Annotated in this window: 47 protein-coding genes and 1 pseudogene (2 of these 48 cut by a window edge); 24 read left to right on the plus strand and 24 right to left on the minus strand. The window is 69.8% G+C overall.

Going from position 1 to position 57,671, the window contains the following annotated elements; genetic code table 11:
• The 6 genes from ptsP to glpR all read right to left on the minus strand — a co-directional run.
• Positions 1-1,175 carry the 5' portion of a phosphoenolpyruvate--protein phosphotransferase gene (gene ptsP, locus ACQUS8_RS13365; protein WP_435101911.1) on the minus strand. 514 nt of this gene lie to the left of the window's left edge, so only the first 1,175 of its 1,689 coding nucleotides appear in the window; the start codon lies at positions 1,173-1,175; its stop codon lies beyond the left edge, outside the window.
• Positions 1,176-1,179: 4 nt separating this feature from the next.
• Entirely contained in the window at positions 1,180-1,458 is a 279-nt protein-coding gene (locus ACQUS8_RS13370; RefSeq protein ID WP_435101913.1) for an HPr family phosphocarrier protein, read from the minus strand.
• 1 nt (position 1,459) lies between these two features.
• On the minus strand, positions 1,460-1,924 hold the full coding sequence (locus tag ACQUS8_RS13375; protein ID WP_435101915.1) for a PTS sugar transporter subunit IIA: 465 nt from the start codon (positions 1,922-1,924) through the stop codon (positions 1,460-1,462).
• 53 nt (positions 1,925-1,977) lie between these two features.
• Positions 1,978-3,090 carry a PTS fructose transporter subunit IIC gene (locus ACQUS8_RS13380; protein ID WP_435101917.1) on the minus strand — a complete coding sequence of 371 codons (1,113 nt, stop codon included), beginning with the start codon at positions 3,088-3,090 and terminating at the stop codon, positions 1,978-1,980.
• Positions 3,091-3,177: 87 nt separating this feature from the next.
• Positions 3,178-4,086 (minus strand): 1-phosphofructokinase, encoded by a 909-nt coding sequence (gene pfkB / locus ACQUS8_RS13385; protein WP_435101919.1) that lies wholly within the window; start codon positions 4,084-4,086, stop codon positions 3,178-3,180.
• The gene (gene glpR, locus ACQUS8_RS13390) at positions 4,083-4,853 is read right to left on the minus strand and encodes an HTH-type transcriptional regulator GlpR (protein WP_435101921.1); all 771 of its coding nucleotides are present in this window, start codon (positions 4,851-4,853) and stop codon (positions 4,083-4,085) included. Before glpR ends, pfkB begins: the two co-directional genes overlap by 4 nt.
• A gap of 165 nt (positions 4,854-5,018) precedes the next feature.
• Between glpR and eif1A the strand changes: the two genes are divergently transcribed.
• Together eif1A and ACQUS8_RS13400 are read left to right on the plus strand one after the other, a co-directional pair.
• The gene (eif1A, locus tag ACQUS8_RS13395) at positions 5,019-5,303 is read left to right on the plus strand and encodes a translation initiation factor eIF-1A (RefSeq protein WP_435101923.1); all 285 of its coding nucleotides are present in this window, start codon (positions 5,019-5,021) and stop codon (positions 5,301-5,303) included.
• A 617-nt stretch (positions 5,304-5,920) separates the two neighbouring features.
• Complete coding sequence (locus tag ACQUS8_RS13400) at positions 5,921-6,706, plus strand: HpcH/HpaI aldolase family protein (protein ID WP_435101925.1); 786 nt, start codon at positions 5,921-5,923, stop codon at positions 6,704-6,706.
• Between the two features lie 54 nt (positions 6,707-6,760).
• On the opposite strand, the gene ACQUS8_RS13405 is transcribed toward ACQUS8_RS13400, so the two are convergent.
• The 6 genes from ACQUS8_RS13405 to ACQUS8_RS13430 form a co-directional block, all read right to left on the minus strand.
• Positions 6,761-7,252 carry a DUF7519 family protein gene (locus ACQUS8_RS13405; protein ID WP_435101927.1) on the minus strand — a complete coding sequence of 164 codons (492 nt, stop codon included), beginning with the start codon at positions 7,250-7,252 and terminating at the stop codon, positions 6,761-6,763.
• Positions 7,242-9,200, minus strand: coding sequence for a DUF7269 family protein (locus tag ACQUS8_RS13410; protein ID WP_435101929.1), 1,959 nt, complete (start codon positions 9,198-9,200; stop codon positions 7,242-7,244). Before ACQUS8_RS13410 ends, ACQUS8_RS13405 begins: the two co-directional genes overlap by 11 nt.
• Positions 9,197-9,910, minus strand: coding sequence for a DUF4129 domain-containing protein (locus ACQUS8_RS13415; protein WP_435101931.1), 714 nt, complete (start codon positions 9,908-9,910; stop codon positions 9,197-9,199). Before ACQUS8_RS13415 ends, ACQUS8_RS13410 begins: the two co-directional genes overlap by 4 nt.
• 72 nt (positions 9,911-9,982) lie before the next feature.
• The gene (locus ACQUS8_RS13420; protein WP_435101933.1) at positions 9,983-10,903 is read right to left on the minus strand and encodes a carbamate kinase; all 921 of its coding nucleotides are present in this window, start codon (positions 10,901-10,903) and stop codon (positions 9,983-9,985) included.
• Positions 10,904-10,944: 41 nt separating this feature from the next.
• Entirely contained in the window at positions 10,945-11,340 is a 396-nt protein-coding gene (locus ACQUS8_RS13425; protein ID WP_435101935.1) for a hypothetical protein, read from the minus strand.
• 51 nt (positions 11,341-11,391) lie between these two features.
• Positions 11,392-12,231, minus strand: a complete 840-nt coding sequence (locus ACQUS8_RS13430; RefSeq protein ID WP_435101937.1) for a ParA family protein — start codon at positions 12,229-12,231, stop codon at positions 11,392-11,394.
• A gap of 219 nt (positions 12,232-12,450) precedes the next feature.
• Here ACQUS8_RS13430 and ACQUS8_RS13435 point away from each other — a divergent pair, with 219 nt between their 5' ends.
• Positions 12,451-12,627, plus strand: coding sequence for a hypothetical protein (locus tag ACQUS8_RS13435; RefSeq protein WP_435101939.1), 177 nt, complete (start codon positions 12,451-12,453; stop codon positions 12,625-12,627).
• A gap of 53 nt (positions 12,628-12,680) precedes the next feature.
• Here ACQUS8_RS13435 and ACQUS8_RS13440 read toward each other — a convergent pair whose 3' ends face one another.
• The 3 genes from ACQUS8_RS13440 to ACQUS8_RS13450 form a co-directional block, all read right to left on the minus strand.
• Positions 12,681-13,085, minus strand: a complete 405-nt coding sequence (locus ACQUS8_RS13440) for a disulfide bond formation protein B (RefSeq protein ID WP_435101941.1) — start codon at positions 13,083-13,085, stop codon at positions 12,681-12,683.
• A gap of 39 nt (positions 13,086-13,124) precedes the next feature.
• Positions 13,125-14,420 carry an MFS transporter gene (locus ACQUS8_RS13445; protein ID WP_435101943.1) on the minus strand — a complete coding sequence of 432 codons (1,296 nt, stop codon included), beginning with the start codon at positions 14,418-14,420 and terminating at the stop codon, positions 13,125-13,127.
• 237 nt (positions 14,421-14,657) lie between these two features.
• Positions 14,658-14,891, minus strand: coding sequence for a hypothetical protein (locus ACQUS8_RS13450; protein ID WP_435101945.1), 234 nt, complete (start codon positions 14,889-14,891; stop codon positions 14,658-14,660).
• A gap of 131 nt (positions 14,892-15,022) precedes the next feature.
• Between ACQUS8_RS13450 and ACQUS8_RS13455 the strand changes: the two genes are divergently transcribed.
• Positions 15,023-16,054 (plus strand): FAD-binding oxidoreductase, encoded by a 1,032-nt coding sequence (locus ACQUS8_RS13455; RefSeq protein WP_435101947.1) that lies wholly within the window; start codon positions 15,023-15,025, stop codon positions 16,052-16,054.
• Positions 16,055-16,132: 78 nt separating this feature from the next.
• Here the strand turns inward: ACQUS8_RS13455 and ACQUS8_RS13460 are convergent, their stop codons facing one another.
• Together ACQUS8_RS13460 and malA are read right to left on the minus strand one after the other, a co-directional pair.
• On the minus strand, positions 16,133-17,254 hold the full coding sequence (locus ACQUS8_RS13460; RefSeq protein ID WP_435101949.1) for a sensor histidine kinase: 1,122 nt from the start codon (positions 17,252-17,254) through the stop codon (positions 16,133-16,135).
• 278 nt (positions 17,255-17,532) lie between these two features.
• Positions 17,533-19,542 carry an alpha-amylase MalA gene (gene malA, locus ACQUS8_RS13465; protein ID WP_435101951.1) on the minus strand — a complete coding sequence of 670 codons (2,010 nt, stop codon included), beginning with the start codon at positions 19,540-19,542 and terminating at the stop codon, positions 17,533-17,535.
• Positions 19,543-19,630: 88 nt separating this feature from the next.
• Here malA and ACQUS8_RS13470 point away from each other — a divergent pair, with 88 nt between their 5' ends.
• The gene (locus ACQUS8_RS13470) at positions 19,631-20,080 is read left to right on the plus strand and encodes a DUF7510 family protein (protein ID WP_435101953.1); all 450 of its coding nucleotides are present in this window, start codon (positions 19,631-19,633) and stop codon (positions 20,078-20,080) included.
• On the opposite strand, the gene ACQUS8_RS13475 is transcribed toward ACQUS8_RS13470, so the two are convergent.
• Positions 20,077-21,108, minus strand: a complete 1,032-nt coding sequence (locus ACQUS8_RS13475; RefSeq protein WP_435102318.1) for a glycosyltransferase family 4 protein — start codon at positions 21,106-21,108, stop codon at positions 20,077-20,079. The two genes, ACQUS8_RS13470 and ACQUS8_RS13475, sit on opposite strands and share 4 nt — an antisense overlap.
• A 179-nt stretch (positions 21,109-21,287) precedes the next feature.
• On the opposite strand from ACQUS8_RS13475, the gene malQ reads away from it, so the two are divergent.
• The 12 genes from malQ to ACQUS8_RS13535 all read left to right on the plus strand — a co-directional run bounded on the left by malQ (position 21,288) and on the right by ACQUS8_RS13535 (position 35,729).
• Positions 21,288-22,781, plus strand: a complete 1,494-nt coding sequence (gene malQ / locus ACQUS8_RS13480; protein ID WP_435101955.1) for a 4-alpha-glucanotransferase — start codon at positions 21,288-21,290, stop codon at positions 22,779-22,781.
• A 63-nt stretch (positions 22,782-22,844) separates the two neighbouring features.
• Positions 22,845-23,759, plus strand: coding sequence for a DMT family transporter (locus ACQUS8_RS13485; RefSeq protein ID WP_435101957.1), 915 nt, complete (start codon positions 22,845-22,847; stop codon positions 23,757-23,759).
• A gap of 43 nt (positions 23,760-23,802) precedes the next feature.
• Positions 23,803-24,372: a hypothetical protein gene (locus ACQUS8_RS13490; protein ID WP_435101959.1), complete on the plus strand. Its 570-nt coding sequence runs from the start codon at positions 23,803-23,805 to the stop codon at positions 24,370-24,372.
• Between the two features lie 35 nt (positions 24,373-24,407).
• Entirely contained in the window at positions 24,408-25,799 is a 1,392-nt protein-coding gene (locus ACQUS8_RS13495; protein ID WP_435101961.1) for a PQQ-binding-like beta-propeller repeat protein, read from the plus strand.
• Positions 25,796-27,037, plus strand: a complete 1,242-nt coding sequence (locus tag ACQUS8_RS13500; protein WP_435101963.1) for a PQQ-binding-like beta-propeller repeat protein — start codon at positions 25,796-25,798, stop codon at positions 27,035-27,037. The genes ACQUS8_RS13495 and ACQUS8_RS13500 overlap by 4 nt, the downstream gene beginning before the upstream one ends.
• A gap of 221 nt (positions 27,038-27,258) precedes the next feature.
• A complete protein-coding gene (locus ACQUS8_RS13505; protein ID WP_435101965.1) occupies positions 27,259-28,707 on the plus strand; it encodes an NADH-ubiquinone oxidoreductase-F iron-sulfur binding region domain-containing protein in 1,449 nt (482 codons plus the stop codon).
• Complete coding sequence (locus ACQUS8_RS13510; RefSeq protein ID WP_435101967.1) at positions 28,708-29,643, plus strand: 2Fe-2S iron-sulfur cluster-binding protein; 936 nt, start codon at positions 28,708-28,710, stop codon at positions 29,641-29,643. It begins immediately after the preceding gene.
• Positions 29,640-31,916: a formate dehydrogenase subunit alpha gene (gene fdhF / locus ACQUS8_RS13515; protein WP_435101969.1), complete on the plus strand. Its 2,277-nt coding sequence runs from the start codon at positions 29,640-29,642 to the stop codon at positions 31,914-31,916. The genes ACQUS8_RS13510 and fdhF overlap by 4 nt, the downstream gene beginning before the upstream one ends.
• Entirely contained in the window at positions 31,916-32,641 is a 726-nt protein-coding gene (locus ACQUS8_RS13520; RefSeq protein WP_435101971.1) for a DUF1641 domain-containing protein, read from the plus strand. The genes fdhF and ACQUS8_RS13520 overlap by 1 nt, the downstream gene beginning before the upstream one ends.
• A gap of 3 nt (positions 32,642-32,644) precedes the next feature.
• On the plus strand, positions 32,645-34,546 hold the full coding sequence (locus tag ACQUS8_RS13525) for a molybdopterin oxidoreductase family protein (RefSeq protein ID WP_435101973.1): 1,902 nt from the start codon (positions 32,645-32,647) through the stop codon (positions 34,544-34,546).
• A 42-nt stretch (positions 34,547-34,588) separates the two neighbouring features.
• Positions 34,589-34,819: a CDGSH iron-sulfur domain-containing protein gene (locus tag ACQUS8_RS13530; protein WP_435101975.1), complete on the plus strand. Its 231-nt coding sequence runs from the start codon at positions 34,589-34,591 to the stop codon at positions 34,817-34,819.
• 49 nt (positions 34,820-34,868) lie between these two features.
• Positions 34,869-35,729, plus strand: coding sequence for a hypothetical protein (locus ACQUS8_RS13535; RefSeq protein ID WP_435101977.1), 861 nt, complete (start codon positions 34,869-34,871; stop codon positions 35,727-35,729).
• Between the two features lie 43 nt (positions 35,730-35,772).
• Here ACQUS8_RS13535 and ACQUS8_RS13540 read toward each other — a convergent pair whose 3' ends face one another.
• Both ACQUS8_RS13540 and ACQUS8_RS13545 read right to left on the minus strand, forming a co-directional pair.
• The gene (locus ACQUS8_RS13540) at positions 35,773-38,463 is read right to left on the minus strand and encodes a beta strand repeat-containing protein (protein ID WP_435102320.1); all 2,691 of its coding nucleotides are present in this window, start codon (positions 38,461-38,463) and stop codon (positions 35,773-35,775) included.
• Positions 38,464-40,749: 2,286 nt separating this feature from the next.
• Positions 40,750-42,423 (minus strand): annotated as a pseudogene (locus ACQUS8_RS13545) (CARDB domain-containing protein); the annotation flags it as partial.
• A gap of 510 nt (positions 42,424-42,933) precedes the next feature.
• Between ACQUS8_RS13545 and ACQUS8_RS13550 the strand changes: the two are divergent.
• Both ACQUS8_RS13550 and ACQUS8_RS13555 read left to right on the plus strand, forming a co-directional pair.
• Entirely contained in the window at positions 42,934-44,019 is a 1,086-nt protein-coding gene (locus ACQUS8_RS13550; protein WP_435101979.1) for a hypothetical protein, read from the plus strand.
• 80 nt (positions 44,020-44,099) lie between these two features.
• Entirely contained in the window at positions 44,100-44,495 is a 396-nt protein-coding gene (locus ACQUS8_RS13555; protein ID WP_435101981.1) for a hypothetical protein, read from the plus strand.
• A 1-nt stretch (position 44,496) separates the two neighbouring features.
• Here ACQUS8_RS13555 and ACQUS8_RS13560 read toward each other — a convergent pair whose 3' ends face one another.
• The 4 genes from ACQUS8_RS13560 to ACQUS8_RS13575 all read right to left on the minus strand — a co-directional run bounded on the left by ACQUS8_RS13560 (position 44,497) and on the right by ACQUS8_RS13575 (position 50,497).
• A complete protein-coding gene (locus tag ACQUS8_RS13560; RefSeq protein WP_435101982.1) occupies positions 44,497-44,934 on the minus strand; it encodes a DUF6653 family protein in 438 nt (145 codons plus the stop codon).
• 77 nt (positions 44,935-45,011) lie between these two features.
• Positions 45,012-46,736: an ATP-binding protein gene (locus ACQUS8_RS13565; RefSeq protein ID WP_435101984.1), complete on the minus strand. Its 1,725-nt coding sequence runs from the start codon at positions 46,734-46,736 to the stop codon at positions 45,012-45,014.
• 72 nt (positions 46,737-46,808) lie between these two features.
• Complete coding sequence (locus ACQUS8_RS13570) at positions 46,809-48,431, minus strand: hydantoinase B/oxoprolinase family protein (RefSeq protein WP_435101995.1); 1,623 nt, start codon at positions 48,429-48,431, stop codon at positions 46,809-46,811.
• Positions 48,428-50,497 carry a hydantoinase/oxoprolinase family protein gene (locus tag ACQUS8_RS13575; RefSeq protein WP_435101997.1) on the minus strand — a complete coding sequence of 690 codons (2,070 nt, stop codon included), beginning with the start codon at positions 50,495-50,497 and terminating at the stop codon, positions 48,428-48,430. Before ACQUS8_RS13575 ends, ACQUS8_RS13570 begins: the two co-directional genes overlap by 4 nt.
• A 166-nt stretch (positions 50,498-50,663) precedes the next feature.
• On the opposite strand from ACQUS8_RS13575, the gene ACQUS8_RS13580 reads away from it, so the two are divergent.
• The 5 genes from ACQUS8_RS13580 to ACQUS8_RS13600 all read left to right on the plus strand — a co-directional run.
• Positions 50,664-51,182, plus strand: a complete 519-nt coding sequence (locus ACQUS8_RS13580; protein ID WP_435101999.1) for a TrmB family transcriptional regulator — start codon at positions 50,664-50,666, stop codon at positions 51,180-51,182.
• 51 nt (positions 51,183-51,233) lie between these two features.
• Positions 51,234-52,703, plus strand: coding sequence for a ribonuclease H-like domain-containing protein (locus tag ACQUS8_RS13585; protein WP_435102001.1), 1,470 nt, complete (start codon positions 51,234-51,236; stop codon positions 52,701-52,703).
• 2 nt (positions 52,704-52,705) lie between these two features.
• Positions 52,706-55,120: a DEAD/DEAH box helicase gene (locus ACQUS8_RS13590; RefSeq protein ID WP_435102003.1), complete on the plus strand. Its 2,415-nt coding sequence runs from the start codon at positions 52,706-52,708 to the stop codon at positions 55,118-55,120.
• 62 nt (positions 55,121-55,182) lie between these two features.
• Positions 55,183-56,697 carry a cryptochrome/photolyase family protein gene (locus tag ACQUS8_RS13595; RefSeq protein WP_435102005.1) on the plus strand — a complete coding sequence of 505 codons (1,515 nt, stop codon included), beginning with the start codon at positions 55,183-55,185 and terminating at the stop codon, positions 56,695-56,697.
• 30 nt (positions 56,698-56,727) lie between these two features.
• Positions 56,728-57,671 carry the 5' portion of an NAD(P)/FAD-dependent oxidoreductase gene (locus ACQUS8_RS13600; RefSeq protein ID WP_435102007.1) on the plus strand. 109 nt of this gene lie beyond the right edge of the window, so only the first 944 of its 1,053 coding nucleotides appear in the window; the start codon lies at positions 56,728-56,730; its stop codon lies off the right edge, out of view.

Consider the following 57,671-nt stretch of genomic DNA (forward strand, 5'->3'; position numbering starts at 1 on the left):
GTGGTGACGAGCGGGAGCATCACCGCGAGACTCCCGACGTCCGTGTCCGCGTCCGCGCGCAGGAGTGCGCGGAGTTGCGTCTCGAAGAGGTCCGCGTCGGGGCCGAGCGAGCGCCGAATCCCGCGCTCGCCGAGGAAGGGGTTCTCCTCGTCGGGCAGGTCGAGATACGGCACTGGTTTGTCGCCGCCGATGTCGAGTGTCCGGACGACGACGCGGCCCTCGGGGAACGTCTCGATGGCCTCCTTGTAGGCCTCGTACTGCTCGTCCTCGTCGGGGGCGTCCTCGCGGTCGAGGAAGAGGAACTCGGTGCGGAAGAGGCCGACGCCGTCAGCGCCGCGCTCCGTCGCGGGCAGGAGTTCCTGTGGCGTCCCGATGTTCGCCGCGACTTCGACGTGCGTGCCGTCCGCCGTCGTCACCGACTCCTCGACGATTTCGGCGGCCTGCTCGGCGCGCGCGGCCTCGGCGGTGTCCTCGTCGGGGTCGACGACGAGTTCACCCGCCTTCCCGTCGATGACGACGGTCTCGCCGTCCTCGACCGACTCAAGGTCCTCGCCGATGCCGACGACGGCGGGGATGGCGAGCGAACGCGCGAAGATGGCCGCGTGACTCGTCCGGCCGCCCGTCACCGTCGCGAACCCGGCGACGCGCTCGGGGTCGAGCTGGGCCGTATCGGACGGCGTGAGGCGTTCTGCGAGCACGACGCTCCCCTCGGGGAGCGCGGAGAGGTCGACACGCTCCCCGTCCGTCAGGAGACGCAGGAGGCGGTCCCGGACGTCGCGCAGGTCGTCCGCGCGCTCCGCCATCTTCCCCTCCATGCTCGCGAACTGCTCGACGAACTCGTCGAACGTCTCCTGCACCGCGTGCGCGGCCGGGAGACCGTCCTCAACGCGCTCCTCGACGCCCGAGGAAATCTGCGGGTCGTTGAGGAACTGGACGTGCGCGTCGAACACCGCCGCCTCCTCCTCGCCGACGCGCTCGGCCGTCCGCTCGCGCTCGGCCTCGAGTTCGGCTTCAGCTTCCGCGACCGCGAGTTCGAACGCCTCGAGTTCGGCCTCCGCGTCCACGTCCTCGGGCGCGGGCGGCTCGGAGAGCTCGGCGTCCGGGTGGTACCAGACGACAGTGCCGACGCCGGAGAGCGGCGTGACGTCGATGCCGGGGAGTCGTCGTTCACTCATGGCCTCAGAGCTCGTCCTCCGGGGTTGTCAGGACGTCCTCGAGCGCGTCGAGCGCGTCCTCGGCGTCGTCCCCCTCCGCAACGAGTCGGAGCGTATCGCCGCTCGCGGCGCCGAGGCCGGTAATGGCGAGCATCGAGGACGCCGGGACGAGGTCGTCGTCGTCGGCGTCTTCGGGCCCAACGAGGACCTCGGCGTCGTACTCGTTCGCCGTCTCGACGAAGACGGACGCGGGCCGCGCGTGCAGGCCCTCCTCGGGGACGACGGTGACGAGGCGTTCGGGCATCTCAGGCCACCTCCTCGATGATGAGGCGCTGGACGGCCTCGGCACTCTCGGCCTCGTGGAGTTTCTCGCGGGTCTCCTCGTGGACGAGCGAGCGCGAGATGCTGCTCAGAATCTCGAGGTGGTCGTCGCTGGACTCCTCCGGGACGAGAATCATGAAGAAGAGCGTCGCGGGCTCGCCGTCCATCGCGTCGAAGTCGACGCCCTCCGAGGAGCGCGTGAACGCGAGCGTCGGCTCCTCGACGCCCGTCGTCTTCGCGTGCGGGATGCCGATGCCCATGCCGACGCCGGTCGTGGACTCCTCCTCGCGCGCGAGCAGGTCTTCGAGCGCCTGTTCGCGGTCGCTGACGCGGCCGGCCTCGACGGCGAGGTCGAGGAGGTGCTCGATGACGGCTTCCTTCTCGGCGGGCGGTTCGTCGAGCGAGATCAGGTCGACGTCGATCAGCTCTTCGAGGTCAGTTTCGGTCATCGTTTGTGATTGGGTCTGCGCGGACGGTAAGGGTTCCGCACTCAGATGTTTGCTCAGACGTTACCGACGCGTTCGTCGTAGTTCGGCTTGATCACGTGCTCGATCGCCGCCGTGACGACGGTGCCGAGCAGGAGACAGCCGAGGAACAGGAACGGCTTGTTGGAGAGGGGGACGACGAAGATACCGCCGTGCGGGGCGGGCATCGTCACGCCGAGACCCATCGCGGCGGCGCCCGCGACGGCGGACCCGGCGACGATACCGGGGACGACGCGCGCTGGGTCGGCCGCACCGTAGGGAATCGCGCCCTCAGTGATGAAGGAGAGGCCGAGCGGGATGCCGTTCTTCGCGTTCTCGTACATCTCCGCGGCGTACTTTTCGGGCGCGATCAGGTTCGCGAGCGCCATGCCGAGCGGCGGCGTCATGCCGGCAATCATCACGGCGGCCATCGGGCCGTAGATCTGCTCGCTGATGAGGCCGGTCGCGAAGACGTACGCGACCTTGTTGACGGGACCACCCATGTCGAAGGCCATCATCGCACCGAGGATGGCACCGACGAGGAGCGCCTGCCCGCCCTGCATCCCGCGGAGCCACTCCGTGAGCGCGGCGTTCGCGATGGAAACGGGGACACCGACGACGAACAGCATCACCGGCAGCAGGACGAGCGTCGTCGCGACCGGGATGATGAGCACGGGCATCATCGGCTCGATGAAGCTCGGGACGTCGCGCTGCTTGAACCAGAGCGCGACGTACCCCGTGATGAGGCCGGCGACGAGCGCGCCGAGGTAGCCGGCGCCCGCGGCGCCACCCTGAATGCCGATGATCTTCCCGGCTTCCTGCAGGACGTTACCCTGCTGGATGAGGTACGAAAGGACGAAACCGGGGGCGAGACCGGGTCTGTCGGCAATCGCGTACGAGATGTACGCGCCGAGGATGGGCACCATGATGGTGAGTCCGATCGACCCGACCTGGGCGAAGAACCACCCGAGCGTCCCCGTCGCTTCGAAGACGTTCTGCACGTCCCCGAAGAGGGTCGCGGACGCGTAGCCGAGCGCGAGGAAGATACCGCCGATGGTGACGAACGGTATCATGTGCGATACGCCGGTCATCAGGTCCTCCTTGATGGAAACCAAGTAGGCCCGATACGCTGCTTCCGGGTCAGACGACATAGTCTATCACGATAGTTGCCCGACCGTGATTAAAATTGTTCGGATATGCTCTCTCCTGACCGTTTCTGTTCGAGGCGTGAAAGGACGTCAGTGCCGGGTGACCGTCACGGCGTCCCGAATCGTCGGCACGTCCCCGAAATCCGGCACGCTCGTCCCGGCCACCTGCACCACCCGTGACGCCACCGCGACACCGGTCGCGAGCGCCGTCGCGTCGTCCGCGCCGTCGTCGAACGCCGAGAGCACGCCCGCGAGCAGCGAGTCGCCCGCGCCCACGGTGTCGACGACGTCCACGTCGACCGCCTCAGCGTGGACCGCGCCGTCCTCGGAGACGAGAATCGCGCCGTCGGCACCGAGCGACGCGACGACGCGCTCGTAGCCCATCGAGCGCAGTTCGTCCGCGGCCGCGATGCACTCGTCAACGCTCTCCGTCGGCGAGCCCGTCGCCGCCGCGAGCTCCTCGCGGTTCGGCTTGCAGAGCGCGTACTCCGCCTCGAGTTCAGCGAGCATCTCGCCACCGACGTCGACGGTCGTCGCCCAGTCGCCCGCCGACGCGAGCGCGTCCACGTCGTCCGCGGTCATACCCGGCGGGAGGCTCCCGCCGACGACGAGCGTCGGCGGCGCCACCGTCGCAACGTGCTCGCGCAGGGCGTCGACGGCGTCGTCGGACACCGCGGGGCCGTTCTGGTTCACCTTGTACTCGCCCTCCGGGGCGAGAATCGTCTGGTTGAGCCGCGTCGACTCGTCCACGGAGACGAACTCGGCCTCGAGCCCCTCCGCGGCGAGTTGCTCGGCGAGCACGCGCCCGAAGGGATCCCCGAGGAAGCCCGAGGCAGCCGTCTCGGTGCCGAGCGCCCGCAGGTACTGCGAGACGTTGATACCCTTCCCGCCCGCGTCGATGGTCGCGTCGTCCGTGCGGACGACGGTGTCCACGTCGAGCGGGCTCTCGAGCTCGACGGTGTAGTCGAGCGCCGGGTTCGGCGTGACGGTCAGAATCACGCCGTCTCCACCTCGTCGGTGACCCGCGTCCCCGAAGACTCGAACGCCTCGCGGAGATCCTCCGGGAGCGTCCCGTCGGTGACGACGTGGTCCACGTCCTCGAGGTCCGCGAACTGGACGAAGCTCCGCTTGCCGATTTTCGAGTGGTCCGCGACGAGGACGACCCGGTTGGCCTTCTTCACCATCAGCTCCTTCATCCGGGCTTCGTCCTCGTTCGGCGTCGTGAGCCCCGCCTCGGCGTCGAGGCCGTTCGTCCCGAGGAAGAGGAGGTCGAAGTTCGTCCGCTCCATGAACGACTCCGCCGTCGGGCCGACGAGCGCGCGCGTGCGCCGTCGGAGCGTCCCGCCGGTGAGCTTCACCTCGTTCGCGTCGCCCTCGAGCTCGACGGCGAGGCGCGGCGAGTTCGTCACCGCGAGCAGCGACCCGTCGGTGGGTGCGCGTCGCGCGACCTCCATCGTCGTCGTCCCCGCGTCGAAGAAGACGACTTCCGCGTCGCTCAGTTCCTCGACGGCGCGCGCGGCGATGGCCTGCTTCGCGTCGAGGTTCTGCACCTCGCGCTCGCCGTACGTCCGTTCGTGACCGACCGACGACGCCGGGAGCGCGCCACCGTGGCTCCGCTCGATGAGCCCTTCCTCCTCCAGCGCCCGGAGGTCGCGCCGGATGGTCGCCTTCGAGTAATCGAGTTCTTCGGCGAGCTCCGCGACGGACCGGCCGTCGTGTGCCGACACTAACTCCACGATCTTCCGCTTTCTCGCTTCCGGTAACATTGCTGGTCCGTGGTCTCTAACGGGAGGTGTTCCCGTCCGGGCATAACTGTTTATGTCCGGTACTGTTCGTTTCTGGTTGCACGCCGAGGAAAACGCGCTTTTATTTGTTCATTGGTACCATGACTGAAGGGAACCGTTTAACCGTGAGCCGAGTGTAGCTATTGTATGAGCGAGAATCAGGGCCGACGGAACCTCCGTATGCCCGACGACAATCAGGTGTTCGCGGTCGTCACCGACATGCTCGGTGGGAGCCGCGTCCGACTCCGCTGTGCCGACGGCAAAGAACGCATGGGCCGCATCCCCGGTCGCATGAAGTTCCGCACGTGGATTTCGGAGGGCGACGTCGTCATCGCCGAACCGTGGGACTGGCAGGACGAGAAGGCGAACGTCGAATGGCGCTACGACGACGACGCCGCCGAGCAGCTTCGCCGCGAAGGCCACATCGATTGACATCCTCCTCCGCGTGAACACGGAGGAATCCCGAGCGGTGGGAGTTTCAGGTTCGCGGTCCAATCAGTTGACTACCACACCTTTCGGGCGCGGGTAGTCCCACAGCATTGGTGTAGTGAACTGCTGGCGGTGCCAAACCGCCGGTACCCCTATCCTCGACCGTGTAGAGCGTCCCGGTGTTGTTTTGGCCACGGGGACGCCAGCAGGCGTCAGCGGACTCGGGGGTATCTTTTGATTCGCTTTGAGCAGTCGGCACGCGCCCACACTCTTCGAGAATGTGGCGTTCACCGACTGCTCTTTCGGATACTACCTCGTTAGGTGGGCGGACAGGCCGCCTCCGGAGGCCGGTTCGGAATCCGCTCCGTTCCGACCGATTCCTACTCTTTAGTATGGCGGCCCGTCACTTAAACGTCAGCGTCGGAAACTCAGGACAGGCGTTTGAACGGTGGCTTCTCTCACCGAGTGACGGCGCGTATCCACGGCCTTCAGACCGTGGTATTGCGCCTGTCCCGCGTATAACCACCTCTCCCTTTCTTCTTCTTCACGCCGATAGCGGCGGCGCTCCCCCACGCTATCCGGCCCCGCGATTTTTCACGACGCCGGGCGACGTACCCGACGTGAACCCGCGAGAGAACTCCCTGCGCGAGACGCTCGAGAGCGACGAACCCGCCTTCGGCGTCCTCGACAACACGTACAGCCCAGAAGTCGTCGAACTCCTCGGCGAGTTCGGCTTCGACTTCGTCTGGATGGACTTAGAGCACGGCGGACCGAGCCCGTGGGACGGCGACGCACTCGAGGAGCTCCTGCGCGCCGCCGAACTCACCGACACCGAGTTGCTCGTCCGTATCCCCGAGCCGAACCCCGCGATGGTCCGGAAATGCCTCGACGTCGGCGTGCGCAACCTCTTCATCTCCCGCGTGAAGACCGCCGAAGAGGTTCGGGAGGCACTCAAGGCCGCACACTTCGAGTACGACGACGGCGCGGGCGAGCGCGGCCTCGCCGGCCCGCGCGCCGCACGCTACGGGCAGGCGAAGGACTACGTCGGCACCGAGGACGAGGAAGTCCTCGTCGGCGTCACCATCGAAACTGAGGAAGCCGTCGAGAACATCGAGGACATCCTCGCCGTCCCGGAACTCGGCTTCGCGTTCCTCGGGCCGAACGACCTCTCCATCGCACTCGGCCATCCCGGCAACCGCGACCACCCCGACGTCGAGGACGCCGTCGCGACCGCCGAAGAAGCCGCGCTCGAACACGACGTCACGCTCGGTGGCCTGACGTTCGGCATGGACGACGCCGTCGAGAAAGTCGACGCCGGCTACCAACTCCTCCACGTCGGGAGCACCCTCGGCGCACTCACCGGACAGTTCGGTAGCTGGCACGAAGCCTACGAGAACGCTCGGTAGAGCAGTCTCCAGGCAACGGCGAACGCGCATCATCCACTCTTTTTCAGCGCGTCCTCAGCGGCGAGCGGCGACGAGGAGCGCCACCGCGCCGACGAGGAGGGCGGCGAGCGCGACGAGCGGGCGGTCGCCGGTGCTGGAGCGGAAGACTGCGTAGCCGACGCTCGCACCGAGGACGAGTACGACGAGCGTGCTGAGCGTGTGCACCGCCTCGACGCGGCGCGTCGACGTCTCGGGGCCGGCTTCGCGGGCGAGCCTGAACCCGTATCGGCCAGCATCCCACGCGAGTACGAGCGCGACCGCGGCAAGGAGCGTGCCGCCCTCCCCGATTCCGAAGACGCCGGCGAGGAGGAGCGCGCCGCCGATGAGCCCCGCACCCGCGTTGAAGACGTCCACGCGGCCACGACGGAGACCAACGCCGAGGACGAGGACGCCAACGACGCCCGCGACGAGCGCGTACGTGACGTCGGCGAGCAGGACGAGTGCACCGAGCGCACCCGCCAGCGCGACCGTACAACTCGTCAGCGGTGGCCGCGAGCTAGAGGTCACGACGCACCTCCTCGCCGCGACGCTCGTCCGACCGCCAGTCGAGCACCGACAGCCCCTGACTGCGGAGCGTCCCGACGCGACGGCGGCGGGCGAGCGCGGCGTAGCCCCGCGCGCAGTCGGCATTCGTGCCGGCCGCGAGCGTCGGGTCGGGGCTGACGACGGTGACGTCGCGGCCTGCGGCGGCGAGGCGGCGCGCGATTTGCTCGGCGTCGTCGTCACAGAGTGGAGTGACGAGGACGACGCGAGTGCCGGGTCGGAGTCGCCGTTCGAGTGTCTCGAGCCCCCGATCAACATCGTACACGTCCGTCGGTGGCTCCCACGAGAACGCCGCGTCCCCGAGGAGCGCCGCGCGAAGCCGACGGTGGTGGGCATCGCCGGTCGCGGGTGCGAGCCAGCACGCACGCGGCGAGAGCGCGGTGAGACCGACCGGAATCGAGGCCGCGGCACACTCATCAACGACGCCGCGTGCCGCATCGAGACTCCGCCGGACGGCCGGTGACGCCGCCTCCGTGGCGGACGCGACGTAGGCCTTCCGGCGGGCGTCGACGGCAACGAGGACGTCCGCGCGGCGCGGTTCGCGGAAGTCGACGGTGGTGAGGTCCCCGGTCTTCGCGCGGCGTTTCCAGTCGATGCGCGAGCGCGGGTCGCCGCGGCGGTACTCCCGCACCGAGTGGAACTCGACGCCCGACCCGGCGTGCGTGGACGCCGTCCGACCAGCGTGAACGGTCGTCCGCACTCGGTCGGGGAGCGACACCTGCGAGTCGTCGGGCCGGCAGGTGAGCGTGCTCGGCGCGTCAACCACCGACTCGCGGCGGTGGACGCCGCTGGCGTCGCGCGCGACGAGGAGCGTCGGATCGAACTCGTGGCGGCCCGGCGCGGCCGTCACGGTGTAGGTGAACGTAATGCGCTTGCCGGGCCGGAGCGCCGTCGTGGCGCGAGGCGACCCCTCGGCGACGGTGAGGCCGGCGGGCACGCCGTCGACGATGCGGAGGTCGGTGAGCGTCCGGCCGCCGGTGTTCTCGACGGTGACGGTCACGTCGACGGGGTCTTCAGGAGCCGGTGTCGCGTCCGCGAGCGAACGCGAGACGTCGACGGCGACCGACGGCGGCGTGGTCGCGCGCGTGTAGCCGGCGACGGTGACGCCGAACAGCGCGAGCAGGAGGAGTCCCGGGCGGAGCGTGACGATACCGAGGCCGCCGGCGAGGAGCGCGGCGGCGGTCACCGGTCGAAACCGGTCCGAACGCGTCGTCCGCGTCGACCCTGACTCCGCCGACGACCAGTAGCGTCGCGTCGTCGCGACGCGCTCGGCGGCGTCGTCCCCCTCCGCGGCCACCGCGGAGACGTCCGCGTCGCCGGCGTGACTCGCGAGTGCGGCGACGGCGTGTCGTGCGCGGCGGGCGAACGGCGGTTCGCTCCCCCGAAGTCCGCGAAGGCGCTGGCGGAGCGAGAGGGACGGGACGACATCGTCAGTGAAGAACGCCGCGGCGAGCGGGTCGTCCGTCCACGAGCCATCGGCGAGGTGGGCCGCCGCCTCGTCGGGTGTGACGCCGTCGCGTCGCGACAGGACGTCGACGGCGAGGTCGCGTAGGTCGTCGCGGAGGGCGAGGCGGGTCGCGGGCTCGGCCTCGCGCCGGTCGGTCCACGTGACCTCCGCGAGGCGTCGTGTGAAGGCCGCACCCGGCGACGCGTAGGCGGGTCGGTGCTCCGGCCGTGGAAATTCGGGGTCGTCGCTCGCCAGCGTCGCCTCTGCAGACGGTCGCACGGCGTCCGCGAACAGGGAGCCGGCGGCGATGAGGAGCGTGACGACGCCGACGAGGGCGACCGTCGCCGTCCCAAGGCCGCCCGAGAGGGTGACCGCGGACGCGAGCGACGGCGCGGCGAGCAGGAGGAGGCCGACGACGCTCGACGCGACGCCGAGGCTGAGCGCGAGCCGTCGCGAGAGGCTCATCGCTCCATCGCGTCGTCGGACGACCCGTCCTCGTCACGCGCATTGCGCACCTGAACGCGCTCGAGTGCGCGGCGCGCACGGCGCTCCCGGTCGGCCGTCGGCGTCGCCCCGCCGTAGCGAACAGAACGGAACAGCTCGGTGAGTTCGCGGACGGCCGAGGCGGGGCGGCCGTCCGCGAGCGCGTCCCGTGCGACGTCGGCGGGCGTGCGTGAGCGCTGCCGCGTCTCGCCGAGCTCGGCGACCATCGCGTTCCACGACCGGTAGACGTCGTTCGTCACCGGGGCGTCGCTGGCGGCGCGGGCCGGTGCCCGCTCACGCTCGCCGGCCGGGTTCACGGGCGCCGTATCGTCGTCGGCGTCGGCATCCAGGTCGCCGTCGTCGTCGGTGAGACGCCAGAGGACGACGGCCACGCCGACGACGAGCAGGGCGACGCCGACGGCGAGTCGGGCGAGCGAGGTGTGCGCGGCAGTCTCACTCGTGTCAGTTCCGGTGTCACTGATGTCGGGCAGGAGGTCGGCACCGGGTGCGTTATTGTCGGTCGAGTCGCCGGAGCGCGGGGCACCGTGTCCGTCCGTGGCGTGGGGCTGGCCGAGCGGGGTGTCGACGCTCGGCCCGGCGTCGTGCGCAGCGGGGAGCGTGCCCGCGGCGGCACCCACGACCACGAGGGCGAACACGGTCAACAGGAGGGCTGTCGCGTGTGGGCGGTTCATAGCTGGAGGGCCTATCGGATGGTCGGCCGGCGACGAAATAAGTATTCCACCCCCGCCGCGACGGCGTGTCGCCTAGTCGGCCGTGACGGTCGTCCCGGCGTCGCCGTCGAGCGCCGACTCCAGTTTCTCGGGCGACGTGATTATCGCGCGGCCGCCGGTTTCGTCGACGAAGCGCGCACACGCGGTGACTTTCGGCTTCATGCTGCCCGCGGGGAACGCGCCGGACTGACGCATCGCGCGGAGTTCGTCCGGTGTCGCCCGGCGAATCGCCTCCTGGTCGGGCGTGCCGAAGTCACGGTAGACGGCGTCAACGTCGGTGAGCATCAGGACGGTGTCGGCCTCGAGGGCGTCGGCGATAAGCCGGGTCGTGTGGTCCTTGTCGACGACGGCGGCGACGCCCTCGTACCCACCGTCGCCGTCGGGCACGACGGGAATGCCGCCGCCACCGCCGCAGACGACGGGGCCGTCGCGGTTCTCGGCGAGCGAGGCGACGTGGGCGGCCTCACGGACGCCGAGCGGGGCGGGCGACGGGACGACGCGCCGATAGGCCGTCTCGCCGCTCTCGCGGGTGACTTCAGTCGTCTCGAACTCCTTCTCGGCGGCTTCTGTGGCCGTGTAGTAGGGGCCGACGGGTTTCGTGGGGTCGTCGAAGTCGGGGTCGTCGGGGTTGACGCGGACGCGCGTGACGAGCGGGGCGGGCGGCCCGCCGAAGGCGTCGCCGAACCCGCTCTGCAGGAGGTAGCCGACCTGCGCCTGCGTCTCGGCGACGAGGACGTCGAGCGGTTCGGCCGGCCCCTCGGACTGCTCCTCGGCGAGCAGCCGCTTCCCGACTTGCGGGCCGTTGCCGTGCGTGAAAACGAGGTCGTGGGCGCGCCGAGAGAGCACGGCGAGCGCATCACGCGTCTCAGTGATGCGACGGCGTTGCTCCGCGACGGTCCCCTCGCCCGAACGTAGCAGTGTGTTCCCCCCGAGCGCGACGACGAAGCGGCTCATACGGGATAGGAGAGAGTGACCGCCAAGGCCGTTGTGGCCGCCTACTCGATGACCCCGAGCGGTTCGGAAATCGCGTCGCGCGCATACTGTCGAACGTCCGTGATGTGCAGACTGCTGTCGAGTCGGACGGCGACGACGACGCCACGAAGGTCGTCGAGGTGGAGGTCGATGTCCGCGACGGTTTCATAGAGGCGGACCGTAGTCGTCAGGCGCTCGTCGTGGATGTCGGTGTACGCGCCGTGGCCGATGCTCTCCAAGAGTGCGGATTCGAGCGTTCCGTAGCCGGATTCGCCGGCGTACTCGTCGAATTCGTCCAGGTAGACCGACCCGGTCCGGCTCTCGTGTTCGCCGTCGTACCAGCCGACCGCGAGCACGTCGTCGCCGTGCTCCTCAAGGAGGCGGTCACGGACCGCTGTCGCGGCCTCACGGACGTTCATACTGGCTCTGTCGCCGAGACGCTCCTAAGGAATTGTGGCTCTCCGGACGTGTCAGGCGTCGTGTTCGACGTCTTCGACGCCACCGTTCTCGACGATGTCGGCGACGGCGTCGAGGCGCTCGACCATGTCGGAATCGGGGTCGTAGACGGCGAGCGGGAGGCCGTCGCGCCACGCGCGCCGGAAGGCGACGCGCTTGCGGATGCCGGGGCCGGGGGAGTCGGGGTCGTCGAACTCGCGACTGCGACCGAACGCCGGGAGTCGGTCCCGGAAGCGCGAGGCCTCGACGGCGCTGAGGACGCGGCGCTCCTCGTTGTCGCCCTCGAGGCGGTTGGGGATGACGCCGAGGACGTCGATGGGGAGTTCGCGTCGTAGCGGGTCGAGTTGCTGGGTCGTCATCCGGTCGAGACCGCTGAGGCTCGGCTGGCTCATGAGGAGCGGGACGAGGACGTTCTGCGTGGCGACGAGCGAGGAGTCGGAGAGCGGGCCGATGGTCGGCGCGGTGTCGACGATGACGTAGTCGTACTCCGTCCCGAGGAGTGGTTCGACGACGTCGTGTTTGACGCGGAGTTCGCCGAAGGTGGCGTTCCGGATGCTGGACTCGACGGCGTCGAGTTGCTCGTGGGCGGGCAGGACGTCGAACCATTCTCGCTCGCGGATGACGTCGTGTGGCCCGGTGTCGTCCTCGTCGTCGATGACGTGGCCGATGTGTGTCTCGCCGGTGTAGGCGTCTTCGAGGCCGACGGCGCGTGTGGCGTTGCCCTGCTGGTCGAGGTCGACGAGGAGGACGTCGTAGCCGCGACTCGAGAGGCGCTCTGCGACGTTTACTGCGAGGGTGGTCTTCCCGACGCCGCCCTTCTGAAGGGCGACGCTGACAGCGCGTGGTTCGTGCATAGTGGGGGGGAGAGGGGGGATGCCGCGTCGGAATCGGGATGGTTGCACAATACGACGGGCCACAATTAATTATTTTGGCCCGCGTACCGTATGCAAGATATAACGAGCGGCCGAGGGTTTCAGCCTGTCGGTCCACCACGTTCAGCAGTCGCTCACGAGCGCCGCCAGCGTCCGGTCGTTGGGGCGTCTGCGCACGGTACATCGGCAGGACGGCGATGGGTGCCGTGGCTCCGCCACCCGAACGACGACCACAGACCTGTCACTGCCGGGAAACGACACGCCGACGTGCGCGCCCTCCACCCAGTCCGGTCGTCGGCGTCGAACCTCATCGCTCTCGTCGTAATCGCGGTCTCCTTCCTCCCGACGGCGCTCGTCGCGCGGCAGACGCGCGACTGAGACACCACCTCGTCCGCAGTTTCACCCCACGCTGTCCGCAGAAATTTGGGCCGTCACGCACGGTACGCCCGAACGGCGAGCACGCCCATCAGCGCGCCGATGAGGACGAACGCGACGAACGACTGGTTCGGAATGGTGACGGGGCGAACGTAGATGGTCGCACACCCACCGAACGTGCAGGTGTTCCCCGCGACCACCTGCAGGTAGGACTGGTAGGCGGCGAACGCGACGCCGCCCGCACAGAAGGGTAGGACGAGCCGGTAGATGCCGGTGTCCTCGGTGTACCACGCGTAGGCGAGGACGCCGACGAGCGGGTACATCAGGATACGCTGGTACCAGCAGAACTCGCAAGGGACGAACCCGAGGACGAGGCTGTACGTGAGGCTCCCGGCCGTCGCGACGGTGGCGACGAGGGCACCGAGAGCGAGGAGCGTCCGGGAGGAGAGGCGGGCGAGCACTGCCGGGGGATTGGACGCCCCAATACTTGGGTGGTACGTTCAGTCCGCGGCGGCCGCGCCGGTGTCGGCGGGTTCGGCACCGCCGCCGGTGTCGACGGTCTCGTCGACCTGCGAGTAGACGAGCAGGAAGCCGAGGAACGCGAGCACCGCGCCGAAGACGAACGGCGTCGCGTAGGCCGTCCCGAACGGCAACTCGATGCCGGAGAGGACGCCCGCGGAGAGCGGGCCGATGGCGGTGCCGAGGCCGAACGCCATCGTGAGCACGGAGAGCGTCGTCCCGGAGCTGCGTCCTTTGGCGATGTCGCCGGCGAGCGCCATCGCAGGTGCGAAGACGGCGGCGCCGGCCGCACCCTGCACGAAGCGCGCGATAATCATGCCGGCGGGCGTGGTGACGAGGCCCTGTGCGAGCGTCGACGGGACGAGGACGAGCATCCCGGCGAGAATGAACGGTTTGCGGCCATAGGTGTCGCTCCACGAGCCGATCGGCGCCTGCAGGAGGACTTGCGCGAGGACGAACGCGGAGAACTCGATGCCGAACATCGTCGCGTTCTGCCCGAGCGTCGTGTTGATGTGGTGCTCGAGCGGCTCGAGGAGCGCGATGCCGATGGCCATGAAGAGCGAGGCGACGCCGAGCGTGAAGACGGGGTCGAGGAGTTTGTCCTCGCGGACGCGGTCGAAGACGGCGATGCTGATGTCCTCGCCGGCGTCGGCGTCCGCCTCCACCTCGGGGTCCTCAACGAGGAGGTAGACGCAGACGGCACCGAGGAGGGCGCTGGCGGTGGCGACGTAGAAGGCGGCTTCGAAGCCGGTGACGGTACCAGCCAAGTAGGGACCGCCGGCGACGACGCCGCCGGCGACGACAGGGCCGAGACCGAAGCCGATCATGCGGAAGGTGTTGAAGACACCCATCGCCTCGCCGCGTGCGGTTTCTTGTGAGAGCTCGTTGACGAGCGCGATAGTCGCGGGAACGGTGAGCGCGACGCCGACGCCCTGTGCGATGCGGACGAGGAGGACAGCTCCATAGCTGTCGACCAGCGTGTAGACGAAGTTCGCGACGGTGAGTGTGAGGAGGCCGGCGATGACGAAGACGCGCCGACGGCCGGTTCGGTCGGAGAGGTTCCCGGCGAACGGCTGGATGCCGCTGTTGAAGAAGCCGAACGCGGAGAGGATGATGCCGGTGATGAGTGTCGGCGCGAGCCCGAAGGTGCCCCCGGAGACGACGCCGCTCGTGATGTAGAGCGGGAGGACGACGATGAGGAAGGAATTCCCCAGCGAGTCCACCATGCGGGCGAACGCGAGGGCGAGGATGCGCCGGTCGACGTCGAGGAAGCCCACTAGCGACCCACCTCGTGCTGTGCGGTCCGTGGTGTCGGTAACGCGAACATGGCGATAGTGACTGACCAATCAGTCAGCGCGGTACTGAATGGATAGTCAACTCGACCCCATAAGGGTTGTGACGCACGCTACACCCGCCGCTACTCGGCGATGAAACGAGCGACCGCGACGCGTCGGGCGGACGCGGATGGCGGCCAGAAGAGCGTGTTCGAGTGCGGTGCGGCGGCGTGTCGCGGGCTACTCAACTCGGTAGCCCGCCGACTCCAGAATCCACTCGGCGTCGCCGACCGCCACCTCGCCTTCGGCGAGGAGTTCGACGGTGTCCGTCTCCGCGTCCGGGTCCGCCTCGCGAACGCCCGGCGCGCGCTCGATGCGCTCCGCGAGACGGCTCTCGTCGGCCGCCCGCAGTTCGCTGATCGACAACTCGAAACGCTCGTAGGCTGCGTTGTCACGGGGGGAGGATTGTGACATATTCTCATAGAGGCGACGAAGACTCAAAAGGCTACTCGCCGACCCGTACCCGCACGTGCGAGTGAGCGGAGAGGTGCCGAGGCCGCGACTGCCCCACCGGCTTTTTGCCCGCTCCGTCCGACAGCATCGACGTGCCAGTACAGGAGTATAAGGCTCGACACGACGCAATCGCCGACCTCCCGCTCGTCACCGAGTCCGCCGTCGTCACGGACGTCACGCGCCACGACCGGGACCGCCGCGAGGAAGCGCGCCAGGCGCTCGAACGCGCGCTCGAGCGCCGCGGCCTCGCGGACGACTACGGACTCGACGAGGCCACGCGGTGGGACGAACTCGCCGAAGCCCTCCGCGCGGACGGCCACCCGCGCCTCGCCCGCCAGACCGACGCTCTCTACGAGCGCGTCACGCGCCCGAAACCGATGGTCGTCGATATCTCCTTCCGCATCGAGGAGGAGTTCGACTACCTCGCCGGCCAGTACGTCGGCCTGAAGTACGACGGCATCTCCCGGGCGTACTCGCTCGCCTCCGCCCCCACCGAGGACGAGGCCGACATCTGCGTGCGACGGGTCCCGGGCGGCCGACTCTCCCCGCGACTCTGCGAGGACGTCGAACCCGGCGACGAGGTCACGGTCCGCGGACCCTACGGCGACTTGACGCTCGACAAGCCGAGCACGCACGACCTCGTCTTCCTCGCGACGGGGACCGGCGTCGCGCCCTTCCGCGGGATGATCAACTACGTCTTCGACACGGGCCGGGACGAGTTCGAGGGCGAGACACGCGACGTCTGGTTGTTCCTCGGCGCCGCGTGGGACGACGACCTGCCGTTCGGCCGCGAGTTCCGCGCGCTCGCGAACGAACACGAGAACTTCCACTTCGTCCCGTGTCTCACCCGCGAGCACTACCTGACGGCATGGCACGGCGAGAGCGACTACGTCCAGCGCGCGTTCGCGAAATACGTCGAGCGCGACGCCGTCGCGAAAGCGGTGGACCGCCCGCTCGGTGACGGCTTTCGGGACGCCCCGAAGGTCTCGACGGACGTCCGCATCGATCCCGACGAGGTGGACGTCTACGCCTGCGGGAGCAACGCGATGGTGTTCAGCCTCGAGCGCGCCGCCGAAGGCGTCGGCGTCCCCTCCGAGCGTATCGTCTGCGAGGGGTTCGGCTGACAGCGACGAGTGGCGCCGTTCACTCGGACGAGGTGCTGACACACTCGTGTCGAGGGCGGCGACGGACTCGCTGCGGTCTCACGCGGGCTGACCGGACTGCGTTTCCTCGGGGGACGCGGCGCGGGGGAGTTCGACGGTGAAGACGCTTCCCGCGTCGCCGGTCTCTGTGAGCTCGACATGACCGTCGTAGCGCTCCGCCAGGAGTCCGACGATGGTCAGCCCCAGTCCGTGCGTGGTGTCGTTTCTGGGCTCCGAGTCGAACAGCTCCTCCCGGGTCGGTTCGGCGATACCGGGGCCGTTGTCGGCGATTTCGACCGTCACGGTTCGGCCGGTCGTCGTGACGGTGACCTCGACCCGGGGCTGGTCGGCGTCGTTGTGCTCGACGGCGTTGTTCAGGAGGTTCGAGAACAGGCGTTTGAGGAGTGGGTCGGCACGCACGTAGGCTTCCTCGGGCAGCTGTCGCGTGACGTCCACCTGTGGATACCGGTCTCGGAGCCGCTCCAACTCGTCGGCCAGCACCGCGGTCACGTCCACCGGCTCTTTCGTCGTCTCGCCGGTCGCCGTCTCGGTCAGAATCCGCACGTCCTCGATGACGCTGGCCATCTCGGTCGACTGTCGGTAGATGGTCGACGCCGCCTCCTGGGGGTCCTCAGCGGACCCGTCCTTGATTAGTTCCGCGTAGCCCGAGATGACGGTCACCGTGTTCAGCACCTCGTGGCGGAGAATCGCGTTCACGTATTCGAGGAGGCGCTGTTGACGCTGGGCTTCCTCGGCCTGAACCGTGGCGCGTTCGGCCTCGAGAAGGGCGTCGACGCTTCGCGCGTTGAGGTAGCCGACGAGGAAGCCGAGTCCGCCGCCGACGGAGAACCCCCATCGGAGTGTCCCGAGCTGCATCAACGGGTCGCGGTACGAGATCATCGCGAACAGTGCGATGAACCCCCCGAAGAACAGCAAGCCACCGAGCGTCCACGCGAGGATCCGCGGCTGGAACGCCGTCGAGATCTGTAGCCGCGGCAGTCGATACACACCGAGCGCGAGGAGGGCGGCACATGGCGCGCTCATCAGGATGCTGGCGACGAGGCTGATCGTGAGGGGGGTGGGTCCGACGAGCTGGACCGCGAGCTCGACGGCCTGAACGGCGAGCAGCAGACACCCGACCCCCAGAAGCCCGATTCGAAGATACCGGTAGGAGGCATTCATCTACGTACACTCATGCAGACAGTCAATGATGTGGATAGGTTCGGCGGGGCACGGGTAGTAGATCACGGCTCGATCGGATAGTTGGCTGTATATCGTACTGCTTGCTATTAATACCTCATGTCAGAAAGTAGTTGTTTGTTGACGGTTCTGGGGAAACACCACTCCTCCGGGCGGCGCTGCATCACCCGCTAGCAGTGGGGGGTCGGCGGATTGCGAACGGTCGCGGCGGCCGCATGGTCGTGCCGTGGCCACTGCAGTCGCGCCGCAGGCACGCGGCGTTAGCGTGCGCTGCCGGACGGCGTGGTGCGCTGTCGGAACGCGGCCGGCGCCGTCGGGAGGACGAGGACGTCGTCGACTTCGAGACTGGCCGTGTCGTCGAGTGCGTCGCCCATCACGGCGTCCGCGGGAGCGACCTCGATATCGAGCGAGACGGTGGCGCTTCCCTCGGCGAAGTTGCAGAGGACGACGGCGGCGTCGGCGTCGCGCGGGTCCGCGGCGAGCGCGTCCGTCCCGCCACCCGCATTGTCGGTGTCCGGAGCGAGGCGGCCGTAGGCGGTGACGCGCTCCGGGTCGCCGGCCGTCACATCGTAGTCGAGGCGGTGGACGCTCCCCCCGGCCCGGAGCGCGGGCATCTCGCGTCGCAGGCCGAGCAGGCGCCGGTAGTGCTCACGGAGGGCGTCGTCGGTGTGCTCGGGGTCCCAGACGACGGCGTCGCGCTTCCCGAGCTGGCCGAGTTCCTGCCCGGCGTAGACGAGCGGTGCGCCCGGGAGCGTGCAGAGCGCGCCCGCGGCGGCGAGCGACGCGGGCCGGCCGCATTCGACGCGGTAGCGGACTTCGTCGTGGTTCTCCGCGTAGAGGAGGAAGCGCGCGTGGTCGGGGAACGCGCTCTCGCGGCGTGATTCGACGGCGTCAAGCAGGGCGGACGCGGGCGCCTCCCCGCAGCCGACGCTCCGGAGGGTAGCGTAGGTCGTCGAGTCGAAGTGGACGTCGAACATTCCCTCGTGGAAGTCCGGGATGTACGGAATCGTCTCGTCGAGGAGGAGGAAGTCGCCGTCGTGGGCCTTCACGCGGGCGCGGACTTCGCGCCAGAAGCCGTCCGGCACCGCCCACGCCATGTCGCAGCGGAAGCCGTCGACGAGCGACGCCCACGTGTCGACGGCGTCGAGGAGGTGGCGCCGGACGTCGAGCGTGTCGAAGTCGAAGTTCGCGATGCGCTCCCAGCCGAAGTACGTCTCCGGTTCGCCCGAGGCCTGCCACTCGTACCAGTCGTAGTAGGGGCTCTCCGGGTTCCGATAGGCGTCCTCGAAGAACGGGTGTTCGCGCCCCGAATGGTTCATCACGAGGTCGAAGAGCACCCGCATATCCCGGTCGTGGGCTTCCGCGACGAGGCGCTCGTAGTCCTCGCGTTCCCCGAGGTCCGGCGCGACGGCGAAGAAGTCCGTGATGTTGTAGCCGTGGGGCGCGTCGTCGCTCTCGAGGACGGGCGTCAGCCAGATGACGTCGACGCCGAGCGACTCCAGGTGGTCGAGACGCTCCGTGATGGCTTCGAGCGTCGCGCCGTGCTCGGCGTCCGGGGCGAACGTCCGGACGTACACCTCGTAGTAGACGGCGTCCGTCGCCCACGCGGGCGCGTCGTAGAGCCGTGTGACGGCGACGCCAGTCTCCTCGCGCTCGAGTGCGACGGCGTCCGCGACGCTGTGGCCGGACTCGCCGACGGCAACGGCGTGTACGCGCTCGCGGCCCTCGATTCGGTCGACGGGGACGCGGAGTTCGCGCCCGTCGACGCTGACGTCGTCCGACGTGAGGGTGTCGCGGTCGTCGAGGACGAACTCGACATCGAGGGCGGCGTCGGACGCCGCACTGTCGGGATGGGTGTGTGGCGTGGCCGCCACGACGACGGTGTCGCCGTCGACGCGGCCGTCGAGGCGGACGCGCGGGCGGCCCTCGTCGTCGCCCCCGTGCCCGTGCTCGTAGTGGCCTGCCTCGCCCTCGGTTCGGAGCGCGCCGCCGCTGGAGCCCTCGTGTGGCGTCCGCGCACGACCGCCCGAGTCGGGGAAACAGCGGACAGTCTGATGGTGGGTGCCCGTCGGGCCCTCAAGGGCGAAGACGTACTCGCCGGGCGTCGTCGGCTCGAACGCCTGGACGGGATCGTCAGTGAGCGAGACGGCGGCGTCGGCGGGCGCGGACGCGACTGCCCACGAGTAGGCCGCCGCGGGGTCCGGGTCCCACGGCGCCAACTCGACGGTGTCCCCGACCGAAACGAAGCGCGGCGGCCCGACGTGGTCCATGATCACCTGACAGTTCAGCGACTGGGGGCTTGTCGGTTGCGGTGCGACCCACCCAAACTACCATAGCCGCCCCCGTCGAGGACTACGTATGTCCGACCCCGACGCACCGACCGTCTCCATCGACGCCGACGTCGCGGCCGACGGTACCGTCGTCACCGTCGCCGGGACGCGCGACGCCGCCGTCGTCGTCTACTCGGCGTCCGGCGAGGAGATCTACCTCCCGCCGGAGGACTTCGAGGACCCGATTGAGAACCTGCGCTCGCCTATCGACAGCCCCTACGAGGGGACGCTCCCGGAGAGCCTCGACCCACTCGTGCGCGAGGACACACCGAGTCCCTACGACGCGGCCGACGCCGACGCGACCCCCTACGACCCTGCGGGCGACGGCGACGACCCGAGTCCGTACGCCGCCGTGGGCGGGGAGAACACCGGTCATGGCCCCAGCAAGCGCATCATCGGCGTCGAGTCAACCCGGACCGGCTTCCGAATCGTCCACCCGGAGCCGATTCACGACATCCGAGTCATCCGGGCCCCCTAGGCGAGCAGGTCCTCGTAGAGGGCGACGTAGTCGTCGGCGACGTCCCCCCACGTCCGCTCCTCGAACGGCGGGACGCCGTCCATCGCGAGCACCTCGTCGATGCCGTCCGCGATGGAGTCCGATTCGGCGTCGACGCGGACGAGACACTCCTCGGGGATGACCTCGGCGGCGCCACACTCGGTCGTGACGACGGGCGTCCCCGTGGAGAGCGCCTCGACGACGGTCATACCGAACGGTTCGGCGAGCGAGGAGGAGACGAACGCGTCCGCGCTCGCGTAGTAGTCCGCGAGCTCCTCGTCGGGGACGTAGCCGACGAACACCACCTGGTCGTCGATGTCGAGCAGCTCGGCGAAGCGCTTGAGCTGGGCGGTGAGGTGGCCGGAGCCGCCGAGGACGAGCGTCACGTCGGGTCGGCGGAGTTTCGACATCGCGTAGAGGAGGTGCGTGATTCCCTTCTGGTGGGTGTGGCGGCCGACGAAGAAGAGCATCGGGCCGTCGATGCCGAGTTCCGCCTTGACGTCCCGACCGGTGGGCTCGACGCGCTGGAAGCCGTTGTGGACGACCGCGGGGTCGCCGCCGTAGAACTCGCGCGTGCGGCGCGCGGTGAGGTTGCTGACGGCGACGACACGGTCGGCGCGGTCGACGATGCGCTGCTCGGTCTCCAACTCGTAGTCCGGCGGGTTGAGGTTCCGGTCCTGGGTGAGCGAGTGGAACGTCGTCATCCACTGGGCGTCGTGGGTGGACTGCGCGCGGACGCCGGGGTCGTAGCCGAACCAGTCGTGCGTGTGGACGACGTCGGCGTCCGCGGCGCGCTCAACGAACGAGTCGGAGAGGCGCTCGATGCGCGTGATGACGTCGCCGTCCCCGGTGGGCACGCCGTGGATGTTCGGCACGTCGTCGGGTGCGAACTCCGCCGGGAGGACCAACTCGACGTCGACGTCGTCGCGGCCGTCGTACTCCCAGAAGAGCGATCCGACGAAGGTGTCGAGGCCGCCGCTGATGTTCGGGGGGAACCCCCACCCGAGCATCAGAACGGTCGGTGGCACGGCTCACCACCGGCGGTGTGAACTGGACGACCCGTACGCCCGGTGCGTCGCTGAGCCATTGGCGTCTCTGCGGTGTGCGACGCTATGACTCTGCTGTGCCTCGCAAATATTACCTCCACCGTCGGCAACGTTCATGGCGGCGGGTCCGCTATCACGGATGCATGAATTTCGAGCGGACGAGCGGCGTCTTCTGCCACCTCACCTCGCTCCCCGGCGAGCACGGCATCGGCGACCTCGGCGCGGGCGCCCACGACTTCCTCGCCTTCCTCGACGCGGCCGACCAGTCGCTCTGGCAGTTCTGCCCCCTCGGCCCCACCGCCAGCGTCCACGGCCACTCGCCCTACAGTTCACCCTCGACGTTCGCCGGTAACCCCCTCCTCGTCGACCTCAACGCCCTCCACGACCGGGGCTGGCTGACCGCCCCCGAGGTCGCACCCCCGGAGGACGCCGACACCGCGCGCGTGAACTACGACGCCGTCGCCACCTTCAAACACGACCGCCTCCGCACCGCCTTCCAGCGCTTCGAGCAGAGCGCGGACGCCGCCGCGAACGACGCCTTCGAGTCGTTCCGCGAGCGCGAAGCCGACTGGCTCGCCGACTACACGCTCTACCGCGCGCTCAAACGCGCCCACGGCGAGGCATCGTGGACCGAATGGCCCCGCGAGCTACGCGAACGCGACCCGGACGCCCTCGCCGCCGCCCGCGAGGAACACGCCGACGAACTCCGCTATCACGCCTTCGTCCAGTGGCGGTTCGACGAGCAGTGGCGCGCGCTCCGCGAGGCCGCCCGCGAGCGCGGGATTCGCCTCCTCGGCGACGTCCCGATGTACGCCGCGCTCGACTCCGCGGACGTCTGGGCGAACCGCGAGGCGTTCGCCGTCGACACCGCCGGGAACGCAGAAGCCGTCGCGGGTGTCCCGCCGAACCCCGGCGACGAGGGCCAGCGCTGGGGAATGCCGGTCTACGACTGGGACGCGCTCGCCGCCGACGACTACGACTGGTGGACGCGCCGCCTCGAGCGCCTCTTCGACCTCGTCGACGTCGCGCGCCTCGACCACTTCAAGGCGTTCGACGCCTACTGGGCGATTCCCGCCGAGGAGGGCGCGAGTGCTGCCGACGGCGAGTGGCGCGCCGGCCCCGACACGGCCTTCTTCGAGCACGTCCGCGACGAACTCGGCGACCTCCCGTTCGTCGTCGAGGACCTCGGCTTCCTCGACGAGGGGATGCTCGGCCTGCGCGACCACTTCGGCTTCCCCGGGATGCGCGTCCCCGAATACGCCGACTGGTGTGCCGAACACCACCGCTACAAGCCCTCGGACTATCCGCGCGACTGTGTCGCCTACACCTCCACGCACGACACGGACACCGCCACCGGCTACTACCGCTCGCTCGATTCGACCCAGCGCGACTGCTTCGACTACGCCGTCGGCGTCGACGACGAGGCGCCCGCGTGGGCGCTCCTCGACGCCGTCTGGGACTCACCCGCCGTCGTCGCGATGACCACCGTCCCCGACCTGCTCAATCTCGGGAGCGACGCCCGTCTGAACACGCCCGGCACCGCACACGGGAACTGGACGTGGCGCGTCGCCCCCGACCGCCTCGACGACGACCTCGCCGACCGGCTCGCGGACGTCACCGCGAGCGCGCGGCGCTGACCGGGACGCACGCCGTCCGGCAGTTCGCCGGCGTTATCACGGCCGGCGCGCCTCCACTCGACGATGACCAGACGCGACGCCGCACTCTACCTCGGCCTCGCGGCGGCGTGGGGGACGGCGTTCGTCGCGACTGACGCCGCCCTCGATACCGTCCAGCCGATTCCGCTCGCCGCCATCCGCTTCGACATCGCGGCGCTCCTGCTGGTCGGCGTCGTCGTCGCCACCGGCCGCTCGCTCCGCCCGCGCGGGTGGGGCGATTGGTCTCCGATTCTGATTGGGGGCCTCTGCAACATCGGCCTCCACCACGCGCTCCTCTTCGCCGGCCAGCAGACCGTCCCCCCAGCCGTCGCCGCCACGCTCCTCGGCCTCGTCCCCGTCCTGACGCCCGCAGTCACGCGCTTCGCGCGCCCGGACGAACGCCTCTCGCCACTCGGCGTCGTCGGCGTCCTCGTCGGATTCGGGGGTGTGGTCCTCATCGCGAACCCGGACCCGTCGAACCTCGCGGCGAGCGTCGGCGTCGGATTCGTCCTCGCCTCGGCCGTCGCGTGGACCGCGGGCGCGGTGTTCACCTCCGAGGACGACGCCGAACTCGGCGGGCTCGCCCTGCAGGCGTGGATGCTCCTCGTCGGCGCGCTCGCGCTCGACGCCGCGGCGTTCGTCGTGCCCGGCCAGTCGTTCGCGGCGGCGGCCTTCCCGCCGGAGACGGTCGCGTGGGTGCTCTACCTCGCCGTCGTCCCGGGCGCCGCGGGCTTCCTCGTCTACTTCACCCTCCTCGACCGCCTCGGCCCCATCGAGATGGGCCTCATCGAGTACGTCATCCCGCCGTTCGCCGCCGTGTTCGGGTGGCTCGTCCTCGGCGAGGGGTTAGCGGCCTCGACGATTGGAGGCTTCCTCGCGGTGCTCGTCGGCTTTTCCCTCGTGAAGGCGAGCGCGCTCAGACGCTCCCTCCGGGTGTGGCTGGACGCCCGCGGACGGTAGAGTGCCGGAACGGTTATCCGGTGGCCGACGTACAACGCCGAGTATGAGTGATGACCTCTACGAGACCGCGGAGGACCTCGCGAACGACCTCGTGCGCGACGACATCACCGTCCTCTCGCGCCCCGACGTCAACCACCGACTGAAGACCCGCCTCGACATCTCGAAGGTCGACCACGACGTCGTGACCGACGCGTTCGAGAACGCCGACTGGGAGTACAGCCGCCACCTCTACTTCCACCCGCAGGGCCTCCACGAGGAGGTCCTCGGTCTCGCCGAGGAGTTCAAGAGCGACGGCCGCCTGCTCGTCACGCACGACGAGGTCTGCGACGAACTCGCGCGCGAGAGCGAGGAGGAGGAGGAGCCGATTCGCGACCACGTCAGCGGGTGGAAGCAGGGCGAGTTCGACGAACTCGTGCGCAAGTCCCTCGACGACGCCGGGTGGCGCCACGAGACGGTCGAGCGCCGCGGCCACGAACTTCGGGTCTACCTCCGCCCGCTCTACGAGGTCTTCGAGCAGAGCTACCCGAGCGGCAAGTCGCCGCTGACGACGAACGAACTCTTCTCACACTACCTCTCCACGTCCATGTCGGACGCGCTGGAGAAGCAGCAGTAATACCTTCAAGTGGCGGGGCGGCGTCGATACGCTCGATGCGCCGCCCCGCCCTCCACTCCACATCGAACACGGACCGCGACGCCGCCGAGCCGTCGCAGACGGCCCCGTCCAACGGGGCACGACGCCTCGGTCGGCGCGACCTGCTCGCCGCGCTCGGCGCGTCGGGCGCGGCCGCGCTCGCCGGCTGTTCGACCCGCACGTCACGCACGCCGATAGTCGAGACGCCGCCCACGGCGCCGGACGCGCCGTGGCCGACCGCGCACGGGACGCCCGCGAACACCGGCCGTGCGTCGAGTGCGGGACCGCCGGACGACCCGACCGCCACCCACTGGGACCTCTTCGACTACACCGACGACATCGGCGACGTCTACAGCGCGCCGGTCGCCGGCGACTACGTCTACGTCGCGCGCGTCCCGCGGGGCCGCGTCGACCCGTACCGCGACGACGACTCGCCGGGACACCTGTTCGCCGTCGACCCCGCGAGCGACGACCTCGCGTGGGACCGCTCGCTCCCGGCGCTTGCGACCGGGCCGCCCGCGCTCGTGGACGGCCGCGTGGTCGTGTCGACGACGGCCGGCGAACTCGTCGCGTTCGACGCGCAGAGCGGCACCCCGCGGTGGAGTCGCGTCGTCGGGTCGCCCGCCGCGCCGCCGACGACGACGGCCACGCGGGTGTTCGCCGGGGACGGTGACGGCCGCCTCCACGCGTTCGCGCCGGACGGCACGCGCGTCTGGTCGGCCACCTACGGCCCGACGCTCGAGGCGCCATTTCTCGGGACGCGCCCGCGGTTCCGGACGAAACCCGCCGTCGGTGAGACATACTGCTACGCCGTCGTCTCGCCGGCCAGCGACCACGTGGCGTGCACGCTCGTCGCGTATCGGTTGCGCGACGGCGGCGTCGCGTGGACGCACGAGTTCAGGAGCGGCGGCGAACACCACCCGCCGGCCGTCTCCGAGGGCACTGTCTACCTCCCCGAATCCGGCGTGCTGCGCGCGCTCGACGCGAGCACCGGCCGCGAACGCTGGCACCACGTCTTCGGAACGTATCGGGGGCCGAGCACGCCCGCGGTCGGCGACTCGCACGTGTACGTCGCGGCGAAGAACGCCTACGCGCTCGACCGAGAGACGGGGCGCGAGCGCTGGCGCTACGTGAACACGAGCACCGGGGGCGACAGGGGCTATCGCCACCCGCTCTCCGAGTCGCCCGCGCTCGCCGGTGACGACCTCTACGTCGGCATCGGCTGTCTGGACGCCGCGACCGGCGACGCGCGCTGGGGCGAGTTCGGGAACGACCCCGAGAGCGACGCGCAGTATTACGGCCCGACGGAACGTGGCACGCCGGCGCAGAGCGGTCCCGCAGTCGCGGACGGCGCGCTCTATGTGACGATGCGCTACGGGCGACTCTACCGCTTCGGGGGTGGACGATGACGCGCGACGGCGAGCGCGGGATCGGGCCACGAACGACTCGGCGCGGCCTGCTCGCCGCGCTCGGCGCGTCGGGTGCGAGCGCGCTCGCGGGCTGTAGCGGCATGTTCGGCGAGAGCGAGGAGACGGAGCCGGTGACGGTTGACATCGATCCGTCGCGGGACGTCGGGACGCCGGGGTGGCCGGTGGGGCACGGCGACGCCGGCAACACGAACGCCTTCCCGAAGGGAGCGGGCGTCGGTGATTCGCTCGCGCTCGACTGGACGGTGACGCTCGGCGGGAACGCGGCGGCGATTCCGCCGGTCGTGCGGGACGACTACGCGGTGACGTCGAACGGCTGGCATCAGGCGTACGGCATGCGGACGGACGGAACGGTCGCGTGGCAGAACCAGTACCCGAACGGCGTGACGACGGTGCCGCCGGCGTTCGTCGGCGACGTCGTCGTGCTCGTCGCGGACGGCGACCTCGTGGCGCTCGACCCGACCGACGGCTCGCAGGTCTGGACGGCGTCGCTCCCCGGTGCGGACACGTTCGCGTGGCTGAACGGCGCGGACGACACCGTCGTCGCCGCGACGAATCTCGGCGTCGCGGCAATCGACGCGGGCGACGGGACGCGTCGATGGTACTACCAAACGGGCCGGGAGACGCAGTCTCCGCCGGCGCTCGCCGACGGAGTCGTCTACGCGGGGAGCGAGGACACTTACGTTTACGCGCTGGACGGGGCGAGCGGCGCGGTCCGCTGGCGCGTGAAGACGGAGGCGCGGGTCGGTTCGCTCGCCGTCGCGGAGGGCCGCGTCTACGCCGCCACGGAGGACGGCGTCCTGTACGGACTTGATGCGGCGAGCGGGACGGAGCGCTGGACGGCGACGCTCGACGGCGCGCCCTTCACGCTCGCGGTGACGGGTGGGCAGCTGTTCGTCGGTGTGGATGCCGACCGCCGGACCGACCACCTGCGCGCGGTGGACGCCGACGACGGGACGCTCGGGTGGCGCACCCCGGCGTTCTCGGGGTCGAGTCTCGCCGCGGGCGTGGACGCCCTCTACGCACCCGTCGAGCGGGACGACGAGTACGGAGAGACGCTCGGCGTCCTCGACCCGACGACGGGCGCGGTCCGTGCACACCTGCAGACGCCAGACCGGACGCGAGTCTATCGCGGTCCGGCCGTCGCCGACGGCGGGCTCTACGCGGCGGGCCTGGGCCGGGGCGGCGTCCTCACGGCGAAGGTAACGTCAGGTAACTGACCTCCGACTACTGTAGTTAAAGCTAGGCCTTCGCGCAGCACTGAGACGGCAACTCGCGGTGTTAGCTAACTCACCACACAGAGGCGTCGCAGTACGGCGTTTCCGGGTCTACGGGGCGCCACGTCCCCGTTCGCGAGAAAGGGGCGGGATGGTTCGAAGCGAGTAACTATTTTTGCCTTCGGTGAGTGTGCCCGAGTGAATGGTGACTCGTAGTGGTTAATTTGCAAGAACGAACGACCGCGGTCCGCGTCGCCGGGACGGACGCGAGTGCGGTCGTCGAGGGTGTGGAGGGCGGCGACGTCCCCGTCGTTGCAGTCGGGTCGACCGGGGCACGTGCGCTCGAACCACTCCTCGTCGCGACACACGACGGGGAGAGCGCGTTCGTCACGAACGCGTCCGCAAGCGACGTCGAGGCGGCCGCCGACGCCCTCGATGACGGGGGTCTACCGGGGGACGCCGACGCGCGCGTCACGCACGACGCGGCGCCGACGTCGCTCCCCGTCCCGGACCTCGAAGGCTTCGCCGGCGCGCGTAGTGCGCTCGCGCGCTGTGGCTGGATCGACCCCGCGGACCCCGAGGCGTACGACGCCGCCGTCGGCTTCAGCGACGCCGACGCCGACGCCGTTCTCGACGCCGCCGAGGGCCTGCACGGGCGTGGCTGGGGGGACTGGAGCGCCGACGAACCCGTCGCCGACCTCTGGGCCGGCGTGCGCGAACGCGACGACCCCGCGGTCGTCGTCGTGAACGCCCACGGCAACCCCGGCGACGCGCTCCTCCTCGAGAGCGACCCCTACGCCGTGCTGGACGGCGCGACGGCCGCCGCGCGCGCCGTCGGCGCCGACGCCGTGTTCGTCTACGCGAGCGAGGGCGACGAGGCCGCCGTCGCGAGCGCCCGGACGGCCGCCGACGCCGGCGACTTCGACGTCCCCGTCGACGTCGTCGAGGGGCCCGCGGTGTACCGCGCCGCCGAACCGACGATGGCCATCGAGGCCATCGAGGGCAACCACCGCCTCGAAGCGCGCCTCCGCCCGCCCGGCCCCGACGTCGAGGGCGTCTACGGCGACCCGACGGTCGTCCACACCGCCCGGACGTACGCCCACCTCGCGGGCGCGCTCCACGAGGAGGCATCCGAGACGCGCGTCGTCTCCGTCACCGGCGACGTCGAGACAGCGACCACGCTCGAACTCGCCGAGTCCGAGACGGTCGCGCACGCCGTCGAAGCCGCGGGCGTCGACGCGTTCACGGCAGCCTGCGTCGGCGGGAAGTTCGGCGGCCTGACGACCGACCTCGACGTCGGCATCGCGCCCGACGCGCTCGCCGAGGCCGACCTCGGCACCGAGGGCACCGTCGAGGTGCTCGGCGACGAGCGCTGTCCGGTCGCGTTCGTCGGCCAGCGCGCCAACGTCGCCTCGGAGACGAACTGCGGGCGCTGCGTGCCGTGTCGTGAGGGGTCGACGCAGCTGACCGAACTGCTGCGCGACGTCTACGACGGCACCTACGACGAGGCCGGCATCGAGGAGTTGAGTCGCGTGATGGAGTCGACGAGCATCTGCGCGTTCGGCCGCCACGTCCCCCGCACCGTCCGGACGGCGATGCGGGAGTTCGACGAGGCGTTCGAGGCGCACGCCGCGGGCGACTGCCCGAGCGGCATCTGTACGGTGGATTCATAGATGAGTTCAGAACACGTAGACGGACGAGAGGCACCGCCGCTGACGGAGACAATCGCCCCCGGGACCGCGAGCGACCCCGAGGTGAAGAGCGAGGACGCCGCGACCGTGACGGTCGACGGCGTCGAGGTCGAAGTCCCCGAGGGCTCGACCGTCATCGAGGCCATCGAGGCTGTCGAGACGGCCGGGAACGTCCCCGCGCTCTGCTACTACGACCGCGACAGCCCGCAGGCCGAGAAGATCGGCCCGCGCAGCGAGTGTCGGACCTGCATGGTCGAGACCGAGGAGCACGGGATGGTTCCCTCCTGCAGCTTCCCCGCCGAGGACGGCCTCTCCGTCTCCACGGACGCCGAGGCGGCGACGGAGGCCCGCGACGTCAACCTCGACCTCGTGCTGTCGGACCACAACCTCCGCTGTACGACCTGCGGGAAGAACGGGCGCTGTGAGCTGCAGGACGCGTCCATCGAGAACGACGTCGAGGAGCCGCGCTACGGAGTCTTCGACGACCGCGAGGAGTACGAGCCACTCGACGACTCCAGCGACTTCATCCAGATCGACCGCAACAAGTGCATCCTCTGCAACCGCTGTGTGGAGGCGTGTAACGACGTGCAGGTCGAGGGCGTCCTCCGCATGGAGGGCTCCGGGAAGGACACCCGCATCGGGTTCCAGAACGGCGCGGAGACGATGGAGGACTCGACGTGTGTCTCCTGTGGACACTGCGTCACCGTCTGCCCGACCGGCAGCCTCGTCGAGCAGGACATCGCCGACGCCGCGACGATTCCGCTCCCCGGCTTCAGTCAGAAGAACAGCATCGGGAAGTCCCTCGAGAGCACCGGTAAGGAGAACAAAGGACCCATGACACGAATGAAGAAGGACGAGCCGAAGGACCTGACGAGCGAGGCCCGCACCGAGCCGGAGAACCCGGGTGACTGGCTATGAGCGACGACGAGCGCAAGGCCGGCGTCGCCGGGTTCATGCAGCGGGCGAAGGAGCAGGCGAACCGGAACGTCGAACACTTCGCCGAAGGGATGGCCGCCGGGTCGATGCCGGAGGGGAAGCTCTTCGACATCGCCCAGCAGATCAGCGACAAGCGCCTCGGCGAGCTGACCGTCGACGACACCACCTGTGGCTACTGCGCGGTCGGCTGTCGCTTCGACGTCTACACGGACGGCGAGGAGGTGCTCGCGACGCGCGCCACCGACCCCGAGAAGTCGCCCGTCAACGACATCTCGACCTGCGTGAAGGGGAAGTTCTCCTACAACTTCGCGAACTCCGAGGAGCGCCTCACCGACCCGCTCGTCCGCGACGAGAACGGCGAGTGGCGCGAAGCCACGTGGGACGAAGCGCTCAGTCGGGTCGTCGAGGGCTTCCAGGACATCATCGACGAGTACGGCAACGAGGCGATGAGTGTCATCGCGTCCTCGAAGGCGACCAACGAGGAGAACTACCTGATGGGCAAGTTCGCCCGCCAGGTGCTCGGGACGAACACCGTCGACAACTGCAACCGCCTCTGTCACTCCTCGACCGTCGCCGGCCTCGCGAAGACGTACGGCTACGGCGCGGCCTCGATCAGCGTGAAGGACTTCGACGAGGCGGACCTCATCTTCCTCACCGGGTCGAACACCACCGAAGCCCACCCCGTGCTCGGCACGCGCATCAAGCAGCACGTCAAGGAGGGCGGCGACCTCATCGTCTTCGACCCGCGCGAGACGCAGATCGCCGAGTACGCCGACCAGTACACCGAGATCCGCCCGGGCTACGACACGGTCTGGGTCAACGGCGTCACGCGCTACATCATCGAGAACGACCTCTACGACGAGGAGTTCGTCGACGAGCGCACGACCGGCTTCGAGGAGGTCAAGGAGGCCGTTTCGGAGTTCACGCCCGAGTACGTCGAGGAAGTCACGGGCGCGCCCGCCGAGGAGATCGTCTCCGCCGCCGAAGCCATCGCCGAGGCGGACAAGACTGTCTTCGGGTGGACGCTCGGCATCACCGAGCACTCCCACGGCACCGACAACGTCGCGGCGCTCGCGAACCTCGCCGCCATCACCGGGAACGTCGGCGAACCCGGCACCGGCGTCGCACCGTTCCGCGGCCAGAACAACGTCCAGGGCGGCGGCGGCGACATGGGCCCGCTCCCCGACAACTTCCCCGGCTACCAGAAGCTCGCGAACGACGACGTCCGCGAGAAGTTCGAGGAAGCGTGGGACTGCGAGATCCCCGCCGAGCGCGGCTTCTACACGACCGAGATGTTCAACGCCTTCGAGGACGGGCCGCTCGAGGGCATGTACTGCATCGGCGAGAACCCCTCGCTCTCCGAGCCCGGGAAGAAGCACGCCGACGAGGTCCTCGAGAACATGGAGTTCCTCGTCGTGCAGGACCTCTTCCTGAACGAGACGGCGAAGTACGCCGACGTCGTCCTCCCCGCCGTCTCCTTCCTCGAGAAGGAGGGCACCTTCGCGAACACGGACCGCCGCGTCCAGAAGGTCAATCAGGTGCTCGAGAAGAAGGGCAACGCGAAGGCCGACTGGGAGATCCTCCAGGAGCTCGCGAACCGCATGGGTCGCGAGTGGGACTACGAGGACACCAACGAGATCAACGAGGAAATGCGCTCGCTGACGCCCATCTACGGCGGCATCAGCCACGAGCGCATCGAGGAAGAGGGCGGCATCCAGTGGCCGTGCTGGGACGAGGACCACCCCGGGACCGAGCGCCTCTACACCGAGGAGTTCAACACCGAGGACGGCAAGGCGAACCTCACGCCGGTCGGCTACGCGGAGCCGATGTCCCCGCAGACCGAGGAGTTCCCGCTCACCCTCACCACGGGTCGCGTCCTCTACCAGTACCACACGGGCACGATGACGCACCCCGAGGAGGGCATCATGAAGTACAACGACCGGGACTTCGTCGAACTCAACCCGAAGACCGCCGCCTCCCACGGCATCGAGGACGGCGACCCGGTCCGCCTCGAGTCCGACAAGGGCGAAATCGTCGTCACCGCGCAGGTGACCGAGCGCGTCGGCGAGGACACCGTCTTCGCGCCCATCCACTTCGCGGAGACTGCCGTGAACACGCTCACGGACTCCGAGCGCCTCGACCCCGAGGCGAAGACGCCGGAGTTCAAGGCGACTGCCGTCCGCATCAGCCCGGTCGAGGGCCAGGAGTCGACGGGCCGCCCGAACAGCGTCGAACCCGCGCGGGGTGACGACTGATGGCGAAGCCCGCCCGCTCCGTTCCCGATAGTGCGACGAACCGCGAGCCGGAGCGTCCCGAGGAAGGTCGCGAAGCCCTCGAGGCCGTCATCGAGGAGTACGGCGGCGACGTCGCGGACGCCGCGGAGTACACCGACGAACTGGAGAGCGTCATCGAGACGGCAATCCTCGTCATCGCGAGCGCGGACGACGAGGAGGTCGACTACGTCACCGAGTCGATGGTGACGCTCGTGAAGGCGGGCGACGCCGTCAGCAACGAGGGCACCGTCGCGCTCGCCGAGTCGTTCGGCGAGAACTCCGACGAGTTCGCGGACCTCCTCGACGACGTCATCCGGATGCAACAGGAGGGCCACCTCTCGCAGTTCGTCACGCTCGCGGAGACGCTCGCCGAACCGCTTGATGAGGACGACGCCGAACGCCTCGCGACGACCGTCGGCGAGAACGCCGACGAGGTCGCGAACATGCTGGACTCGGTGCTCGAGCTCCAGAAGTCCGGCCAGCTCGACGACCTGCTCGCGCTCGCCGAGACGTTCTCCGGGCTTGACGCCGACGAGAACACCGCCGAGGGACTGAACACGATGCTCGGAGCGGTCGGCGACGCCCAGCAGGAGTCCGAGCCGGTCGGGCTCTTCGGCGCGATGCGCAAGCTCTCCGGGAGCGACGCGCGCGCCGGCCTCGGCTACCTCATCGCGGTGCTCAAGAACCTCGGACGCCGTATCAGCTAGGGAATGCAGGACGCGCACGCCGACGGTACCGCCAGCGAAACCGAGACGGTCTGCCCGCTCTGCGCGGTCGGCTGTCACCTCGCGCGCGGTGACGGCGCGGGTCGCGCACGCGGCGTGCCCGGCCCCGCGAACCCGAACGGTCGGCTCTGCGCGAAGGGCGCGAACGCCTTCGAGGCCGTCGAGGACGACGACCGACTCACCCAGCCGCTGGTTCGTGAGGACGGTGACCTCGTGGAGACGACCTGGGAGAGCGCGCTCGACCGTGCCACGGACGGCTTCGAGGACGTCCTCGACAGCCACGGCCCCGAGGCGCTCGCCTTCTTGGGTGCGCCGCACTGCTCGAACGAGGAGAACTACCTCCTCCAGAAGCTCGCGCGCACCCTCGGAACGAACACCGTGGACAACCGCGCGCGCCTCTGTCACGACAACGCGGCGGACGCGCTCGAAGCGCGCTTCGGCCATCCGGCCTCCACGCTCGGCCTCCCGGACCTCGAGGCGTCGGACCTCGTCATCGTCGTCGGCGCGAACCCCGCCGTCCAGCAGCCCGTGGCGTTCAACGCGTTCGTCCGCGGCAGCGACGGCGCGCTCGTCCACATCGACCCGCGGGCGAACGAGACGACGCGCGCCGCCGACGACCACCTCGCGCCACGCCCGGGGACAGACGCGCTCCTCCTCCAATGCGTCGCCGCGACGCTCGTCGCCGACGGCGACTACGACGCGGACTTCGTCGCCGAGCGCACCACCGGCTTCGAGGCGTACCGGGAGTCGCTCGCCGCGCTCGACGTGGAGCGTGCGGCCGCCGCGACGGACGTCCCCGTCGCGGACGTCCGACGCCTCGCAGAGCGCATCGCGGACGCGGACGGGGTCGCCGTCATCGCGGGCACCGGCGTCGAGGCCGACGACGGCGCGACCGTCGAGGCGCTCCTCGACGTGCTCTGCCTCACCGGGAACGTCGACCGCGAGGGCGCGGGGTTCGCGCTCTTCCGCGGTCTGAACAACGAGCAGGGCGCGACCGACGTCGGCTGTCGCCCGGACAGACTCCCGGGTCATGCGTCGCTCGCCGACCCGGACGCCCGCGAGCGCGTCGAGGCCGTTTGGGGCGTCGAGGTCCCCACGGAACCGGGGTTGAACGAGACGGAGGCGCTCGGCGTCTTCGGCGAGGAGGTCCACGGCGCGCTCGTCGTCGGGGAGAACCCCGCTGTCGCGAAGCGAGACGCCGACTGGACGGCCGAGCGCCTCGATTCGCTCTCCACGCTCGTCGTCGTGGACGTCTACGAGACCGAGACCACCGAACACGCCGACGTCGTCCTCCCGGCGGCGGTCGGCCTCGAGAAGTCGGGGACGGTCACGAACCTCGACCGGCGCGTGCAGGCGCTCGCCGCCGTCGCCGACCCGCCCGGGAACGCCCGGACGGACTTCGAGACGCTCTGCGCGCTCGGCCAGCGTCTCGTCGGTGACGGCTTCGACTACACCGACCCGAGCGAGGCGCGCGCCGAACTGCGCCGGGTCAGCCCGCTCCACGCGAACGTCGAAGTCGGCGAGCAGTGGGACTACACCGGCTTCGACACGCCGGACGGCCGCGCGGCGTTCTCGCCCGCGGACGTCGACGTCGAGGTGGACGACGGCGACGCGCTCGCGCTCGTCGTCGGGAGTCGCGCCGGCGGTTTCGGCGCCGCTGACGTGAGCGCCGACGAAAACCTCCACCTCAACCCCGCGGACGCCGACGCGCGCGGCCTCAGCGACGGCGACGCGGTTCGGGTCAGCACCGACGGCGCGAGCGTCGAGACGACGCTCACCGTCGAGGACGGCGTTCGTGAGGGCGTCGCCTACCTCCACGCGGACGTCGCCGACCCGCTCGTCCGCGCGGGCGCCGCCACCGTCGACGTCGAGGCGGCAGGCGAGTAGGCGGACGCCGGAGTCTTCCGTCACCCCCTCGTTTCTCCGGGTATGTCGCGACTCGTCGAACACGACGCGAACGGCCCCCTGAAGCTCGACGAAGACGATATCGACCCCGAGAAGGGAGACATCGCCGTCTGCCGCTGTGGGCTCTCCGACGACCACCCGTTCTGTGACGGCTCCCATCGCGCGACGCGCGACGAGGACGCCGACACCACCTACGTCTACGACGAGGACGGTGAGCGCCGCGTCGTCGAGGACGTCGTCACTGCGGACGAGTAGCACACCGTCGGCCACTATCGCTTTTCCGTTCGCGCCTGTCCGCGGCAGTGTGAGTCGTCAGTCTGGCTTCCGCGCGGACGTCCGCGACGCCGTCCACGTCTCGGACCTCGCGCTCCTCGCGCTCCCCGCGCTCGCGATGGTCGGCGTCTTCGTGCTTCCGGACGCGACGACGGCGGGGTTCGCGCTCCACTACGAGGACCCGACCCTGCTCGCGATGTACGCCTCGAACTTCCTTCATCGCTCGCTCGGCCACCTCCTCGGCAACCTCGCGGCATACCTCCTCGTCGCGCCGCTCGTCTACCTGCTCTGCGTCCTCGGCGGGCGGCGTGGGCTCTTCCTCGCGAGCTTCGGGACGTTCCTCCTCGTCCTTCCGTGGGTGCTCTCCGCGCTGAACGTCGTGCTCGCCCGCCCGCGCGTCGGCTTCGGCTTCTCCGGCGTGACCCTCGCGTTCTTCGGGTTGCTCCCCTCGGCGCTGCTCACGTTCATCGACAGCCAGTTCACCGACGACGTCGGCATTCGGCACTCGCCCGTCCTCTTCTTCGCGGGCGCCACGCTCATCGGCGTCCTCGCCCTGCCGTCGCTGACCGGCCCGAGTTTCGGCGTCACCGCCGTCGCGGCGCTCGCCACCGCCCGCTACGGGCAGGACATCCGCGACGAACTCACCACGCTCTCACTCGAGGGGTTCCGCAACGCCACCGTCGAGGACGGTGGCTTCCTCGAACTCGGCGTGAGCGCGCTCGTCGTCTTCCTCTGCTTCCTCTTCGTCGCGTTCCCGAGCGACCCGGCGAGTCGAGGTGCTGTCGTCAACCTCTACGTCCACCTGCTCGGCTACTGTCTCGGCTACCTCTCCCCGTTCTGCACGGCGTTCCTCGCCGGGCGCATTGGCTACGGGCAGGGCATGGACGTCTGAGCGAAACCGCAGAACGGAGAAAAGTGAACCGCGAGACCGCGCGTTAGAGCTGGTCCTGGCGGTAGACGTAGAGGCCGCCGACGAGCAGCGCGAGGACGACCAGCACCACGACGATGGGGACGACCGGGAGACCGCCCTTGCTGGAGACGGGCGTGGTCGTCGGCTGGTTGGCGTTCGTCGTGCCGGCCGTGCCACCGTCCTCGACGGTGACGGTGCCGGCGCCTTGGTCGTCGACACTGACGTCGTAGTCGCCGGCGGACTCGAAGGCGTGTTCGAACGTCACCGTCGTCTGCTCGTTCGCGCCGAGCGAGACAGTCTGCTCGGTGACGGTGGTGCCGTCCACGACGAGCGGGACGGTGTATTCGCCGGCGGAGCCGCCGGTGTTCTCGACGGTGGCGGTGACCGTCACCGTCTCACCGGTCGAGACCTGTTCGGACTGCACGGTGGCGTCCGTGACGCTGAACTCGGCGGGCGAGCTTCCGACCGCGTAGACGGAGAGGCCGGGCGACGTCGCGGTGAACGTCAGCACGTTCCCGTCGCGCGAGTCGAGCGACGTCTCGAGGGCGTTCCACGAGCCGTCGTGGTAGCGGTAGAGCGAGACCTGCGAGGCCGAGAGGCCGCGCGCGTCGAGTTCACTCGCAGTGACGGTGAAGGTGAAGGACACCGTGCCGATGTTCTCCTCGGCGACCGCGTGGCTGATGTTGAAGTAGCTGATCGCGCTCGCACTCCCGAGGCCGGGCGTCGAACCCGTGTCGTTCGAGACGGTGAACGTCGTCGACGACGTGTCGTTCATGTCGAGGCTGAACTGCTTGAGCGTCGCGTTCGGGTTCGTGCCGGTCGCGTTCGCGGTCACGCTGACTGTCTCACCGGCGGAGACGTTCGAGAGCGCGATATGAACGCCCGTGCCGTTCACGGAGCGCGTGACGGTGACCGGCGGTTCGGGCGACGGCGTGTCGACCGGCGGTGAGACGGCGCCACCGCCGCCACCACCGCCGAGGTTCGGCGAGCCGCCGCCGTTGTTGCCGCCGTTGTTGCCGCCGTTATTGCCGCCGCCGCTGGTCGCGGCGCGGACCTCGACCGTCCCGACGGACTGGCCGTCGACGAAGACGTCGTGGCTCCCGACCGGCAGGCCGGAGAGCGTGACGGTCGTGGTGTTCTGGCCGTTCGCGGGCAGCGACACCGTGACCAGCGCCGAGATCGAGGCGTTCGGCACCGTGACGGCGACGCCGACCGTCTGCGGCGTGTCGAGCCGGTTCGTCGCGGTGACGTTCACGGTCGCGTTCTCGTCGGCCGTGATCGTCGAAGACGCGAGCGACCCGGTGGCGCTGTAGTTCGCGGAGACGGTGACGGTGCCGGCGTTCACGCCGCCGACGGCGAACGCGTACGTCCCGGGCGTCCCGAGCGTGCGCTCGAACGTCACCGTCGTCTGCTCGCTGGCGTTCAGCGTGACCGTCGTGCCGGCGACCGGCGTCCCGTTGCGCGTGAGGACGACGGAGCGGTTCCCGGCTTCGTCGCCGGTGTTCGACACCGTCGCGGTGACGGTCGCGTTCGTGCCGGCGACGACATCAGTCGGCGTCACCGACGCGTCGGTGACCTGAATGTTCGACCCGCTCGCGATACGGAACGTCGCGGTGGTCGTGTTCGAGTTCCCGGCAGCGTCGGCGACCGTCGCGGTGATGCTGTGCGGCGTCCCCGGCTGCAGGTTCTCGATGGTGAACGTCGCGTTCGTCGCCGTCTTCGTGACGTTCGTGACGTTCGCGTTCGTGCTCACGGACTCACCGTCGACGACGAGCGTGACGTCCACCGGGTCGATGGTGGAGAGCAGGTCGGTGTACGCGACGGTCGGCGAGACGCTGACCGTGGTGCTGGGGAGCGTCTCGTTGTCCGGTGCGATGTAGATGGCGGGCGCGCGCGTGTCGGCCGCGACGTGGAACGTGACGTTCGTCGTGTTCACGTTCCCGGCGGCGTCGGTCGCGCTGACGGACACGGTGTGGGTGGTCCCCGGCTGGAGGTCCGTGACGTTGTACGTGACGTTCGCGTAGTTCGTCGTGTTCGCGGCGCTCGTCACGTCCGTCCCGTCCACGCGGACGGTGACGGAGTCGACGCCCGTGCCGGAATCAGTCGCGCTCGCGGCGAGCGGGACGTGGGTCGTCGTGTTTGCGTACGTCTTGTTCTCCGGCGAGAGGACCTCGACGCTCGGGCCTGTGGTGTCGTTCGCGACGGTGAACGTCACCGTGTCAGTCGCCGTGTTCCCGGCGCGGTCGGTGACGTTCAGCGTGAACGTGTGCGTGCCCGTACCGGGCGTCGCGGTGACGTTCAGGGTGCCCGACGTCAGGTTCGCCTCGTTGCTGAGGTCCGTGCCGTCGAGCGTCGCGTTCACGGCCGCGAGCCCGGAGTCGGCGTCACCGAACGAGGCGTTCAGCGGCACTTCCGTCGTGCCGGCGGGGAACTCCGTGCCGTTCGTGGGTGTGGTGATGTGTGCGCTCGGCTTCGCGGTATCGTCCGCGACGCTGAGCGTCGTCGTCGTGGTGTTCGTGTTCGCGCGCGTGTCGTTCGCGCTGACCCTCACGGTGTAGTTCGCGCCGGGTTCGAGGCCGGTCGCGTTGTACGACACCGTCGCGTTCCCGTTCGCGGTCTCGGCAACCGTGGCGTTCGTGGTGACGTCGCTGCCGTTCCACGAGAGCGTGACCGTGCTCGCGTTCACACCGTTCGGGTCGGTGATGGACGCGTTCACCCACGCGGACGTCGCGGACGCCGGGACGGACGTCGGCGAGGTGACCGTGATGTTCGGGCCGGTGGTGTCGTTTGTCGTCGCGGTGTACGTCGAGAAGTGGCTGACGTTCGCGACCCAGTACGGATCACCGCTTACGACGGTGTCGCCGTTCTGGTCCGTGACGGTGTAGTTCTTGACGAGGTCCGTATCGTAGCGCTCCCACGAGTCCGTCGTCGAGTTGTAGTAGCGGACGGTGACGTTCTTCCCGTTCTTCGCCTTCCCCTTGCTGCGGACGGGGAACGCGAGCGTCGAGCCGGCGGTGATGTTGCCGTTGATGTTCTCGCTGACCTGGCCGACGAGCGTCATGACGCTCGTGGCCTTCTGCGGGAGCTTCTGGGACGGCCGGTCGCTCCCGGTCATCGTGTAGAAGCCCCGGTCGACTTCCGTGTCGAGTTCGAGGTCGGCGACGATGCCGGAGTCGGCGAGGTAGACGGTGACGTTCGACTTGTCCGTGAAAGTCTGCACGCTCGCGTTCGCCGTCGCGCTCCCGACGTTCCCGGCGTCGTCTTCACCGGTGACGGAGATGTTGTAGGTCCCATCGCCGCTCAGGTTGAAGGTCGCGTTGTAGGTGCTGGGCGCCGTCTGAGTGAAGGTGAGCCCGGAGACGTTCGTCCCGTGCTCGACGGTCCCGTTGGGCGTGCCGGCGAGGGACTCACTGGTCGGCGTCGCGACGGTGACGGTGCCGATACCGCTCGTGGTGTTCGTCGCGAGGCTCGCGGCGAGTTCGGGCGGCGTCGAGTCGACCGTCACCGTCGCGTTCGTCACGGAGACGTTCCGGTTGAACGCGTCGTCCATGGCGACGACGGTGAGCCGATAGGTGCCATCGACGCGGAGGCGAGTGGCGTCGAACGTCGCGCTCGTCACGTTCTCCGTCTTCGTGACGGTCGACCGGACGCCCGTCCCGGCCTTCCGGAGGACGTAGGTCGCACGCGTCACGTTCGCCGCGTCGGCGAAGGTCGTGTTCGCGGTGACGGTGCCGGTGGCGTTCGTCGCGTTCGGCGTCAGCGTCGCGTCAGTGACGACTGGGCCGGTGGTGTCGACGCGGACCGTCGTGTTCGCGCTCGCGGTGTGACCGTAGGCGTCCTCGGCGTACACCGTCACGGTGTAGGTGCCGTCCGCGACGAACGAGCCATCGAGCCGTCCGTTCCACGTCGTCGTCGTGACGCCCGCGGTGAGCCGTGCGCGGTCGGTGACGTTCTCGGTGTGGACGACGGTCGTCTCGTTCGCGTAGACGACGGTGGCGTTCGCGAGGTTCGCGTCAGCCGCGGTGACGATGCCGGCGAACGGGAAGCCCTTCTTCATCGCGCCGCGGTTGAGGCGCGTGATGCCCACGGTGGGCGGGGTCGCGTCGACCGTGACCGTCCACGTGCGCGCCGTCTCGTGACCGGCGTTGTCGGCGACGACGGCCTTCAGGTTGTGGACGCCGGCGGTGAGGGTCGAGAGGGCGACGCTCGCCGCACTCTCGTTCGCGCTCGTGAAGTCGACGCGCTCGCCGTCGACGTAGAGGACGGCGCTGGACGCGTTGATTCCGGATTCGGCGCTCGCGGGCGCCGGGCCGTTATCGGCGTACGTCACGGCGACGGTCGGGTGCTCGCTCGACCCGTCGTCGGGCGTGACGGACGTGATGGTCGGCGCGGAGACGAGGTCGAAGCGGTAGGTCTTCGTCACCGTGTTGTTCGCGCTGTCAGTCGCGGTGACGTTCACCGTCACGGGGCCTTCGTGCCAGCCCGTCGTGTCGACGGTGAGGACGGTGTCGTTCGTCGCGTTCGCGGCGTCGAGCAGTGCGGCGCGCTCGACGGTGCCGTTCGCGGTGGTCGCGGCGACGGTGACGTTCGTCACGTTCGAGTCGTCGCGCACGCGGTAGGTGAGCGGCGTCCCGTAGGCGACGTCACCGGTCGACGGCTCGGTGAGGACGACGGTCGGCGCGACGGCGTCGACCTTCGTGACGTTCAGCGTCGTCGTCAGGGAACCGACGGCGAGCGTGTGCGTGCCGGGGGTCGTGAAGACCTCCTGGAACGTCACCGTCTCGCTCTCGTTACCGGCGAGGGGGACGCTCGCACTCGCGAGCGTGGTGTTCCCGTCGGTGAGCGTGAGGTTCTTGACGCCGGCCAGCTCGCCGACGTTCGAGACGGTCACGGAGACAGTGGCGCTCGCGCCGGCGTTGATGCTGGCTGGCGAGACGCTGAGGTTGCTGAGCGTGAACGCAGCGGGTTCGAGCACCGTGACGGCCTGCGTCTGGTTGCCGACGCTGAGGTTGTAGACGCCGGAGGCCGCGAAGGACGTGTTGAACGCCACGGTGGTGGCGTTCCCGGCGTCGAGCGACACCGAACGGTCGGCGACGACGTCGCCATCAGCGGTGAGGGTCACCGTTCGGGTGTCGGCGCGGTCACCGACGTTCGTCACGTTCGTGGTGACGGTGACGGTGTCGTTCGTCGCGACGCGCGTGTCGGAGACGGAGAGCGCCGAGTACGCGAACGTCGCAGGCTTGTCCACGTCGACGACGGCCGTCTGGCCGCCGACGGCGAGCGTGACGTTGCCGCGCTCGCCGTTCGTGAAGGCGTAGTCGAAGGCGACGGTCCGGGTCGCACCCGGTTCGACCGTCACCGTCTGGTTGGCGACGACAGTGCCGTCTGCGGTGAGGTTCACCGTCCGCGTCCCGGTGGCGTTCCCGGTGTTCTGGACGGTCGCGTTCACGGTGAACGTCTCGTTCTGCAGGACGGTGGCGGGCGCGCTGACGTCCGTCACGGCGATGGCGGACGTCGCGACGGAGACGGTCGTCGAGTCGCCGCGATAGACGGTCGTCTCGGTGTTCTGCGCGCTCGCGGTGACGGTGTACGTCCCGCCCGTCTCGAAGACGTGCGTGTACGTGCCGTTCGCGTCCGTCGTGTGCGTCTCGCCGTCGACGGTGAGCGTCGCGTTCACCGGCGTGCCGGTGTCGGCGCGCGTGACGGTGAACTCGACGGCGCCACCACGGACGACGCTCGTGGTATTCGCTGTGAGGTTCAGCGTGACGCCGTCACGGAGCGTAATCGAGCCCTGCGAGCTCGAGACGTCCGACTGGTTCGGCGTCGAGCTGACGTGGATCCAGTGGTAGTCGCCGGTCCGCCAGTCGGCGGGCACGGAGACGTTCAGCGTGCCGCTCGCGCCCATCTCCGCCATGGTACCGGTGGCGTTGATGACGACGGCGTCACTGGCGTTCGTCACCGTCGAGCGGTTCCCGAAGTCGCGGAAGTCGCTGCGGAGCAGGTCGAAGAGCCCCTGCACGCTGACGGGGTAGGAGACGCTGCGCTCGGAGGTGTTCACGCCGTGGGCGCCCGGCGTCCCGACGACGCGGAAGTCGCCGTTGACCTGCTTGATGCCGGCCTCCACGCTGGCGTTCAGCGTCCCGGTAAGGTTCTGGAGGGTGATTGTGGTCGTGGACCGCCAGAGCGACGTGTTGTTGTAGAGGAGGAGGGTGTGCGTGGTGTTCGGCGCGGCGCCGGTGTTCGCGTCGACGCCGAACGTCACGTTCGACCCGACCGTCGCGGTCTCGGGGACGGTGACGGTCGAGCGATGGTTGTGCACCGACACGGTGTCGAATCCGACGATAGTGACCTTCCCGTCCTGTTCGAGCGTGCCGTTCACGACCGAGTAGCCGCTGGCGTTCGCGTCCGGCATCGCGAGCGCGAGGGCGTACTGCCCGGGCTCGCTCGGCGTGAAGTTGAACGTGTCAATTGAGCCGACAGACGCTTGTTCGAAGGAGAACGTGCGATTGGCGGCCAGCGTTGCCTCTGCGTTCGACTCGTTCGAGAGGAACGCTTCGAGGGCCGAGGGCGTCGTCGGCGCGTCGGCACCCTTCGGGAGGCGGAACGCGACGAGCTGGGCGCGTTCACCCGAGAACTCGGACGTGTCCTCGATCGCGCGTCTCGGGACGAACGTCATCGGGACGACGGACCCCGTGTCGTAGAAGGCGAGGTCCTTGTTGAGGTTGGCCTCGCCGTCGATACTCGGTGCCGTGACCGAGATGCCGGGGCCCTCGGAGAAGTGGTCCGCGGCGCTACTGTCAGCGCGGAGCGGAAGGAGCGCGCGCTCCCAGACGCTGGTGTTGTTCGTCAGGGCGTACTTGCTGGTGTCGGATACGGCGTCGTACCCCGCGGGGTCGGAGAGGGCGGCGTTACCCGCTCCGCCGTCACTTGTCGCGACGGCGACACCCGACGCGACGGGGGAGACGACGACCAGAAGGACGAGGAAGAGGGCGAGCGTCCTCCTGGTGGTATCGGTGTTATGGCTCACGGTTATCTTAACCTCAGATTACGGTAAAAGCCTTGGCCATTTGATTCAATCCTGATGCGGGCGTAGGAACTATGAATCGTCGGTGAGCAGTATGCTCTCTCCGTGGGGGGCGCGCCGTGTGGCGAAACCCCTTTTGCCACACGCGGGTATCGTACGGTAATGCGAACGACACGGGCCGCCCTCGCCCTTCTCCTCGCCGCGTCGCTCGTCGCGACCCCGGCGTTCACCGTCGCCGCCGCGAACGGATTCACCCTCCAACCGAGCACCGAACTCTCGACGCCCGAGCGTACCGTCACCATCAGCGGGCAGGACTACCGTATCTCCTCGATCGGCCGCACCGCCGACGATGGGACGGTCACGCTGTCCGTTGACGCACCCGACAGCGCCGGCGTCTACACCATCAACATCTACAACGGTGACAAACAGATTGTCGCCTCCAAGCGCGTCAAAGGCGACGGGACGTACACGGTCGCCGACTCCCTCGCCGCAGGTACGTACCTCGCGGGCGTCGTCTCCGACGGGACGCTCCGAACCATCGTCCCGGTCGTCGTCGCGTCCTACACGGCGTCGGCGAACGCGCCCGGGTCGGTGACGCGCGGCGAGCGTCTCTCCATCGACGCGACGCTCGGTGGGTCGAATGAGACGCCGAACCGCGTCGACGTCGTCCTCTTCAACGGGAGTTACAACCGGACAGTGGCGGCGACGCGCGTCGGTGACGGTGAATACAACGTCCTCGTGGACACGGACGACCTCGCGCCCGGCGAGTACAGCTACTACGTCGGCGTCCGGGGGAGCGAGCGCGTCGGCGGGCAACTCGAACTCCTCGGCCTCAGCGACCGACACACCCTGACAGTTGAGGCGAACACGACGTCGACGACGACCACCACGACTACGACGACAACGACCACCACCGCCACGACGCAGGCCAGCGGAAGCACGGGTGGCGGTGGTGCGGTCGCGACCACGACGACAACGACCACCACCGCCACGACCAGCACGACCACCGCCACGACGACGACCACGACGTCCACGACGAGCACGACGGAGTCGACCGGATCGGCGGAGAACGAGACGGTGACGTCCCGGTCGGCGGGCGAAACGGCCACGACGTCGACGACGGACGGAGTCGTGACGCCGTCCGAGCCGACGAGCACGGAGACGACGACCGGGTCCTCACCCGGCTTCTCGCTCCTCCTCGCCGGGGTCGCGTTCGCCCTCGCGAGTCTGCTCGTCCGCCGCCGCTGACCACGACAGCCACCGGTCTCCTCCCAGCGCGCGGGCGCGGCGTCCCGAAAACACTTGCCGGCGGCGAGCGGTGAACAAATATGGAACGAGAGTGGCCCCGTGACGGACTCCTCGCGGGCGCGCTCGCGTTCGCGGTCTGCTACGGGACGCTCGTCGGTCTCCGAGCGACGAACGCGACGCCGCCGACCGCAGTGCAGTCGATGCTGGTTCACGGCACCGCCGCCGCAGTCGTTCTCGTCGCCGCGGCGTTCGTCTACGCGGGCAGACCGGGGAGCAACGCGTGGGCGTTCGCGTTCGGGCCGTCGCTCGCGTTCACGCTGAACCTCTTTCGTCCCCTCTCGGCCGCCGGCCCTGCTAGTGCGTTCACGTACGCCGTCGTGAGCGCCGCCTTCCTCGCGGCGATGCTCGGCGTCGCCGGCTACCTTCTCGGGCACGCGGCGCGCACCGTCTTCTCGGCCGGCGCGTCGTCGGTGTGACTCACGCCTCCCGCCGGTCGTAGCGGCGTGCGACGAGCTCGATCCACGCGAACTTCAACGCCATCGAGGCGGCGTACGCGAGGAGCGCACGCACGCCCTTCTTCGTGTAGGCGGCGTAGAGCGCGTAGGCGAACGTCGGGACGTTCAGCGTGTTGAGGACGTTCGGCCACCCGAGCCCAATCGTGCCTTCGCCGCGTTCGAGCCACCAGCGTTCGGCGTGGACGCCGCGCGTCATCCAACTCTCCTCGTCGGCCGTCTCGGCGCGCGGGAACAGGACGGGATTGACGACGAGGGCGACGGCGGCGACGCCGAGAGCGCGGACGTCGCGTCGATAGAGCGCGAGCAGGACGAGCGGCCCGATGAGGACGCGCGACCACCCGCTCTTCGGGTTCGCGTGGCGCTCCCAGAACGTGTCCGCGAGTGACGACGAATCGGTCATAGCGAGGGTGTCGCAGGCAAGAACCAAGAACACTCGGCCCGCGCAACCCGACCCGTCCTGTCGCGTCCCGCCCACCGTCAGGTCGCGTCGGCGCGCCGGAGTTCGACGACGAAGACCGCACCGCGTGGCTCGTTCTCCTCGACCCAGACGTCGCCGCCGTACTGTGTGAGGAGCGTTTGCACGAGGTAGAGGCCGATACCGCTCCCGGGGCTCTCGGCGCTCCTCGCGCCGCGACCGAAGAGTTCGCCCGTGAGTTCGTCGGAGACCCCCGGGCCGTTGTCGGCGATGCGGACGCGGACGGCGTCGTCGGTCGTCTGGACGGTCACGGCAATTTCGGGGTGCTCGACGTCGGTGTGGCGGACGGCGTTCGTGAGGAGATTGCGGAAGACGGAGTTGAGTAGGGAGTTCGCGGCGACCTCAACGTCGGGGACGTCACCGACAGCGTAGGTAGCGTGCGGGAAGAGGGTGCGACAGACCTCGACCGGTTCCTCGAGGTGCGGTCGCAGCGAGGTGGCTTCGAGCGCCGGCCCGCCCCCAGGTTCGAGGGCGTCGAGGAAGTCGCGAAGCGTCTCGGTGACGTCCGTGGTGTGACGGAGGGTGCGGAGGACGCGCTCGAGCATCGGTTCGCCGGCATCGTCGACGTGGCCGCGCAGTTCGCTCGCCCAGCCGTGTGCGACAGTGGTGTCGTTGCGGATGTCGTGGCGGACGATGCGGTTGACGAGGAGGAGTTCCTCGTTGCGCGCGGCGAGCGTCCTGGCGTTCGCGTCGAGCGCGCGGCCGAGGCGGTCGACGTCGCGGGCGACGAACACCTGTCGGACGACGAGCGCGACCACGCCGAGCGTCGCGAAGACGACGTCGCCCTTGTCGAGCGCGTCCGTGAACCCGAGGACGGCGACGAGGCCGATGGCGAGCGAGAACGGCAGGTATGGGTAGACGAGTTCGCCGAACTCGTAGTGGCGTGACTGACCGGGGACCGGTGGGGCGTCGGCGTCCGGGTGGGCGGCGCCGAGCGCGATGGCGAGGTGGCCGACGAGCCAGAACAGCCCGAGCGTGGCGTATTCGGTCGTGCTACCGGTGGCGACGGCGGCGAACGCGACGTCACCGATGGTCCACGCGAAGACGCCGGCCGCGAGGAGCGCGAGCGCCGGGCGGCGCGGCCCGCGGGCGTTCATCGCGACGACGAGGCCGATGGAGGCGACGAGGATGTCGAGGACGGGATAGGCGAGGCCGAGCCACGTTTCGAGGCCGCGCAGCGACCCGGTGCCGAGAATCGGGTGGAGCGCGAAGTGCCAGCCGAGGGTGAGGAGCGCCGCCGAGACGACGAGGCCGTCGAGCGTGAAGCGGAGCCACGGCCGCTGGTCGCGCGGGTCGACCGCGAGCAGGGCGAATCCGCCAGCGAGCAACGGGTAGGCGGCGAGATAGGCGACGTCCGGCAGTCCCGGGTAGGGAACGCGGCCGGTGAGCGCGACGAGCACGACCCAGACGACGTCGCCAGCGAGGACGAACCAGAGCCCGGCGGCAAGCGCCTGCCAGCCGCGACGCATCGCTGACGCGACGGTGCGCGCGCGGTAGGTGACAGCGAGCGCGGCGACGACGTTCCCGAGTGTCACGGCGGCGTCGGACGCCAGTTGGACGTCGGCCGCGTCGCCGAGCAGGAGCCACACCGAGCCGAACACCACGACGAGGGCGAGCGCCGCGGTACCCCACGCGAGGCGGTAGCGCCGCGGCCACGGCGACGGCGTCGGCTCTCCGGCCTCGTGCGCCGGTCGCTCGCGACGCTCGCCCCCCGAGGCGTCACTCATCGCTTCGACGTAGCGCCCGGCCCTATTTGTACTTCCGTGCATCCCGCCCGCCGAGCGGCGGGACGCTGCGGGCTACGTGTCGTCGCCCGCGTCCGGCGTGACTTTCCCGTCGGCCTCGTCGTCGGCGCGGGCACCCGAGTCGCGTTCGGCGGGCGGGCCGTGCCCGCCACCGCCGGGCGTCCGAATCGACACCGTCGTGCCGGCCTCAATATCGCGGACGACCTTTGCGGACACGCGCTCGCCATCGATACGGTTCTCGCCCGTCGCGCCGTCCTCGCCGCCAGCGACACCCTTCGGGGCGACACGGCGTCGCTCCGTGAGGAGCGAGACGGTGGCGTCCGCCTCGACGGTGACTGTGCGGACGACGCCGAGCCCACCACGGTGGCGGCCGTCACCCCCGCTGTCCGGCCGGAGGCCGTACTGCTCGACGCGGAGCGGATACTCGTTTTCGAGGGCTTCGACGGGCGTGTTGAGCGTGTTCGTCATCCCGACTTGGACGCCGTCGAGGCCGTCGCCGGTGGGGCGGCCGCCCGCGCCGCCGCCAATGGTCTCGTAGTAGGCGAACTCGCCGCCGCGACTTCCGATGGTGAGGTTGTTCATTGTCCCCTGCCCCTGCGCGGGGACGCGCTCGGGGACGGCGTCGGCGAGCGCCGCGAAGACGACGTCGGTGACGCGCTGACTCGTCTCGACGTTCCCGCCGACGACGGCCGCCGGCGGCTCGGGGTTCAGCACGCTCCCGCGCGGCGCCTCGATGGTGATGGGGTCGTAGCAGCCCTGGTTCGGCGGAATCTCGGGGTCGGTGACGCACCGGAGGACGAAGTAGACGGCGGACTTCGCGACGGCGAGCGGCGCGTTCACGTTGCCCTCGACCTGGTCGGCGGTGCCCGCGAAGTCCACGGTGACCGTCTCGCCGTCGACGGTGACGGCGACTTCGATGGGGACGTCGGCGTCGCTCCGACCGTCGCCCTCCAGGACGTCCCGGGCGCGATAGGTACCGTCGGGGAGGGCGGCGAGTTCGGACGTGAAGCGCTCGTGCGAGTAGTCGACGACGGCGTCGAACGCCGCGCGGATTTCCGCGAGGCCGTGGTCGTCGACGAGGTCGTGGAGGCGCTCGGCCCCCCGGTCGTTCGCGGCAATCTGCGCGCGCAGGTCGGCGCGGCGCTCGTCGGGGTTCCGGACGTTCGCGAGCAGGAGGCGCATCACGTCCTCGACGACGTCACCCCCGTCGACGAGGCGGACGGGCGGGAGGCGCAGGCCCTCCTCGAAGATTTCGCGCGCGCCGGCGGGCATGCTCCCGGGCGTCGCGCCGCCGACGTCGGCGTGGTGGGCGCGCGAGACGGCGTACCCCAACGTCTCGCCCTCTCGGCCGATGGGCGAGACCATCGTGACGTCCGGGAGGTGGGTGCCGCCCGCGAAGGGGTCGTTGAGGACGAAGACGTCGCCCGGTTCGGGGTCGTGCTCGCGGACGACTTCGACGGCCTCGGGCATCGCACCGAGGTGGACCGGAATGTGTTCGGCCTGCGCGACGAGACGGCCCTCGGCGTCGAAGAGCGCGGTTGAGCAGTCCTCACGCTCCTTGATGTTCGGCGAGTACGCACCCCGAATCAACACCTGGCCCATCTCCTCGGCGAGGCTCTCGAACTGGTTGCGGACGACTTCGAGCGTGACGGCGTCGATGTCGGCGTCGAGCGTCATGCGCGCTCACCCCGTTCGAGGACGACGGTGCCGTCGTGCTGTATGGTCCCGGACCACGCGGGTGGGACGACGACCGTGCTCTCGCGGCCCTCAAGGACTGCCGGCCCGGCGAGCGTCGTCTCTGGCGCGAGGCGCGCGCGGTCATAGACGGTCGTCTCGTGGACGTCACCGCCGAAGTGGGCCTCGCGGGTGCCGGTCACGGCGTCGCCCGGGGCGTCATAGTCGGTGGCGGGCCGGGGGCGTTCGACGGTGACGCTCGCGCGCAGCGTCACGACCTCGACGGGGTCCTCGAGCCGATAGCCATGTGCGCGCTCGTGGGCCTCGTGGAAGCGTTCCGCGACCGTCTCCGGGTCGAAGTCGGCCACGGGAACGGTCTGCTCGAAGCTCTGCCCGGCGTAGCGACAGTCCGCGAAGTAATCGACCCGTGCGGCGTCGGGTGCCTCCGTCTCCGCGAGCACGGACTCGCGCAACTCCGCATAGGCGGCGTGGACGGCCGCGACGTCGGCGTCGGCGAGTGCAGTGCGATGGGTGCGCGCGGCGTCGTGGCGCTCGTCGGCGGCGAGGAGGCCGTACGCGGAGAGCACACCGCTCGCGCGCGGGACGACCACGGTGTCGACGTCGAGGTCAGCGGCGAGGGCGGCGGCGTGCATCGGGCCGGCGCCGCCGAAGGCGACGAGGCCGAAGCGGCGCGGGTCGTGGCCGCGCTCGACGGTGACGCGGCGAATCGCGCGCGTCATGTTCGCGTTCGCGACGCGGTACACCCCACGCGCTGCTGCGAGCGGCCCCTCCAAGTCGGCCTCGTCGGCGAGGCGGGCGAGGGCGTCCCGTGCGGCGGCGACGTCGAGTTCGAGTTCGCCGCCGAGGGCGGCGTCCGCGCCGATATACCCGAGGACGACGTTCGCGTCAGTCACGGTGGGTTCGGTGCCGCCCTGCCCGTAGCAGGCGGGGCCGGGGTCGGCACCCGCCGAGCGCGGGCCGACGCGGAGCGCGCCGCCGTCGTCAACCCACGCGACGGAGCCGCCGCCCGCGCCCACCGTCGTGACGTCCACCATCGGCGTCCCGATGGGGTGGCCGGCGATGGTCGCGTCCGTGGTGCGCTCGGCGTCGCCGTCCCGGACGAGCGAGACGTCGCTCGACGTCCCGCCCATGTCGAAGGTGACGAGACCGTCGGTGGCCGCGACGCCGCTCGCAGTCTCGGCGGCACCGACGACGCCCGCCGCGGGCCCGGAGAGCGCCGTCGTCACCGCGTGCTCGCGAACGGTTTCGGCGGCGGCGATACCGCCGTTGGACTGCATGACGCGCGGCGTCGGCACGCCCCGTTCGACGGCACGCTCCTCGAGACGGCCGAGATAGGCGTCGATGGCGGGCGTGACGTAGGCGTCCGCGGCCGTCGTCGCGGTGCGCTCGTACTCGCGGAACTCCGCGAGCACCTCGTGGGAGGCCGACACCGGGACGTCGAGTTCCTCGCGGAGGACGGCCGCCACCGTCCGCTCGTTCTCGGGATGCCGGTAGGCGTGAAGGAGTGAGACGGCGACGCTCTCGGCGTCCGTGGCGCGAATCTCGTCGGCGAGCGCGCGCACCTCGGCTTCGTCCACGGGGTTCTCGATGCCCTCAACCGTGGCGCGCTCGTCCACCTCGAAGCGGCGGCGGCGCGGGACGAGCGGGTCTGGTTTCTCCGCGTCGAGGTCGTAGAGCGCGGGCCGGTCCTGTCGGCCGAGTTCGAGGACGTCCCGGAAGCCCGCGGTGGTGACGAGCGCCGCGCGCGCGCCGTCGCCTTCGAGGAGGGCGTTCGTCGAGACGGTCATCGCGTGCGTGAAGGCGTCTATCGTCCGGGGGTCGACGCCAGCGCGCTCGCAGGCCGCCTCGATGCCCTCGAGCACGCCGACGCTCTGATCTGCGGTGCTCGGCACTTTCGCGGTGACGAGCCCGTCGGCCGTCGAGAGGGCGACGTCCGTGAAGGTGCCCCCGACGTCGACGCCGACGTGTGTCTCGGGGTGGGCGGCGTCGCCGTGCGCCTCGGTGCGTCTCGTTTCGCGGGACGCGTCGGTGCGCTCCCTGTCGCTCATGTGGTAGGCGTACACGAGTGCCGTGATAGGTTCCGGGGTTTCCGGGCCGCGCGAGCGGGTTTCGACACCCGCTCGTTTTCCGGCGTCGAGCCAGCCAAACAGCCAATACTACGAGAACAATCCAAACGTATATCCGCCCATAGGCGCTAGTAGCGGCCATAAATCGATGGATTTGACGGATTCCCAGCAGGAGATACTCAACGCGCTGATAGAGGGCTATCAGTCGACGGAGTCGCCCATGACTGGTGACGAACTCGCGGAGGCCGTCGACAAGCATCCGGGGACGATTCGCAATCAGATGCAGACGCTGAAAGCCCTCGACCTCGTGGAGGGGATTCCGGGGCCACGCGGCGGCTACAAGCCGACGACGGGCGCCTATGAGGCGCTGGACGCCCAGTCGTTCGACGAGGAGGAGGCGGAGTCGCTCACGATGGCGCGCGACTACGACCGCGTCGACGTCACCGTCGCGGGAATCGACTTCCTCGGCGTCAACAACCCCGACGAGTGCCGCGCGCGCATCACCTTCCAGGCGTCCGTCCCCGACGTCGAAGTCGGCGACCCCATCGTCATCGGCCCGACGCCGCACTCGCGACTCGTCGTCGCCGGCGAAGTCGTCGAGTTCGGCGAGAGCGGCGACGAGCTCATCATCGAAGTCTCGCACGTCGAAGCGCCGCTGGAAGACTGAGCGGAGAGCAACCGTTTTCTTCGGCGACACCCAAGCGTCCCCGACACCGCGATGGGTTCCCCGCCACCGTCCGAGTCGCGTACGGACGCCACGACGCCGTCGAGCGACGCGACGAGCGAGCGCGCGGCCGCCGCCGACGTTCTCGCGCTCGACACCGGGTTCGTCCTCCGCGGCGGGCGCGAACGCGTGCGGGACGCCGTCGCCTACTTCGACCCGGACGCCGTCCTGCTCGTCGGAAGCGACCCGCGCGCGCCGAGCGTTCTCCGCCAGCAACTCGAGGGTGACGTACCGGTACTTCAGCCGGCGCGCGCTAACGGCCTCGATGTCCGCCAAATCGCTGGCGTGCAGGTGGCCATCGCCGGGGGCGTCGCCGCGCTCGCCGGCCTCGCCGACCTCGAAGGGAGCCACTTCGACACCGCGACGGAGACGTTCGTCGTCACGGACGCACTCTCGCTGGAGACGTCGCTGACGGCGCTCGAAACCCGCCTCGTCGGCCGCGAAGCGTACACGGACGCCTTTGCGGATGCCTCGGGGTCGTACACGCACGTCTCGACCGGCCTGCCGAGCGATTACGCCCATGAGTGGGGGAGCCTGCGCGTGCACGGCGGCGGGAGCGACCTCGAGGAAGCGGGCACGCCGCTGCCCTGTCTCACGCTCCGCGCGGACGGCGTCGTCTCGACGCGGACGCTCAGTCCCGGGAAACTCGGTCTGCGCGCGCTCGACGGCGTGGGGCGCGTGACGGCGCGCCGCCTCCGCGACGCCGGCTATCGGACGCGCACTGAGGTCGCGGAGGCGTCGGCGCGTGACCTCGAGGCCGTCGAGGGCATCGGCGAGTCCACGGCGGAGTCGGTCGCGCGGAGCGCCGACGCGCTCGCCGAGGGGCGAATCGTCCGCGCGGCGGACAGCGACGACGGCGCGTTCCCGAGTCGCGACCCCATCCACGTCGACATCGAGACGGACGGCCTCAATCCCTCCATCGTCTGGCTCATCGGCGTCTACGACCCAGTACGCGAGACGTACACGGACTTCGTCCAGCGCGACCCGGACGACCCCGCGGGCGCGCTCACGGACTTCATGGCGTGGTACGTCGCGGAGGGCGACAACCGCCCGCTCGTGGCGTACAACGGCCGGCGCTTCGACTTCGACGTCCTCTACGACCACCTCGTCGAGCACGCGCCCGCGTTCCTCGACGACTGGGAGTCCGCCTACACGTTCGACCCCTACGAGTGGGCCGTCCGGGAGGGGAACGCCGTCCTCCCCGGCCACACGAACACGCTCGAGGACGTCGCGGACGCGCTCGGGTGGGACGGCGACGAAACCGGCCTCTCGGGGGCGACGGTCGCCCGGCAGTACCGGCGCTGGATGACCGAGCGACGTCCAGAAGCCGAACTCGACTGGGCGCGACACCGCGCGTACTGCGAGGACGACGTGCGCGCGCTCGCGTTCGTCTACGAGCGCCTGCAAGAGGCCGAGCGCGAAACGAGTGAGGACACCGTCCAGCGCTCGCTCACCGACTGGTAACCATGTCCGAGACGCCACAACGCGACGCCCCGCTCACGGGCCACGACCTGGAGGCGACGTATCCCGACTACGAGGGCCAGATACGCCAAATCGCGACCCAAGACGCACGCGACGCCGACACCGTTCCCGCGAGCGAGGTGCTCGACCCCGCGCTCGCGGCGCGCCTCGACTTCGACCCGTACACCCATCAGGCGACGGCGCTGGACGCCTTGGCGGACGGCGAGAACGTCACCGTCGCCACCTCGACGTCGTCGGGGAAGACACTCGTCTACGCCCTCCAGATTGCGCGGAACTACCTCAATGACGAGGAAACGCGTGCCCTGCTCGTCTATCCGACGAAGGCGCTCGCGCGCGACCAGGAGCGCGCCCTGAACGACCTCTACGACGACCTCGGCCTTGACATCCGGGTGGAGGTGTACGACGGCGACACGCCGAGCGAGGTACGCACGGAATACCGCGAGGAGGCGAACGTCGTCATCACGAACTTCAGCGGCGTGAACGTCTACCTGGACGGCCACCGGCGCTGGCACGAGTTCTACGGGGACTGCGAGTTGCTCGCCATCGACGAGAGCCACACGTACGTCGGCGTCCACGGGATGCACGTCGCGTGGACGATTCGCCGCCTACGTCGAGTGCTCGCACACTACGGGAGCGACCCGCAGGTGGTGTGCACGACGGCGACGGTGGGTAATCCGGCCGAACACACCGAGGCGCTGACCGGAAAGCCGACGACTGTCGTGGACGAGGACGGGTCGCCACGTGGGGCGCGCGACATCGTCTTCTGGGACCCGCCACTCGACGCGGGCGCGCTGAGTGACGAGGCGGGCTTCGAGGACTACCTCGACGCGAAGGCCTCAGCGGGCGAGGAGGGCGCGGAGTTGCTCGCGCACCTCGGCCTCCACGGCGTGCAGACGCTCGCGTTCACGCGCTCGCGGCAGGGCGCGGAAATCGGCGCGAAGCAGGCGGCGCGCGCGGCGAGCGACCACCCGAAGTCGGGCTCCCTCTCGACCGAACCCTACCACGCGGGCCTCGGAAAGGAGACCCGCAGGGGCATCGAGTACCGCCTGAAGAGCGGGCAACTCGACGGCGTCGTCTCGACGAACGCGCTCGAACTCGGCATCGACGTCGGGAGCGTCGACGCCACGCTCCTGACGGGCTACCCGGGGACGCGCCAGTCGTTCTGGCAGCAACTCGGCCGGTCGGGGCGCGGGACGAGCGACGCGCTCTCCGTGTTGGTCGCGCGCTCGGACGCCATCGACCAGTACGTCCTCGACAACCCCGACTACCTCCTCGCGGATGCCGTGGAGGACGCCGTCGTCGACCTCTCGAACGACCCCGTCTACGCCCGTCACCTGCTGTGCGCGGCCGCCGAACTCCCGCTGACCCACGAGGACGAACGGTGGTTCGGTGGCGCGAGCGTCGAGGGCGCGGCCGACGACCGACTGGAGCGCGCCGTCGAAATGTGGCGCCGCGCCGGGCAGGTCGTCGGCGACCTCGAGCGGGGCGTGCGCTACGACGGCGCGCCGCGACCCCAGTCCGACATCTCGATGTACGCCTCCTCGGACGTCCAGTTCGACGTGCGGTGTGCGAACGGCGAAATCGACCACGAGCCGATCGACCGCGAGCGCGCCTACCGGGACTACCACGAGGGCGCGCTCTTCCTCCACGACGGCCAGACCTACGAGGTCGTCGCGTTCGAGGAGGACACCCCGAACCCCGCCGTCACCGTCGAGGAGGTGGCGGTGGACGAGTACACGGAGACGCGCTCGACGACGCGCATTCACGACTTGGAGGAAAAAGAGCGTCGCGAGCTCGCGAACGGCTACGCCCTCTGCTGGGGCGAGGGTATCGTCGACGTCCACTACGCGGAGTACGCCCGCCGCGAGATACAGACCGGAAACCTCGTCGAGCCTCCACAGCCGACGGGGCTCGGCCCGCTCTCCCTGCACACCCAGCTCTGCTGGATCGAACTGCCGGACGACGCCGCGACCCGCCTCGTGAACGCGTGGCTCGACGGCGACGACGTGGACGCAAGCGAGGTCGCGCCCGGCGACGCCGAACGCGAGTACATGGGCGGGATTCACGCCGCCGAGCACGCGCTCATCAAGCTCGCACCGCTCGAGCTGAAGCTCTCCGCGGACGACTTGGGCGGGCTCTCCGTCCGCGAGCACCCCGAAACGGGCGGCGCGACGCTGTTCGTCTACGACGGCGTCGCTGGTGGGTTGGGCTTCTCGAAGGCGCTCTTCGAGCAACTGGACGCCGTCGGGGTGCGCGCACGCGAGCGCATCGCCGCCTGCGACTGTGACACGGCCGGCTGTCCGTCCTGCGTGATGGACGCGAACTGCGGCGACGAGAACGACCCGCTGAACACGCCCGTCGCGCGCCGCCTGCTGGACGAAGTCCTCGCCGGCCTGTAGGCTCACGAGTTCGCGGCGCGCGGGCCGCAACCGCCTTGCCGTCGCGCGCCGACGGCCCGGACGTGACCGTTCTCGTCCTCGGCGACCAACTGACGCGGCAGGTCGGCCCGCTCGCGGACAGGCCCGACGAGCGCGTCCTCATGGTCGAGGCGCGCGAGTTCGCGGCGCGCCACCCCTACCACCCGCACAAGCGCACGCTCGTCGCGAGCGCGATGCGCCACTTCCGGGACGCCCTCCGCGACGCCGGCCGGGCCGTCGACTACCACGTCGTCGAGACGTTCGCGGACGGCCTCGACGCACACTTCGACGCCCATCCGGGGGACTCGCTCACGGTGATGCGCCCGTCGAGTCACGGTGCCGCCGACCGCCTACGCGACCTCGTCACCGAACGCGGCGGCACCCTCGACGTCGTCGAGAACGAGCTGTTCCTCTGCTCGCCCGCGGAGTTCGACGACTGGTACGCAGAGAACTCGCTCCAGCACGAGGACTTCTACCGGTGGATGCGACGCGAGACCGGCTACCTGCTGGAGGACGGCGACCCCGTGGGCGGCGCGTGGAACTTCGACGAGGCGAACCGCGAGACGCCGCCCACAGACTACGAGGCGCCCGAGATACCCGAGTATCCGCCGGACGAGACGACGAAGCGCGTACAGCGGGAGTGGAGCGAGCGTGACACGGACGAATGGGCGGACCCAGAGGCGTTCCGGTGGCCGGTGACGCGCGCGGACGCGCTCGACGCGCTCGCGGACTTCTGCGAGCACCGCCTCCCCGACTTCGGGCCCTACGAGGACGCGATGGTCACCGAGGAGTGGGCGCTCGACCACGCGCTCCTCTCGCCCGCGCTGAACCTCGGCCTCCTCCACCCCGCGGAAGTCGCCGAGGCCGCAATCGACGCCTACCACGAGCGCGAGGACGTTCCCGTCGAGAGCGTCGAGGGGTTCGTCCGCCAAATCATCGGGTGGCGCGAGTTCGTCCGACACGTCTACCGCGTCGGGATGCCCAACCTCGCGGACGCGAACCGCCTCGACGCCGAGCGCGCGCTCCCCGACGTCTACTGGGACGGCGACACCGAGATGGCGTGCCTCGCGACGGCCATCGAGGGCGTCCGCGAGCGGGGGTACGCCCACCACATCCAGCGCCTGATGGTGCTCTCGAACTTCGGCCTGCTCTACGGCGTCGACCCCCACGAACTCAACCGCTGGTTCCACGTCGCGTTCGTCGATGGCTACCACTGGGTATCGACGCCGAACACCGTCGAGATGGGGCAGTACGCCGCCGACCTCTTCGCGACGAAGCCGTACGCGGCCTCCGCGAACTACATCGAGCGGATGAGCGACCACTGCGCCGAGTGCCCCTACGACCCGGACGCGACGGTCGGCGACGACGCCTGCCCGTTCAACGCGCTCTACTGGGACTTCCTCGCCGACCACGAGGACGAGTTGCGCTCGAACCACCGGATGGGTCTCGTCTACGGCCACCTCGACGACAAACGCGACGCCGACGAGCTGGCGGGAATCCGCGAGCGCGCCGCCGACGTGCGCGAGGGCGTCCGCTCAGGCGACGTGGAGCGGGAATAGGGCTTTCACGCACCCGCGAGAAATCGGCGTATGGCGCACATCGGCATCGTCGGCGCGGGCGCGGGAGCGGCGGGGGCGGCGTACGAACTCGCGCGGCGGCGGCCCGAAGTCGACGTCACCGTGCTGGAGAAGTCCCGCGGCGTCTGCGGGCGCGCGGCGACGCGGCGCAAGGACGGCTGTACGTACGACTACGGCGCGAACTACGTTCGCTCGGAGGACGAGCGAGTGAACCGCCTGCTGACCGAGACGCTGGACGACGCGGGCCTCGTGGACGTCTCCGAGCCCATCTACACGTTCGACGGCGACGGCGTGGTGAGCGAGGGCCGCCCGCCGGACGGCCCGAAGTGGACGTACCGCGAGGGACTCACTCAACTGGCGAAACGCCTCTTCGCCGAGGCGGACGCGACGGTCCGGCGGGAGACGCGCGTCGAGACACTGCAACGCGACGCGGCGGCGGAGACGTGGACGCTCGCCGACGACGCGGGCGAGACGCACGGGCCGTTCGACGCCGTCGTGTTGAACCCGCCGGCGCCACAGAGCGCCGAGTTGCTCGCCGACGCCGATTGGGTAGCGGACGCCCGGGGGAGACTCCGGGACGCCGCCGCGGCCGTCCCCTTCCGCACCATCTGGACGGCGGTGCTCCACTACCCGTTCCGGGTCGAGAAGCCATACTACGCGCTCGTGAACCCGGAGCGCGACCACGACGTCGGCTGGATCGCGCGCGAGGAGTGCAAGCCCGGCCACGTCCCCGCCGGGGAGTCGCTGCTCGTCGTGCAGGCGAACGACCCGTGGTCGCGGGAGCGCTACGACGCCGACCCCGAGGCGAACGTCGCCGACCTCGCCGGCGTCGCCGCGGACGTCCTCAGCGACGAGCGCCTGCGCGACCCGGACTGGACTGATTGGCAGGGGTGGCGCTACGCGCTCCCCGACGGCGGCCTCGACGCGGCCGTGCGGCGCGCCGCCGAAGCGGACGG

The sequence above is a fragment of the Halarchaeum sp. P4 genome (assembly GCF_051195175.1).
Lineage (GTDB): Archaea > Halobacteriota > Halobacteria > Halobacteriales > Halobacteriaceae > Halarchaeum.

What these genes read in the sequence shown, in the direction of transcription:
- ACQUS8_RS13370 (WP_435101913.1), bottom strand. Translation starts at nt 1,458, where the DNA reads ATGCCCGAACGCCTCGTCACCGTCGTCCCCGAGGAGGGCCTGCACGCG.
- ACQUS8_RS13375 (WP_435101915.1), bottom strand. Translation starts at nt 1,924, where the DNA reads ATGACCGAAACTGACCTCGAAGAGCTGATCGACGTCGACCTGATCTCG.
- ACQUS8_RS13380 (WP_435101917.1), bottom strand. Translation starts at nt 3,090, where the DNA reads ATGTCGTCTGACCCGGAAGCAGCGTATCGGGCCTACTTGGTTTCCATC.
- glpR (WP_435101921.1), bottom strand. Translation starts at nt 4,853, where the DNA reads ATGTTACCGGAAGCGAGAAAGCGGAAGATCGTGGAGTTAGTGTCGGCA.
- eif1A (WP_435101923.1), top strand. Translation starts at nt 5,019, where the DNA reads ATGAGCGAGAATCAGGGCCGACGGAACCTCCGTATGCCCGACGACAAT.
- ACQUS8_RS13410 (WP_435101929.1), bottom strand. Translation starts at nt 9,200, where the DNA reads ATGAGCCTCTCGCGACGGCTCGCGCTCAGCCTCGGCGTCGCGTCGAGC.
- ACQUS8_RS13415 (WP_435101931.1), bottom strand. Translation starts at nt 9,910, where the DNA reads ATGAACCGCCCACACGCGACAGCCCTCCTGTTGACCGTGTTCGCCCTC.
- ACQUS8_RS13420 (WP_435101933.1), bottom strand. Translation starts at nt 10,903, where the DNA reads ATGAGCCGCTTCGTCGTCGCGCTCGGGGGGAACACACTGCTACGTTCG.
- ACQUS8_RS13425 (WP_435101935.1), bottom strand. Translation starts at nt 11,340, where the DNA reads ATGAACGTCCGTGAGGCCGCGACAGCGGTCCGTGACCGCCTCCTTGAG.
- ACQUS8_RS13430 (WP_435101937.1), bottom strand. Translation starts at nt 12,231, where the DNA reads ATGCACGAACCACGCGCTGTCAGCGTCGCCCTTCAGAAGGGCGGCGTC.
- ACQUS8_RS13450 (WP_435101945.1), bottom strand. Translation starts at nt 14,891, where the DNA reads ATGTCACAATCCTCCCCCCGTGACAACGCAGCCTACGAGCGTTTCGAG.
- ACQUS8_RS13460 (WP_435101949.1), bottom strand. Translation starts at nt 17,254, where the DNA reads ATGAATGCCTCCTACCGGTATCTTCGAATCGGGCTTCTGGGGGTCGGG.
- malA (WP_435101951.1), bottom strand. Translation starts at nt 19,542, where the DNA reads ATGGACCACGTCGGGCCGCCGCGCTTCGTTTCGGTCGGGGACACCGTC.
- ACQUS8_RS13470 (WP_435101953.1), top strand. Translation starts at nt 19,631, where the DNA reads ATGTCCGACCCCGACGCACCGACCGTCTCCATCGACGCCGACGTCGCG.
- ACQUS8_RS13475 (WP_435102318.1), bottom strand. Translation starts at nt 21,108, where the DNA reads ATGCTCGGGTGGGGGTTCCCCCCGAACATCAGCGGCGGCCTCGACACC.
- malQ (WP_435101955.1), top strand. Translation starts at nt 21,288, where the DNA reads ATGAATTTCGAGCGGACGAGCGGCGTCTTCTGCCACCTCACCTCGCTC.
- ACQUS8_RS13485 (WP_435101957.1), top strand. Translation starts at nt 22,845, where the DNA reads ATGACCAGACGCGACGCCGCACTCTACCTCGGCCTCGCGGCGGCGTGG.
- ACQUS8_RS13490 (WP_435101959.1), top strand. Translation starts at nt 23,803, where the DNA reads ATGAGTGATGACCTCTACGAGACCGCGGAGGACCTCGCGAACGACCTC.
- ACQUS8_RS13495 (WP_435101961.1), top strand. Translation starts at nt 24,408, where the DNA reads ATGCGCCGCCCCGCCCTCCACTCCACATCGAACACGGACCGCGACGCC.
- ACQUS8_RS13500 (WP_435101963.1), top strand. Translation starts at nt 25,796, where the DNA reads ATGACGCGCGACGGCGAGCGCGGGATCGGGCCACGAACGACTCGGCGC.
- ACQUS8_RS13510 (WP_435101967.1), top strand. Translation starts at nt 28,708, where the DNA reads ATGAGTTCAGAACACGTAGACGGACGAGAGGCACCGCCGCTGACGGAG.
- fdhF (WP_435101969.1), top strand. Translation starts at nt 29,640, where the DNA reads ATGAGCGACGACGAGCGCAAGGCCGGCGTCGCCGGGTTCATGCAGCGG.
- ACQUS8_RS13520 (WP_435101971.1), top strand. Translation starts at nt 31,916, where the DNA reads ATGGCGAAGCCCGCCCGCTCCGTTCCCGATAGTGCGACGAACCGCGAG.
- ACQUS8_RS13525 (WP_435101973.1), top strand. Translation starts at nt 32,645, where the DNA reads ATGCAGGACGCGCACGCCGACGGTACCGCCAGCGAAACCGAGACGGTC.
- ACQUS8_RS13530 (WP_435101975.1), top strand. Translation starts at nt 34,589, where the DNA reads ATGTCGCGACTCGTCGAACACGACGCGAACGGCCCCCTGAAGCTCGAC.
- ACQUS8_RS13550 (WP_435101979.1), top strand. Translation starts at nt 42,934, where the DNA reads ATGCGAACGACACGGGCCGCCCTCGCCCTTCTCCTCGCCGCGTCGCTC.
- ACQUS8_RS13555 (WP_435101981.1), top strand. Translation starts at nt 44,100, where the DNA reads ATGGAACGAGAGTGGCCCCGTGACGGACTCCTCGCGGGCGCGCTCGCG.
- ACQUS8_RS13560 (WP_435101982.1), bottom strand. Translation starts at nt 44,934, where the DNA reads ATGACCGATTCGTCGTCACTCGCGGACACGTTCTGGGAGCGCCACGCG.
- ACQUS8_RS13565 (WP_435101984.1), bottom strand. Translation starts at nt 46,736, where the DNA reads ATGAGTGACGCCTCGGGGGGCGAGCGTCGCGAGCGACCGGCGCACGAG.
- ACQUS8_RS13570 (WP_435101995.1), bottom strand. Translation starts at nt 48,431, where the DNA reads ATGACGCTCGACGCCGACATCGACGCCGTCACGCTCGAAGTCGTCCGC.
- ACQUS8_RS13575 (WP_435101997.1), bottom strand. Translation starts at nt 50,497, where the DNA reads ATGAGCGACAGGGAGCGCACCGACGCGTCCCGCGAAACGAGACGCACC.
- ACQUS8_RS13580 (WP_435101999.1), top strand. Translation starts at nt 50,664, where the DNA reads ATGGATTTGACGGATTCCCAGCAGGAGATACTCAACGCGCTGATAGAG.
- ACQUS8_RS13585 (WP_435102001.1), top strand. Translation starts at nt 51,234, where the DNA reads ATGGGTTCCCCGCCACCGTCCGAGTCGCGTACGGACGCCACGACGCCG.
- ACQUS8_RS13590 (WP_435102003.1), top strand. Translation starts at nt 52,706, where the DNA reads ATGTCCGAGACGCCACAACGCGACGCCCCGCTCACGGGCCACGACCTG.